Origin of the sequence: Streptomyces sp. GESEQ-4, assembly GCF_017948455.1 — a bacterium.
Classification (GTDB): domain Bacteria; phylum Actinomycetota; class Actinomycetes; order Streptomycetales; family Streptomycetaceae; genus Streptomyces.
Genome location: NZ_JAFFSU010000008.1, coordinates 228,759 through 286,429 on the forward strand (window position 1 = coordinate 228,759; position 57,671 = coordinate 286,429).

General features: G+C 70.5%; 52 protein-coding genes, 1 pseudogene and 1 riboswitch (1 of these 54 only partly in view). Of the genes and pseudogenes, 41 read left to right on the top strand and 12 right to left on the bottom strand.

Annotated elements, in window-relative coordinates:
• The first annotated feature begins 123 nt into the window (after positions 1–123).
• The 3 genes from KCH48_RS18240 to KCH48_RS18250 all read left to right on the top strand — a co-directional run bounded on the left by KCH48_RS18240 (position 124) and on the right by KCH48_RS18250 (position 5,157).
• Positions 124–2,106, top strand: a complete 1,983-nt coding sequence (locus KCH48_RS18240; protein ID WP_210575350.1) for a Xaa-Pro dipeptidyl-peptidase — start codon at positions 124–126, stop codon at positions 2,104–2,106.
• A complete protein-coding gene (locus KCH48_RS18245) occupies positions 2,103–3,356 on the top strand; it encodes a M14 family metallocarboxypeptidase (protein WP_210575351.1) in 1,254 nt (417 codons plus the stop codon). Before KCH48_RS18240 ends, KCH48_RS18245 begins: the two co-directional genes overlap by 4 nt.
• A gap of 91 nt (positions 3,357–3,447) precedes the next feature.
• A complete protein-coding gene (locus KCH48_RS18250; RefSeq protein ID WP_210575352.1) occupies positions 3,448–5,157 on the top strand; it encodes a BCCT family transporter in 1,710 nt (569 codons plus the stop codon).
• Here KCH48_RS18250 and KCH48_RS18255 read toward each other — a convergent pair.
• Positions 5,148–5,726, bottom strand: coding sequence for a TetR/AcrR family transcriptional regulator (locus KCH48_RS18255; protein ID WP_246885464.1), 579 nt, complete (start codon positions 5,724–5,726; stop codon positions 5,148–5,150). The genes KCH48_RS18250 and KCH48_RS18255 overlap by 10 nt on opposite strands.
• A gap of 85 nt (positions 5,727–5,811) precedes the next feature.
• Between KCH48_RS18255 and KCH48_RS18260 the strand changes: the two genes are divergently transcribed.
• Complete coding sequence (locus KCH48_RS18260) at positions 5,812–6,753, top strand: DMT family transporter (RefSeq protein WP_210575353.1); 942 nt, start codon at positions 5,812–5,814, stop codon at positions 6,751–6,753.
• Here KCH48_RS18260 and KCH48_RS18265 read toward each other — a convergent pair.
• On the bottom strand, positions 6,695–7,645 hold the full coding sequence (locus KCH48_RS18265; RefSeq protein WP_210575354.1) for an FAD-dependent oxidoreductase: 951 nt from the start codon (positions 7,643–7,645) through the stop codon (positions 6,695–6,697). The genes KCH48_RS18260 and KCH48_RS18265 overlap by 59 nt on opposite strands.
• Before the next feature lie 66 nt (positions 7,646–7,711).
• Between KCH48_RS18265 and KCH48_RS18270 the strand changes: the two genes are divergently transcribed.
• Both KCH48_RS18270 and KCH48_RS18275 read left to right on the top strand, forming a co-directional pair.
• Positions 7,712–8,734: an oxidoreductase gene (locus KCH48_RS18270; protein WP_210575356.1), complete on the top strand. Its 1,023-nt coding sequence runs from the start codon at positions 7,712–7,714 to the stop codon at positions 8,732–8,734.
• 46 nt (positions 8,735–8,780) lie between these two features.
• Positions 8,781–10,418 carry an ABC-F family ATP-binding cassette domain-containing protein gene (locus tag KCH48_RS18275; RefSeq protein WP_210575358.1) on the top strand — a complete coding sequence of 546 codons (1,638 nt, stop codon included), beginning with the start codon at positions 8,781–8,783 and terminating at the stop codon, positions 10,416–10,418.
• Between the two features lie 79 nt (positions 10,419–10,497).
• Here the strand turns inward: KCH48_RS18275 and KCH48_RS18280 are convergent, their stop codons facing one another.
• The 4 genes from KCH48_RS18280 to KCH48_RS18290 form a co-directional block, all read right to left on the bottom strand.
• The gene (locus tag KCH48_RS18280; protein ID WP_210575360.1) at positions 10,498–11,064 is read right to left on the bottom strand and encodes a putative glycolipid-binding domain-containing protein; all 567 of its coding nucleotides are present in this window, start codon (positions 11,062–11,064) and stop codon (positions 10,498–10,500) included.
• A gap of 109 nt (positions 11,065–11,173) precedes the next feature.
• Entirely contained in the window at positions 11,174–13,558 is a 2,385-nt protein-coding gene (locus KCH48_RS18285; RefSeq protein ID WP_210575362.1) for a Tex family protein, read from the bottom strand.
• A gap of 121 nt (positions 13,559–13,679) precedes the next feature.
• Positions 13,680–13,811, bottom strand: a complete 132-nt coding sequence (locus tag KCH48_RS42925; RefSeq protein WP_282615148.1) for an LPFR motif small protein — start codon at positions 13,809–13,811, stop codon at positions 13,680–13,682.
• A gap of 82 nt (positions 13,812–13,893) precedes the next feature.
• On the bottom strand, positions 13,894–14,763 hold the full coding sequence (locus KCH48_RS18290; protein WP_210575363.1) for a hypothetical protein: 870 nt from the start codon (positions 14,761–14,763) through the stop codon (positions 13,894–13,896).
• 113 nt (positions 14,764–14,876) lie between these two features.
• On the opposite strand from KCH48_RS18290, the gene KCH48_RS18295 reads away from it, so the two are divergent.
• Both KCH48_RS18295 and KCH48_RS18300 read left to right on the top strand, forming a co-directional pair.
• Positions 14,877–15,836, top strand: a complete 960-nt coding sequence (locus KCH48_RS18295) for a GlxA family transcriptional regulator (protein WP_210575365.1) — start codon at positions 14,877–14,879, stop codon at positions 15,834–15,836.
• Between the two features lie 21 nt (positions 15,837–15,857).
• Positions 15,858–16,493 (top strand): DJ-1/PfpI family protein, encoded by a 636-nt coding sequence (locus KCH48_RS18300; RefSeq protein ID WP_210575366.1) that lies wholly within the window; start codon positions 15,858–15,860, stop codon positions 16,491–16,493.
• On the opposite strand, the gene KCH48_RS18305 is transcribed toward KCH48_RS18300, so the two are convergent.
• The gene (locus KCH48_RS18305) at positions 16,483–17,229 is read right to left on the bottom strand and encodes an enoyl-CoA hydratase/isomerase family protein (RefSeq protein ID WP_210575367.1); all 747 of its coding nucleotides are present in this window, start codon (positions 17,227–17,229) and stop codon (positions 16,483–16,485) included. The genes KCH48_RS18300 and KCH48_RS18305 overlap by 11 nt on opposite strands.
• 174 nt (positions 17,230–17,403) lie before the next feature.
• Here KCH48_RS18305 and KCH48_RS18310 point away from each other — a divergent pair, with 174 nt between their 5' ends.
• On the top strand, positions 17,404–17,892 hold the full coding sequence (locus KCH48_RS18310; protein ID WP_210575368.1) for an ATP-binding protein: 489 nt from the start codon (positions 17,404–17,406) through the stop codon (positions 17,890–17,892).
• 6 nt (positions 17,893–17,898) lie between these two features.
• On the opposite strand, the gene idi is transcribed toward KCH48_RS18310, so the two are convergent.
• Both idi and KCH48_RS18320 read right to left on the bottom strand, forming a co-directional pair.
• A complete protein-coding gene (gene idi, locus KCH48_RS18315) occupies positions 17,899–18,492 on the bottom strand; it encodes an isopentenyl-diphosphate Delta-isomerase (RefSeq protein ID WP_210575369.1) in 594 nt (197 codons plus the stop codon).
• A 261-nt stretch (positions 18,493–18,753) separates the two neighbouring features.
• Complete coding sequence (locus KCH48_RS18320) at positions 18,754–19,692, bottom strand: cation diffusion facilitator family transporter (RefSeq protein WP_210575371.1); 939 nt, start codon at positions 19,690–19,692, stop codon at positions 18,754–18,756.
• 406 nt (positions 19,693–20,098) lie between these two features.
• On the opposite strand from KCH48_RS18320, the gene KCH48_RS18325 reads away from it, so the two are divergent.
• The 20 genes from KCH48_RS18325 (at position 20,099) to KCH48_RS18415 (ending at position 41,081) form a co-directional block, all read left to right on the top strand.
• Positions 20,099–21,886, top strand: coding sequence for a DUF5941 domain-containing protein (locus KCH48_RS18325; RefSeq protein WP_210575373.1), 1,788 nt, complete (start codon positions 20,099–20,101; stop codon positions 21,884–21,886).
• On the top strand, positions 21,883–22,635 hold the full coding sequence (locus tag KCH48_RS18330; protein WP_210575374.1) for a sugar phosphate nucleotidyltransferase: 753 nt from the start codon (positions 21,883–21,885) through the stop codon (positions 22,633–22,635). The genes KCH48_RS18325 and KCH48_RS18330 overlap by 4 nt, the downstream gene beginning before the upstream one ends.
• Entirely contained in the window at positions 22,623–23,684 is a 1,062-nt protein-coding gene (locus tag KCH48_RS18335) for an iron-containing alcohol dehydrogenase family protein (protein ID WP_210575375.1), read from the top strand. The genes KCH48_RS18330 and KCH48_RS18335 overlap by 13 nt, the downstream gene beginning before the upstream one ends.
• Entirely contained in the window at positions 23,662–24,441 is a 780-nt protein-coding gene (locus KCH48_RS18340) for a CDP-alcohol phosphatidyltransferase family protein (RefSeq protein WP_210575376.1), read from the top strand. The genes KCH48_RS18335 and KCH48_RS18340 overlap by 23 nt, the downstream gene beginning before the upstream one ends.
• Positions 24,438–25,322 (top strand): glycosyltransferase family 2 protein, encoded by an 885-nt coding sequence (locus KCH48_RS18345; RefSeq protein WP_210575377.1) that lies wholly within the window; start codon positions 24,438–24,440, stop codon positions 25,320–25,322. Before KCH48_RS18340 ends, KCH48_RS18345 begins: the two co-directional genes overlap by 4 nt.
• 97 nt (positions 25,323–25,419) lie before the next feature.
• Entirely contained in the window at positions 25,420–26,349 is a 930-nt protein-coding gene (locus KCH48_RS18350) for an ABC transporter permease (RefSeq protein WP_210575378.1), read from the top strand.
• Entirely contained in the window at positions 26,342–27,121 is a 780-nt protein-coding gene (locus KCH48_RS18355; protein WP_210575379.1) for an ABC transporter ATP-binding protein, read from the top strand. Before KCH48_RS18350 ends, KCH48_RS18355 begins: the two co-directional genes overlap by 8 nt.
• A 387-nt stretch (positions 27,122–27,508) precedes the next feature.
• Positions 27,509–28,411, top strand: coding sequence for a squalene synthase HpnC (gene hpnC / locus KCH48_RS18360; protein WP_210575380.1), 903 nt, complete (start codon positions 27,509–27,511; stop codon positions 28,409–28,411).
• On the top strand, positions 28,408–29,358 hold the full coding sequence (hpnD, locus tag KCH48_RS18365; protein WP_210575382.1) for a presqualene diphosphate synthase HpnD: 951 nt from the start codon (positions 28,408–28,410) through the stop codon (positions 29,356–29,358). Before hpnC ends, hpnD begins: the two co-directional genes overlap by 4 nt.
• On the top strand, positions 29,358–29,498 hold the full coding sequence (locus KCH48_RS42285) for a DUF6380 family protein (RefSeq protein ID WP_246885466.1): 141 nt from the start codon (positions 29,358–29,360) through the stop codon (positions 29,496–29,498). Before hpnD ends, KCH48_RS42285 begins: the two co-directional genes overlap by 1 nt.
• Positions 29,495–30,910 carry a hydroxysqualene dehydroxylase HpnE gene (gene hpnE / locus KCH48_RS18370; protein ID WP_210575384.1) on the top strand — a complete coding sequence of 472 codons (1,416 nt, stop codon included), beginning with the start codon at positions 29,495–29,497 and terminating at the stop codon, positions 30,908–30,910. Before KCH48_RS42285 ends, hpnE begins: the two co-directional genes overlap by 4 nt.
• On the top strand, positions 30,910–32,043 hold the full coding sequence (locus KCH48_RS18375) for a polyprenyl synthetase family protein (protein WP_210575385.1): 1,134 nt from the start codon (positions 30,910–30,912) through the stop codon (positions 32,041–32,043). The genes hpnE and KCH48_RS18375 overlap by 1 nt, the downstream gene beginning before the upstream one ends.
• A 116-nt stretch (positions 32,044–32,159) precedes the next feature.
• A complete protein-coding gene (shc, locus tag KCH48_RS18380; protein ID WP_210575386.1) occupies positions 32,160–34,151 on the top strand; it encodes a squalene--hopene cyclase in 1,992 nt (663 codons plus the stop codon).
• The gene (locus tag KCH48_RS18385) at positions 34,151–34,792 is read left to right on the top strand and encodes a 1-hydroxy-2-methyl-2-butenyl 4-diphosphate reductase (RefSeq protein WP_210575387.1); all 642 of its coding nucleotides are present in this window, start codon (positions 34,151–34,153) and stop codon (positions 34,790–34,792) included. Before shc ends, KCH48_RS18385 begins: the two co-directional genes overlap by 1 nt.
• Before the next feature lie 5 nt (positions 34,793–34,797).
• Complete coding sequence (gene hpnH / locus KCH48_RS18390) at positions 34,798–35,820, top strand: adenosyl-hopene transferase HpnH (RefSeq protein WP_210575389.1); 1,023 nt, start codon at positions 34,798–34,800, stop codon at positions 35,818–35,820.
• 4 nt (positions 35,821–35,824) lie between these two features.
• Positions 35,825–36,982: a flavodoxin-dependent (E)-4-hydroxy-3-methylbut-2-enyl-diphosphate synthase gene (gene ispG / locus KCH48_RS18395; RefSeq protein WP_210575391.1), complete on the top strand. Its 1,158-nt coding sequence runs from the start codon at positions 35,825–35,827 to the stop codon at positions 36,980–36,982.
• Positions 36,983–37,011: 29 nt separating this feature from the next.
• On the top strand, positions 37,012–38,904 hold the full coding sequence (dxs, locus tag KCH48_RS18400; protein ID WP_210575393.1) for a 1-deoxy-D-xylulose-5-phosphate synthase: 1,893 nt from the start codon (positions 37,012–37,014) through the stop codon (positions 38,902–38,904).
• Positions 38,901–40,286, top strand: a complete 1,386-nt coding sequence (locus tag KCH48_RS18405) for an aspartate aminotransferase family protein (RefSeq protein WP_210575396.1) — start codon at positions 38,901–38,903, stop codon at positions 40,284–40,286. The genes dxs and KCH48_RS18405 overlap by 4 nt, the downstream gene beginning before the upstream one ends.
• Positions 40,287–40,368: 82 nt before the next feature.
• On the top strand, positions 40,369–40,962 hold the full coding sequence (locus tag KCH48_RS18410; protein WP_210575398.1) for a helix-turn-helix domain-containing protein: 594 nt from the start codon (positions 40,369–40,371) through the stop codon (positions 40,960–40,962).
• Complete coding sequence (locus tag KCH48_RS18415; RefSeq protein WP_210575400.1) at positions 40,959–41,081, top strand: DUF6126 family protein; 123 nt, start codon at positions 40,959–40,961, stop codon at positions 41,079–41,081. Before KCH48_RS18410 ends, KCH48_RS18415 begins: the two co-directional genes overlap by 4 nt.
• A 9-nt stretch (positions 41,082–41,090) precedes the next feature.
• Here the strand turns inward: KCH48_RS18415 and KCH48_RS18420 are convergent, their stop codons facing one another.
• Positions 41,091–41,888 carry a tyrosine-protein phosphatase gene (locus KCH48_RS18420; protein WP_210575402.1) on the bottom strand — a complete coding sequence of 266 codons (798 nt, stop codon included), beginning with the start codon at positions 41,886–41,888 and terminating at the stop codon, positions 41,091–41,093.
• A 171-nt stretch (positions 41,889–42,059) separates the two neighbouring features.
• Here KCH48_RS18420 and KCH48_RS18425 point away from each other — a divergent pair, with 171 nt between their 5' ends.
• From KCH48_RS18425 to KCH48_RS18435, 3 genes are all read left to right on the top strand, one after another.
• Complete coding sequence (locus KCH48_RS18425; protein ID WP_210575404.1) at positions 42,060–44,129, top strand: alpha-galactosidase; 2,070 nt, start codon at positions 42,060–42,062, stop codon at positions 44,127–44,129.
• Positions 44,130–44,425: 296 nt separating this feature from the next.
• Positions 44,426–44,590, top strand: a riboswitch (cyclic di-AMP (ydaO/yuaA leader).
• A 4-nt stretch (positions 44,591–44,594) separates the two neighbouring features.
• The gene (locus KCH48_RS18430) at positions 44,595–45,566 is read left to right on the top strand and encodes a LysM peptidoglycan-binding domain-containing M23 family metallopeptidase (RefSeq protein WP_210575406.1); all 972 of its coding nucleotides are present in this window, start codon (positions 44,595–44,597) and stop codon (positions 45,564–45,566) included.
• Positions 45,567–45,801: 235 nt separating this feature from the next.
• Complete coding sequence (locus tag KCH48_RS18435; RefSeq protein ID WP_210575523.1) at positions 45,802–46,587, top strand: SGNH/GDSL hydrolase family protein; 786 nt, start codon at positions 45,802–45,804, stop codon at positions 46,585–46,587.
• A 35-nt stretch (positions 46,588–46,622) separates the two neighbouring features.
• Here the strand turns inward: KCH48_RS18435 and KCH48_RS18440 are convergent, their stop codons facing one another.
• Positions 46,623–47,243, bottom strand: coding sequence for a TetR/AcrR family transcriptional regulator (locus tag KCH48_RS18440; protein WP_210575408.1), 621 nt, complete (start codon positions 47,241–47,243; stop codon positions 46,623–46,625).
• A gap of 36 nt (positions 47,244–47,279) precedes the next feature.
• Positions 47,280–48,458, bottom strand: a complete 1,179-nt coding sequence (locus KCH48_RS18445; protein WP_210575410.1) for a Glu/Leu/Phe/Val dehydrogenase dimerization domain-containing protein — start codon at positions 48,456–48,458, stop codon at positions 47,280–47,282.
• Between the two features lie 142 nt (positions 48,459–48,600).
• On the opposite strand from KCH48_RS18445, the gene KCH48_RS18450 reads away from it, so the two are divergent.
• From KCH48_RS18450 to KCH48_RS18490, 9 genes and pseudogenes are all read left to right on the top strand, one after another.
• Positions 48,601–49,428, top strand: coding sequence for an MOSC domain-containing protein (locus KCH48_RS18450; RefSeq protein WP_210575412.1), 828 nt, complete (start codon positions 48,601–48,603; stop codon positions 49,426–49,428).
• Between the two features lie 109 nt (positions 49,429–49,537).
• Positions 49,538–50,791, top strand: coding sequence for an MBL fold metallo-hydrolase (locus tag KCH48_RS18455; protein WP_210575414.1), 1,254 nt, complete (start codon positions 49,538–49,540; stop codon positions 50,789–50,791).
• Between the two features lie 456 nt (positions 50,792–51,247).
• Positions 51,248–52,978, top strand: a pseudogene (locus tag KCH48_RS18460) (ATP-binding protein); the annotation flags it as partial.
• 677 nt (positions 52,979–53,655) lie between these two features.
• Positions 53,656–54,090, top strand: a complete 435-nt coding sequence (locus KCH48_RS18465) for a roadblock/LC7 domain-containing protein (RefSeq protein WP_210575418.1) — start codon at positions 53,656–53,658, stop codon at positions 54,088–54,090.
• 2 nt (positions 54,091–54,092) lie between these two features.
• Positions 54,093–54,464, top strand: coding sequence for a DUF742 domain-containing protein (locus tag KCH48_RS18470; RefSeq protein WP_210575524.1), 372 nt, complete (start codon positions 54,093–54,095; stop codon positions 54,462–54,464).
• Positions 54,442–55,059: an ATP/GTP-binding protein gene (locus tag KCH48_RS18475; protein WP_210575420.1), complete on the top strand. Its 618-nt coding sequence runs from the start codon at positions 54,442–54,444 to the stop codon at positions 55,057–55,059. Before KCH48_RS18470 ends, KCH48_RS18475 begins: the two co-directional genes overlap by 23 nt.
• A gap of 59 nt (positions 55,060–55,118) precedes the next feature.
• On the top strand, positions 55,119–55,697 hold the full coding sequence (locus tag KCH48_RS18480) for a GAF domain-containing protein (protein ID WP_210575421.1): 579 nt from the start codon (positions 55,119–55,121) through the stop codon (positions 55,695–55,697).
• 195 nt (positions 55,698–55,892) lie between these two features.
• Positions 55,893–56,921 (top strand): L-threonine 3-dehydrogenase, encoded by a 1,029-nt coding sequence (gene tdh, locus KCH48_RS18485; protein WP_210575422.1) that lies wholly within the window; start codon positions 55,893–55,895, stop codon positions 56,919–56,921.
• 28 nt (positions 56,922–56,949) lie between these two features.
• Positions 56,950–57,671, top strand: partial view of a glycine C-acetyltransferase gene (locus KCH48_RS18490; RefSeq protein ID WP_210575423.1) — the 5' portion only. The gene runs 481 nt beyond the window's last position; the window shows 722 of its 1,203 coding nt (coding positions 1–722); the start codon lies at positions 56,950–56,952; the stop codon falls past the right edge of the window.

The following is a 57,671-nucleotide window of genomic DNA, read 5'->3' on the forward strand; positions in this document are numbered from 1 at the left end:
TGTCCATGGTGCCCCCTGTCACACGATCGCCATTCGGCCGTCATGAGCCGAATGGCGCAACCGTCTCGTCCGCACCGGATGGCCCTCTTCTGCACGGGAGTTGACCGATGTACCGTCCGGCGCATGCCGATACGCATGCGCTTCACGACCTGGAGACCGCTCGTGCGCTTCACGACCTGGAGATCGCTCGCCGCCGTCGCCGTAGCCGCCCTGACGGCCGCGCTCCTCACCCCGGCCGCGGCCCACGGCGCCCCGCGCGAGAGCAAGCCGGTGTACTCGTACGAGAACGCCGTCCGCGAGGCCGTTTGGGTGGACACCGGACTCGACGGCGACAGCGACGGAACGACGGACCGCGTCGCCGTCGACATCGTCCGCCCGCACGAACCCGCCCAGCAGGGCCGGAAGATCCCGGTCATCATGGACGCCAGCCCCTACTACTCCTGCTGCGGACGCGGCAACGAGAGCCAGCTGAAGACGTACGACGCGGACGGCGACGTCGTCCAGATGCCGCTCTTCTACGACAACTACTTCGTGCCGCGCGGCTACGCCTTCGTCGGCGTCGACCTCACCGGCACCAACCGCTCCGACGGCTGTGTGGACATCGGCGGCCGCTCCGACATCCAGTCCGCCAAAGCGGTCGTCGACTGGCTGAACGGCCGTGCCAAGGCCTACACCACCCGCACCGGCACGACCCCCGCCAAGGCCACCTGGACCAACGGCAGGACGGGAATGATCGGCAAGAGCTGGGACGGCACGATCGCCAACGGCGTCGCGGCCACCGGCGTGAAGGGCCTGGAGACGATCGTCCCGATCGCCGCCATCTCCACCTGGTACGACTACTACTTCGCCAAGGGCGCCCCGCTCTACGACTCCGGACCCGACGCGCTGTCCAACGCCGTCGAGAGCGCCGACGCCCGCGCCGAGTGCGGCGCCGTACAGCAGAAGCTCGTCGACGGCGCCCCGCGCACCGGCGACCGGACACCGCTGTGGACCGAGCGCGACTACATCAAGGACGCCGCGAACGTGAAGGCGAGCGTCTTCCTCATCCACGGCATGCAGGACCTCAACGTCCGTATGCAGCACGTCGGTCCGTGGTGGGACGCCCTCGCGAAGCACGGCGTCGAGCGCAAGATCTGGCTCTCCCAGACCGGCCATGTCGACCCCTTCGACTTCCGCCGCGCCGACTGGGTCGACACCCTGCACCGCTGGTTCGACCACGAACTCCTCGGCTACGACAACGGCATCGACGACGAGCCCATGGCCGACATCGAACGCCACCCCGACCAGTGGGTCACCTCTAAGACCTGGCCGCCCAGTGGCACCCGGACCACCACCCTGCGCCCCGGCTCGGGCGCCCAGCCCGGCGTCGGCACCCTGGGCATCGGCAAGGGCCGCGGCACCGAGACCTTCACGGACGACCCCGAGCTCAGCGAGACCGACTGGGCCGCGCAGATCGGCGCCTCGACGCCCGGCAAGGCGGGCTTCGTCACCCGGCAACTCACCCGTGACCTGCGCCTGTCCGGCTCCTCCGAGGTGACCGTCACCGCGACCCCGACCACCTCGACGGCCCACCTCTCCGCCGTCCTCGTGGACCTCGGCCCCGACACCATCCGCGACTACGCGGCGCGCGGCGAGGGCATCACCACCCTCACCGACCGCACCTGCTGGGGCGCGAGCACCAGCGGCGACAGCTCCTGCTTCAAGGAGACGGAGGCGAAGACGGCGGACGTCGACTACACGATCGTCAGCCGCGGCTGGGCCGACCTCGGCAACCACGCCTCCGACGTGACGGGCGGCCCGCTCACCCCGGGCAAGGCGTACCGCATCACCCTCGACCTGGGCGCGACCGACCAGGTGATCCCGGCCGGACACCGGCTGGCGCTGATCGTCGCGGGCACCGACAACAACCTCATCGAGCCGCCGTCGACCAAGCCGACGCTGACGCTCGACCTGTCCCGCACCTCGGCCCACGTCCCGCTGGTCGGCGGCGCCAAGGCCTTCGCCCGCGCCACCGCCGGCTTCGGGCCGCTCGCCCCCGAGGCCACCACCCTCGACGGCGTCCAGGCACCGCGCGCCGTTCAGCGCATCCCGGGAGGCAGCCGGTGATCCGCGCACTGACCCTCACCACGGCGGCCCTCGCCGCATCCCTGGTCGCCGTCCCGGCGCAGGCGGCGGACTCCCCGCCGCGTACCGGCTTCGAGCAGTCGAACGGCGCCCGCTGGACCACCGAGCCGGAGGAACAGGACTTCCTGGCCGCCGTCGACAAGGCGAGCGACCGCGTCTCGATCGCCCGCATCGGTACGACGAAGCAGGGCCGCCCCCTCCAACTCGCCCGCCTCGGCGCACCCCACGCGCCCACCAAGGTCCTGCTCATCTGCACCCAGCACGGCGACGAACCGTCCGGCCGCGAGGCCTGTCTGACCACCATCCGCGACCTGACCTACGCGACCGACCACCAGACCCGCCGCTTCCTGGACCGCACCACCCTGCTCGTCGTGCCCACCGCCAACCCCGACGGCCGCGCCGCCGACACCCGTGGCAACAGCGACGGCGTCGACATCAACCGCGACCACCTCGCCCTGCAGACGGCCGAGGCCCGCACCCTGGCCACGGTCATCCGGGACCAACGCCCCGACCTCGTCTACGACTTGCACGAGTACGGCGCCACACCGCCGTACTACGACAAGGACCTCTTCGACCTCTGGCCCCGCAACCTCAACGCCGCCACCGCGGTGCACGACGAGGGCGAGACCCTCTCCCAGGCGTACGTCCGCCCCGCCGCCCAGAAGGCCGGGTACACGGCCGGTACCTACGGCATCTGGACCGACCCCGTCACCGGTGATCCGATCAGGCAGGTCGCCGGCGACGGTCAGGAACGCATCCTGCGGAACATGTCCGGCGTCAAGCACTCGATCGGCCTGCTTATCGAGAGCCGCGTCGATCCCCTCACCGACGCCGAGAAGGCGGACGAGTCGGTGAACAACCGGCGCCGGGTCGACTCCCAACTCGCGGCGCTGAAGGGCTTGTTCGCGTACACCGACGAGCGTCGCCGGCAGGTCGAGGTCGCGACGGGCTTCGCGCGCCTCGCCGGATACGCCGACTCGGGCCCCGTCTACGTCGGCGGCGCCGACAACGACCCGCCCGAACCGGCCGAGGTGATCCAGGACCCGCCCTGCGGATACCGGCTCACCCGGGACCAGTACACGGAGTTCAAGGACGAACTCGCCCTGCACGGAGTGCAGACGCGCGGCACCTACGTCCCGCTCCGCCAGTCCCTGCGCGCCCTCGTCCCGCTGCTGCTCGACGAGCGCGCGCCGTACCACCTCACGGCCGGTGAGCCCGACACCGAGTGCTGAGGTGGTCCAGATCGGCGGCACCTGTGGTAGTTCCTAGGGGCGCAACCAGGAACAAGTGTTTCCATTCGGCCTCCAGGGGAAGGTGCCGCCGATGACAGAAGACCTGAAGAAGAGGGGAGGCTCGGGAAGTCCTTCGGACGTCCCGGGCGGCTCCGGCCACGAAACCGACCGCGTGGTGTTCGGCATCACCGCCGTGCTCACCGTGGCCTTCGTGATCTGGGGCGCGGTCGCCACCGACTCGCTGGAGAGCGCCTCGACCAAGATGCTCGACGGCCTGATGCACAACGGCGGTTGGGCCTTCGTGCTCGCCGCCTCCGGTTTCGTCGTTTTCGCGCTCTGGCTGGCGGCCAGCCGCTACGGCAGGATCCACCTGGGCACCGAGGGTGAGGAGCCCGAGTTCCGAACCGTGTCCTGGGTCGCGATGATGTTCAGCGCCGGTATGGGCATCGGCCTGATGTTCTACGGTGTGAGCGAGCCGTTGTCGCACTACAGCACACCCCCGCCGGGCACCAGCCCCGCCGACTCCGCGGAGCGTATGGAGACGGCGATGGCCACCACCCTCTTCCACTGGACCCTGCACCCCTGGGCGATCTACGCGGTGGTCGGCCTCGCCATCGCGTACAGCACTTTCCGTAAACGCCGACGCCAGACGATCAGCGCGGTGTTCACCCCGCTCATCGGTGAGAAGCACGCGAACGGCCACCCGGGCCGGGCGATCGACATCCTCGCGATCATCGCCACCGTCTTCGGCTCCGCGACCTCGCTGGGCCTCGGCGCGCTCCAGATCGGCTCCGGACTCACAGAGCTGGACTGGTTGGACAAGGCGAGCACCGCACTGCTCGTCACCATCATCGCCGTACTGACGCTGGCCTTCGTCGCCTCGGCCGTCTCGGGCGTCGAGCGCGGCATCCAGTGGCTGTCCAACACCAACATGGTGCTGGCGCTGCTGCTCGCCATCTTCGTGTTCATCGCAGGCCCGACTGTCATCGTCCTCGATCTGCTGCCCACCTCGGTCTTCTCCTTCGTGGGTGACCTGCCGCAGCTCGCAGGGCGCACCGAGGCCAGCGGCGGCGAGGGCGTCGCGGAGTGGCTGAGCGGCTGGACGGTCTTCTACTGGGCGTGGTGGATCTCCTGGACGCCGTTCGTCGGTATGTTCATCGCCCGCATCAGCCGCGGCCGGACCATCCGGCAGTTCATCGGCGGCGTCATCCTCGTACCGAGCACCGTCTCTCTCGTCTGGTTCGCGGTCTTCGGCGGTTCGGCGATGAAGCTGCAGGAGGCCGGCCGGCTCGGCGAAGAGGCGACGCCCGAGGGCCAGCTCTTCGGCGTCCTGCAGGAATACCCCATCGCGACGGTCACCAGCCTGCTCGTGATGATCCTGGTCGGCATCTTCTTCGTCTCCGGAGCCGACGCCGCGTCCATCGTGATGGGCACGCTCTCTCAGAAGGGAGCCCTCGAACCCGGCCGTCTCGTCGTGATCTTCTGGGGCGTGGTGACCGGAGCCGTCGCCGCGATCATGCTGCTCATCGGCAGCGGCAAGGGCGATGCGCTCGCCGGCCTGCAGAACCTCACGATCCTCGCCGCCGCGCCGTTCGTCCTCGTGATGATCGGGATGTGCGTCGCCCTCATGCGCGATCTGCGTCACGACCCCGTGATCGTGCGCAACGCGATGGGCTCCGAGGCCGTCGAACTCGCCGTGATCGAGGGCCATCAGAAGTACGACGGCGATTTCGGGATCAGGGTCGGACCGGGCCCCGGCACGGAGACGGAGGGCGACCCGCTGGGGCACGACTACCGCTGAGTGCGGAGGAGTTCGCCCGCCTCGTCGCGGGCACGGCCGATCGGGTCGGGGAAGATGCGCAGGCCGTGGGCGACCAGCGCGCCCTCGTGCAGCAGCATCAGCGCGGGGGCCAGTTGGTCGGCCCGGCCGGGCGCGACTTCCCCGACCAGATCGGTGAAGAGCTCCAGCATCCACTGCTTCTGCCCGGTGATGATCGCGTAGGCCGGGTGGGCGGGATCGCTGATCTCGGCGTGGGCGTTGACCATGCCGCACCCCTTCGGGCTGCGCTCGGTCATCCAGGACCGGGACGCGTCGAACACCGTGAGCACGCGGTCGACGGATCCCGGCTCCACGCGATCCAGCCGCTCCGCGACGAAGCGCCGCCAGCGCTCGTCGCGGTCGGCGAGGTACTCGACGACGATCTGGTCCTTCGACCCGAAGCGGTCGTAGAGCGTCTTCTTCGTCACTCCGGCCTCGGCGGCGATCAGGTCCACCCCGACCGCGTGGATGCCGCGCTCGTAGAACAGCCGGGACGCCGCCGCGAGAACGCGGTGCGCGCCGGGGGTCATCGTGATCCGCCTGGCACTCATGGCACCTGACTATACCGATCTGTATAGTGGTCTGAGTAGGTAGACCGATCTGTATAGCCGCGCGATGAGTGGTGAGTGGTGGACCATGAACATCTTGCTGTCGGCCGCCTTCGTGCTCTGCTGGAGCTCGGGGTTCGTCGGCGCCAAGCTGGGCACGGAGCACGCGGGCGCGGTGACGCTCCTGATGTGGCGGTTTCTGCCGCTGGCCGCCATCCTCGTCGCGGTCGCGATCGGGCGCGGGTGGGCGTCGTGGCAGGGACTGACCACGCGTGACATCGCACGGCAGATCGCGATCGGGCTGCTCTCCCAGAGCGGCTATCTGCTCACCGTCTACTACGCTATCCAGCTCGGCGTCTCCAGCGGCACGACCGCCCTGATCGACGGCACCCAGCCCCTCGTCGCGGGCGCGCTCGCCGGGCCGCTGCTGCGCCAGTACGTCTCGGCGCGGCAGTGGCTCGGCCTGTGCCTGGGCCTCGCCGGTGTCGCCGTCGTCACCACGGCCGACGCCTCGGCGGCCGGCGCCGTCGCCTGGTGGGTCTATCTCGTCCCGTTCGCCGGGATGCTCTCGCTGGTGGCGGCCACCTTTCTCGAAGAGCGTTCCCGGACACAGGTGACGCCCCTGGTGTCGATGACCGTCCACTGCACCACCAGCGCACTCGTCTTCACGGTCGCCGCCTTCGCGGCCGGGGCCGCCGCCCCCTCCTCCGCCCCGTCGTTCTGGCTGGCCACCGTGTGGCTCGTGACGCTGTCGACGTTCGGCGGCTACGGGCTGTACTGGCTGGTGCTGCAGCGCTCGGGAGTGACCCAGGTCAACACGCTGATGTTCCTCATGGCCCCCGTCACGGCCGTCTGGGGTGCCGCCATGTTCGGTGAGCCGTTCACCGTGCAGACCGCCGCCGGCCTGGCGGTCGCCCTCTCGGCGGTCGCCGTCGTGCACGGCGCGAGCCCACGGGCGGGGCACGAGCGGGTCACGACCGCTCGTCGACGGCCCCGGCCGCATCCTCCGCGCAGCCCCACGCCACGGTGATACCCGCGCCGCCATGGCCGTAGTTGTGCACCAACAGCCGCCCGTCCGGCAGCGGTTCGCGCTCCAGCCGGACGGAGTCCCGCGCGGGCCGCAGCCCGACCCGATGGCCCAGCACCCGCGCCCCGGCGATCTCCGGCCGCAGCGCCGCACACCGCCGTACGATCGCCTCCGCCACCGCCGGATCCGGCTCGGTCGAGAAGTCGTCCTCGACCGCCGTGCCGCCCAGCAGCAACCGGCCGGGCTGCGGAAAGAAGTACGCCATCGCCCCGGCGGCGTCCTTGGAGACCAGCCACGTCCGGATGCCGGGGTTCTCCACGACTACCAACTGCCCGCGCACAGGCCGTACGGAGGCGTCCGGCACCAGCTCCCGCGCCCCCAGCCCGGCGCAGTTGACCACGACGGGCGCGTCGGCCTCCGCGAAGGCGGACACCGTACGCACCTCGATCGCCCCGCCCGCCCCGAGGAACCGCTCGCGCAGCCACGGCAGATGGACCGCCATGTCGATCAGCGGCAGCCGCGCCCACAACCCCCTGCCCTGGTACTCCTCGGCGGTCGCCGGACGCAGCCCCGGCAGCCGCTCGGCGGCCCAGGCATCCTCGGGACCGGTCTCGCCCAATACCCCTTCGACCAGGCGTACGCCGGTCACCTCGGGCCGTCCCGCCAACTCCTCGTACACATCGAGCGACCGCAGCGCCCACCTGCGCGCCTGCGCGACCGGCTCGATCCGGTACGGCCACCACAGCGCGCCCGCGACCGCCGAGGTGGTCCGCTCCACGGGATCCCGCGTCCACACCCGCACCCGGCGGCCCCGCTCGGCGAGGACGACGGCCGTGGTCAGCCCGATGACCCCGCCGCCGACCACGATGATCTCGTCGTTCGTTTCACTGCTCACCCGGGGACGGTAGCGGAATGTGTCATGCCGTGCTCGGAGAGCGTTCCTACTGGGGATACTCACAGCATGTCTGCCGAGTACGCGACCTTCGGCCTGGCACCGGCGATACGTGCCGGTGGGGTCCTCGCCAACGGTGACTACCAAGTACACCGTGATTTCGTGGACTTCATCGTGAACGACCGTCCGCTGCTCTTCCAGCTCTCCGACCTCGACGCCGTCTCCCCACTCGCCTCGGACGTCCCACCCGCGATCTTCACCGCCCAGGTCCGCAGCCTGCTGCTGGAGACCGACGCACCCCTGCCCGGCGGCCGGTACGTCATCTACGGCTGTCCCGAATGCGAGGAGCTGGGGTGCGGGGCTGTCACCGCCGTCATCGAGCAGGTAGGCGACGACTACCTCTGGCGCGACTTCGCCTGGCAGACGGACGACTACGCCGACCTGTCACTCAACGGCTACCACGGCATAGGGCCGTTCCGCTTCCGCGGTGCCGAGTACCGGACGGCGCTCACCTCCCTGCTGGACGGCTCCGGCAGCGCCCGCCGCCGCGTCCTGCTCATCGGTGCCCGCGTCGCCCTGCTGGCCAAGCTCGCCGCCGCACTGCGCGCCATCGGCATCGGCGCCGACATCACCCGCGACGCGACCGACGCCCCTGCCGACGAACTGCGCGGCTACGGCGCCGTCGCCTTCGGCCGCGCCGTCACCCAGGAGGAACGTGCCGCCGTACGCGCCGCCTTCGATCGCGCCGGTGTCGATGTCGCCTACGTCGACGGACTCGCCCCGATCGTCCCGCTGCTCGTCGCCCAGATCGAACACGCCCTGGACCGCAGCCCTCCCGACCGGCGCCGGCTGACCCGGCTGGTCGCCGCCGACGGCGAGGCGGGCATCGAGGTCACCTCGCCGTGCCGGGTCCAGCTCACCGCGTACCGCCTCGACCGTCTCTACCGCACCCACGCCCACGAGGTCTTCGACGGGATCCTGGAACCCGGCCGGCATCGCATCGCCCTGGACGCCAAGGCGGTGAAGGGGGAGTCCTTCGTGGTGGCGCGGACGTCGGGAAGCGTGCTGGTGGAGGCGATGGCGCACGGATGATTCCGGGCGCGACCGACTCCGTGGGGCCACTAGGATCGACGGTCTGATGACTGCCACCCTCGTCGCCAAGAACCTCGCCGCCGGCCACGGCGACCGCGCGCTGTTCACCGGGCTCGACCTCGTCGTCGCGCCCGGCGATGTGATCGGCCTGGTCGGGGCCAACGGCGCCGGCAAGTCCACGCTGCTGCGGATCCTCGCCGGACTCACCGCGCCGGAGGAGGGCGAGCTGCGCCTCTCGCCGCCCACGGCGACCATCGGCCACCTCCCGCAGGAACCGGAGCGCCGCCCGGGCGAGACCGTACGGGAGTTCCTGGCCCGCCGCACCGGCGTGGCCGAGGCCCAGCACACGATGGACGAGGCCACCCAGGCGCTCGTCGACGGAACACCGGGCGCCGACGACGCGTACGCGACGAGCCTGGAGCGCTGGCTCGACCTCGGCGGCGCCGACCTGGACGAACGGGCCGCGGAGGTCACCGACTCACTGGGCCTCGCAGTCGACCTCGACCAGGCGATGACGTCCCTCTCCGGCGGCCAGGCGGCCCGCGCGGGCCTTGCCTCCCTCCTGCTCTCCCGCTACGACGTCTTCCTGCTCGACGAGCCGACCAACGACCTCGACCTGGACGGCCTGGAACGCCTCGAACGCTTTGTGAGCGGCCTGCGCGCCGGCACGGTAGTCGTCAGCCACGACCGCGAGTTCCTCGCCCGCACCGTCACCAAGATCCTCGAACTCGACCTCGTACAGGGACAGATCAACCTCTACGGCGGCGGCTACGAGGCCTACCTGGAGGAACGCGAGACGGCCCGGCGGCACGCCCGCGAGGGCTACGAGGAGTACGCCGACAAGAAGGCGGCCCTCCAGGACCGGGCGCAGATGCAGCGCACCTGGATGGACAAGGGCGTGAAGAACGCGCGCCGCAAGGCCAGCGACAACGACAAGATCGGCCGCAAGTTCCGCAGCGAGGCCAGCGAGAAGCAGGCCGCGAAGGCCCGCCAGACGCAGCGCATGATCGAACGCCTCGATGTCGTCGAGGAGCCGCGCAAGGAGTGGGAACTGCGGATGGAGATCGCGGCGGCCCCGCGTTCCGGCGCCGTCGTCGCCACCCTGCGCGACGCCGAGGTGCGACGCGGTGACTTCGTCCTCGGCCCGGTGTCCCTGCAGATCGACTGGGCGGACCGGGTGGCCGTGACGGGCGCGAACGGCGCGGGCAAGTCGACCCTGCTCGGCGCCCTGCTCGGCCGGATCCCCGTGGACGCGGGCCAGGCCTCCCTCGGCTCCGGCGTCCTCGTCGGCGAGGTCGACCAGGCCCGCAAGGTGTTCCACGGCCCGGAGTCCCTGCTGGACGCCTTCGGCGCGGCCATCCCCGACACGGAACCGGCCGAGGTGCGGACGCTGCTCGCCAAGTTCGGCCTGAAGTCGGACCACGTATTGCGCGCGGCGGCCACGCTGTCACCGGGTGAGCGGACCAGAGCGGCGCTCGCCCTGCTCCAGGGACGGGGCGTCAATCTCCTGGTCTTGGACGAGCCGACCAACCACCTCGACCTGCCGGCCATCGAGCAACTGGAGTCGGCTCTGGATTCGTACGAGGGCACGCTGCTTTTGGTCACTCACGATCGGCGCATGCTGGAGGCCGTTCATGTGACGCGCCGGGTGGAGGTAGCGGACGGCAAGGTGACCGAGCGCTAGCGCTCCGCTGGGTAGTGCCGCGATGTGTTGTCTTTCGTCTGCGGCGCCGTCGTGGCTGGTCGCGCAGTTCCCCGCGCCCCTAGGGGGTTGCAGAACCGGTCAGACGTGTGGCCAGCCCCGGATAGTCGACGACCAAGCCGTCCGCGTCGAAGACGAGGTTGCTGCGGAAGTCGCCCGAGGTGAAGCGGACGCGTCCGCGGTCGAGGTGGGTGTAGCGCTGCGGTGACGGCTGGACGGTCAGGTCCGGCACCGAGACCCAGGCCATGAGGAAGTCCTCCTCACCCGGCGTGCGATGGAGCCCGTGCCGCAGCACCGGCATCGTGTTGGTGAGCGGGCAGAGGCCGAGGTCGCAGTCGAGGGCACCGTCGATGCCGGGCAACCGCTCGCCGTCCGCGGTCCACCGGCCCTCACCGTCATGCCGCAGATCGAGATCCTGTGTGCCGGAGTGGGTCTCGGCCGTGACCCGCAGCCGCCGGGTCACGAAGCCGTCGGCGGTGTCGAGTTCGTACGAGATCCAGTACGGCTGCGGAACCGTCCCCACCGCCCGGCCACGGGCCCGCAGGGCACCGTCGGTCAGCTCGATCCAGGCGGTCTCGATGCCTTTGCTCTCCGAGACTCCCCAGGTGATGACGCGCGACGTCGGCATACGGTCACTCTAGATCCGCAGCGCTCTGACCGCGCCCCGTAGGGGCGCGGGGAACTGCGCGACCAGCCACAACGGACCCGCAGCTCCCCACAACCCTCAGACGGTCAACTCAACGCCGCCCATCCTTGCGATCGACCAGGCCGGCCCGGCGAAGTGCATCGGCCATCGCGCTGTTGCCCGGCGGCGGCGCCGCCTGACGCGAGCCGCCTCCACCACCGCCGCCCCGGCCCTGCCGCTGCTGCGGAGGACGCCCACCCCGCTGTCGCCGCTCGCCGCCCTCGCCCTGTCCGCCGCCCTGCGGAGCGCTCTCGTCGTCCAGCCGCAGCGTCAGGGAGATCCGCTTGCGCGGGATGTCAATGTCCAGGACCTTCACCTTGACGATGTCGCCGGGCTTGACCACATCCCGCGGATCCTTGACGAACGTCTTCGACATCGCGGACACATGCACCAGCCCGTCCTGGTGCACACCGATGTCGACGAACGCCCCGAAGGCCGCCACGTTCGTCACGACCCCTTCGAGGACCATCCCGGAGGACAGGTCGGAGATCTTCTCGACGCCCTCCTTGAAGGTGGCGGTCTTGAACGCGGGCCGCGGGTCGCGGCCCGGCTTCTCCAGTTCCTTGAGGATGTCGGTGACGGTCGGCAGACCGAAGGTCTCGTCGACGAACTCCTGCGGCTTCAGCGACCGCAGCACAGCCGTGTTGCCGACGAGCGAGGCGACCTCCTGTCCGGACGTCTGCACCATCCGCCGTACGACGGGATAGGCCTCGGGGTGAACGCTCGACGCGTCCAGCGGGTCGTGGCCGCCCCGGATCCGCAGGAAGCCCGCGCACTGCTCGTACGCCTTCGGACCGAGCCGTGCCACGCCCTTCAGCTCGGACCGCGACTTGAACGGGCCGTTGGTGTCACGGTGCGACACGATGTTCTCGGCGAGCCCGGAGGAGATGCCGGACACGCGCGCGAGGAGGGGCGCGGAGGCCGTGTTGACGTCGACCCCGACGCCGTTCACGCAGTCCTCGACCACCGCGTCCAGCGAGCGCGACAGCTTCACTTCGGACAGGTCGTGCTGGTACTGGCCGACACCGATCGACTTCGGGTCGATCTTCACCAGCTCGGCCAGCGGGTCCTGGAGCCGGCGCGCGATCGACACCGCACCGCGCAGGGACACGTCCATGTCCGGCAGCTCCTGCGAGGCGAAGGCGGAGGCCGAGTACACGGAGGCGCCCGCCTCGGACACCATCACCTTGGTGAGCTTCAACTCCGGGTGCTTGGTGATCAGTTCACCGGCGAGCTTGTCGGTCTCCCGGGAGGCCGTGCCGTTGCCGATCGCGATCAGCTCGACCGCGTGCTCCTTCGCCAGCCGCGCCAGCTTGGCGATCGCCTCGTCCCACCGGTTCGCCGGGACGTGCGGGTGGATCACGTCGGTCGCCACGACCTTGCCGGTGGCGTCGACGACGGCGACCTTCACACCCGTACGGAAGCCCGGGTCCAGCCCCAGCGTCGAGCGCGTGCCGGCCGGGGCGGCGAGCAGCAGGTCGCGCAGGTTGGCGGCGAAGACGTTGACCGCCTCGTCCTCGGCGGCCGTACGCAGCCGAAGGCGCAGGTCGAGGCCGAGGTGGACGAGGATGCGGGTGCGCCAGGCCCAGCGGACCGTGTCCGTGAGCCACTTGTCGCCGGGGCGGCCGCGATCGGTGACGCCGAACTTCGCGGCGATCATCCCCTCGTAAGACGACGGCCCGTCTGTGGGCTCCTCCGGCTCCAGGACGAGGTCGAGGACCTCCTCCTTCTCGCCGCGCAGCATGGCGAGGATCCGGTGCGAGGGCAATGCGGTGAACGGCTCGGCGAAGTCGAAGTAGTCGGAGAACTTGGCGCCCGCCTCCTCCTTGCCCTCCCGCACCTTGGCGGCCAGCCGCCCGCGCACCCACATGCGCTCGCGCAGCTCGCCGATCAGGTCGGCGTCCTCCGAGAACCGCTCGGTGAGGATCGCCCGCGCGCCGTCCAGGGCGGCCTGCAGATCGGCGACTCCCTTGTCCGCGTCGACGAACGCCGCCGCGGCGGCCAGGGGCTCGATCGTCGGATCGCCGAGCAGGCCCTCCGCGAGGGGCTCCAGCCCGGCCTCACGCGCGATCTGCGCCTTGGTCCGCCGCTTCGGCTTGAACGGCAGGTAGATGTCCTCGAGCCGCGCCTTGGTCTCGGCGCCGCGGATCCGCGCCTCCAACTCGTCGGTGAGCTTGCCCTGCTCGCGCACCGAGTCGAGGATCGCCGCCCGCCGCTCCTCCAGCTCCCGCAGATAGCGCAGCCGCTCCTCGAGCGTGCGCAGCTGCGCATCGTCGAGCATCTCGGTCGCTTCCTTGCGGTAGCGGGCGATGAAGGGCACCGTCGAACCGCCGTCGAGCAACTCCACGGCAGCCTTGACCTGCCGCTCCCGTACGCCGAGCTCCTCGGCGATCCTGCCTTCGATGGACCCTGCTTCGATGGACCCGGGTGTCGTCACGATCCCGTACCGCCTTCTCACTGAGGTTGCGCGGCAATTGTGGCAGGTGACACCGACAATCGGGGATCGGGGCGGCACCCCGGCCCTGTCGAAGCGGGCGTGAGGTCAGAAGCGGGCGAGATCAGACCCTGCGTCGCCGCGCGCCGCCCGAGGCGCCGCCCAGCAGCCGGGCCACCGCCCGGAAAGGCAGCGTCACCACGGTGGCGATGGCCCCACCGATCTGTCGCAACACGTCAGCAATCGCACGGAGCATGGGCATCCCCTTTCTCATCCGGCCCCGGTGGCCGGGAAAGACCGAGTACCTCGCCCAGGTCACGCCATGCCCGGCGGCCGGCTCAGCCCTTGCCGAACAGATCCTCGGGGAACGCCCCGGCGGCGACCACGGCGCGGGCGAACCCGGTTGCCAGCTCCGTCAGCCGCTGCACATCCTCGGCTCCCAGGTGCTCGTAGGGCGCACGGTCCAGCCGGTCGGTCTCCTGCTCGATCTCCGCCCGGAGCGCGACCCCCTGCTCGGTCAGCTCGCCCGCCGCGTCCACCAGCCCGCGCTCCCGCAGCCGTCCCTTCGCCGCGTCCCACTCCTCCTGGCGCCAGCCACGCGTGCCGAACACCCACTTCGGCGAGAAGCCCTTGCCGGTCGCCGTGTGGGTCGCCAGCGCCTCCAGACCGTCGAGCCCGGCCGACACCAGCACCGTGAGATGCCCGTCGCCCCGGTGCTCGCGCAGCAGCGTCGCCGCGTGCCAGTACGCCAGATGCGGTTCCTCGGGCACCGGCAGGTCGGCGTGGGCGGCGTACAGCGGCCGGGCGCCGCGTGTACAGGCCTCGGCCGCCCGCAGTGCGAGACGCGCGGCCTCCGCCATCTCCGGCGAGGTCACCACCTGCTCACCCAGGAGGCGGCGCAGCGCGGAATCGACCCCACGCGCGCGTGCCGCCAGAACGGCGTCGGGTGAGGCGATCGCCCACACCGCCGGCACATGCCGGGCCACCAGCTCGTACTTGTAGTTGTAGAACGTCGCCGCCACCGTCCCGGGCCCCACCGGACCCAACGCGGCCGCCCGCACGGCGAAATTGACGGCCCTGGGGTCCGTGACCCCGAGCGCGCCCAGCTCCTTGCCGACCTCGGGTGCGAAGTAGTGCGCGGAGTGCAGGGCGTTGAGCGCGTTGTGGCAGCGCCGGCCGGCGCGCGGATCGATGGTGGCAACAGTCATGCCGCGAACATTACTGACCGGTCGGTTCGTGCTCCACAGTCCCCTGGCCGAGGGCGGAAAAGGTGGGGAACTCGTCATTGCGGCCATCTTCAGGCTCACCCAGAATCGGTGGCATGGCGCAGCGAACCGTTCTCGTCCTCCTCTTCGACGGCGTGCAGAGCCTCGATGTCACCGGCCCGGTGGAGGTCTTCGCGGGGGCGGAGAAACACACGCCGGGGACGTATCGCATCCGTACGGCCTCCCTGGACGGCGCCCCCGTGCGTACGTCCAGCGGCCTGACCCTCGTACCGGACGGGGCCCTGGACGCGGTACCCGACCCGCACACCCTCCTCGTCCCCGGCGGTCAGGGCACCCGCCGCCCGGACGTGCGTCTCGCCGACTGGCTACGCGAGCACGGCCCGCGTGCCGAACGCCTGGTCTCCGTCTGCACCGGGGCGATCCTGCTCGCCGAGGCGGGCCTCCTGGACGGCCGCCGCGCCACGACCCACTGGGCGTACGCCGACAAGCTGGCCTGCGACCACCCGGCCGTGCGGGTCGACGCCGACCCCATCTACATCCGCGACGGCCAGGTGTCCACGTCGGCGGGTGTCACCTCCGGCATCGACCTCGCGCTCGCCCTGGTCGAGGAGGACCTGGGACGTGAGGTGGCCCTGACGATCGCCCGCCACCTGGTGGTCTTCCTACGCCGCCCGGGGAACCAGGCCCAGTTCAGCGCCCAGCTCGCCGCCCAGACCGCACAGCGCGAACCGCTCCGCGAGGTCCAGCAGTGGATCACCGAGCATCCGGACGCCGATCTGACCGTCGAGTCACTGGCCGCCCGCGCCCGCCTCTCGCCCCGCCACTTCGCCCGCGCCTTCCAGACCGAGACCGGCATGACCCCAGGCCGGTACGTCGACCGCGTCCGCCTCGAACACGCCCGCCGCCTGCTGGAGGACACGAGCTACGGCATCGAGGAGATATCGCGCACCAGCGGCTACGGCACCCCCGAGGCCATGCGGCGTGCCTTCGTGAAGTCCCTGGGGACGGCCCCGGCCGAGTACCGCCGCCGCTTCCGCCCCGCACCCGCCCGTTGAACGCCCGCCGAAAGGAATCCGATGCAGATCGCCCTGGTCGTGTTCGACCGGTTCACCGCCCTCGACGCCGTCGGCCCCTACGAGATCCTGTCCCGCACACCGGACGCGGAGACCGTCTTCGTCGCCAAGGAGGCCGGACCCGTCCGCTCGGACAACGGAGCCCTCGCCCTCATCGCCGACAAGGCCCTGGACGAGGTGCCCAGGCCCGACATCGTGGTGGTGGCCGGCGGTCCCGGCCAGGGCGCGCTGATGGAGGACGGTCACCTGCTGGACTGGCTGCGCGCGGTCGACGCCACCAGCACCTGGACCACCTCCGTGTGCACGGGCTCCCTGCTGCTCGCCGCCGCCGGACTCCTCCGGGGCCGCCGGGCGACCTCGCACTGGCTGGCGCTGGAGCAGCTGAAGCGGTTCGGCGCCGAACCGACGGGGGAGCGGGTCGTCCTCGACAGCAAGTACGTCACCGCGGCCGGCGTCTCGTCCGGCATCGACATGGCGCTCACCCTGCTCGGGCGCATCGCCGGCGACGACCACGCCCAAGCCGTACAACTGGCCACGGAGTACGACCCTCAGCCGCCGTACGACGCCGGGTCACCGCAGAAGGCGCCCGCGCACATCGTCGACGCCCTCCGCTCGCGCAGCCGGTTCATCATGACGTAGTCCAGGTGAAGCGCGGCGGCCTGCGCTCCAGGAACGCGGCGACGCCCTCCGCGGTGTCGCCGCTGCCGCGCGCCTGCTCGGCCCAGTGGGTGTCCCGGTCGGTGCGCCCGTTCGCGAACTCCTTCGCCGCGGCCTGTGTCAGCTGGGACCGGGAGACCAGGATCCGGGCGAACTCCGCGACCCGCTTGTCGAGTTCGCCCTCGGGCAGCACCTCGTCGACCAGACCGGTGCGCAGCGCCCGCTCCGCGTCGATCAACTCGCCCGAGAACAGCAGGTACTTGGCCGTCGCCGGACCCACCAGCGACACCAACCGCCGCGTGGAGGACGCCGGATACACGATCCCCAGCTTCGCCGGCGTCACCCCGAACAGCGCGCCCTCCTCGGCGAACCGCAGATCACAGGCCGCCGCCAGCTGCGAGCCACCGCCCACACAGTGCCCGCGGACCGCCGCCAGCGTCGGCTTCGGAAACGCGGCAAGGGCGTCCTCCGCATCCACCGCGAGGCCCTGCGCCTCGTCCGGCGACCCCCGGAGCGTGGAGATGTCGGCCCCGGCACAGAACGTCCCGCCCTCGCCGGTCAGCACCAGGGCCCGTACGTCCGGGTCGGCGGCCAGCCGGTCGAGCAGCGGCGGCAGCGACCGCCACATGTCGGCGGTCATGGCGTTGCGCTTGGCCGGATGACGGATGACGACGGTGGCCACCGAGTCGGTGACACCGTGCAGCAGCTGCGGCTCCATGCGCCGGATGCTATCCGCCCGTACAACCCGAATAGTTTGTGAAGTCGGCACAAGGGGGGTCAGGAGCAGTCCCACAACTGACCGTGTCATACGCCAACGATCAGAACCGCTCGATATCAGCTGACTTCTGTTCAGTCCTCGGGGCCGCGGTGACCGGGTGCCAACACTCAAGGTGTGGTGACAATCGAGCGCAAGGGTGGCGACCGGACCATGGATGACCACGGGCCCGATCCGCTGCCGTACGAGGGGGTCTGGCGGTTCACCGCTCCGGCTGTCGACGTGTCGGTCCCGCAGGCCCGGCACGCCGTGCGGGACCTGCTCTTCCGTCAGAGGGTGCCGGTCTCGGACGACCTGGTCCAGGGCCTACTGCTGATCGTCTCGGAGCTGGTCACGAATGCCGTGCGGCATGCGGCGCTGCTGTCACCGATGCTAGCCGTGGAGGTCGCCGTGGGCGCCGAGTGGGTGCGGGTGTCGGTGGAGGACAACCACCCCTACCGCCCCACCGCCCTGGAGGCCGACCACGGCCAGACGGGCGGCCGGGGGCTGCTGCTGGTGCGCGAGATCGCCCGGGAGGCGGGCGGGGTGTGCGACGTCGAGCACACCGCGAGCGGCGGCAAGGTGATCTGGGCCGCCCTGCCGCTCACCCCCGCGCGCGTGCTGTAACCCCGCTCACCAGCCGGCCGACGGGCCCGTCAGCTCTCTGACCGCGGGACGGGCCGCGTCCAGCACGGTCATGAACCAGGAGGAGAACACGTCCTTCGCGTGCCGCTCCGCCAGCTCGGCCGGGGTCACGAAGGCCGTCGCGCCGACCTCCTCCGGGTCGGGCCGCAGCGGCGCCTGCATCATGCCGACGAAGAGGTGGTTGTACTCCTGCTCCACCAGCCCCGAGGCCGGGTCCGGGTGGTTGTAGCGGACCGTGCCCGCCTCGGCGAGCAGCGAGGGCGAGGCGCCCAGCTCCTCGTACGTCCGCCGGGCCGCCGCCGCGAAGGGGGCCTCGCCCGGGTAGGGGTGGCCGCAGCAGGTGTTGGACCACACGCCGGGGGAGTGGTACTTGCCCAGCGCCCGCTGCTGGAGCAGCAGCCGGCCGTGGTCGTCGAAGAGGAAGACGGAGAAGGCGCGGTGCAGCTGCCCTGGCGGCTGATGGGCGGCGAGCTTCTCCGCGGTGCCGATCGTCACGCCCTTCTCGTCGACCAGTTCCAGCAAGATCGCGTCCGCGGTGCCGTTCGACGAGCTGTGCGTCGCGGTGGCAGGTGTGATCGGCATACCCATCCTTCGCATCGGTCTTCGCGCCCCAAGTGTGCCGTACGAATCCGGCACTCCCGGCACTTCGCAGCACGCCCGCATGTCCGCGCCGGGCGGGGGCCCGGTTGTTGATCGTGCCCGGCGTCCCGGGCGGAGAACCGCCCCGGGTGGGGCTGTGAGAGGGAGGACGCAAGCGCGCGCCGGACCGATGCGCTCCACGTGCGCCGGTTACGAACGCGCCGCACGCGCGCGGGTTGCCGATGTGCTTCCCGCGCGCCGGTCTCAGTGGCAGAGCCGTGCCTCATGCTCCGCGTGACCGTGGGGCTCCAGCTGGAACGTGCAGTGCTCGACGTCGAAGTGGTCGCCGAGGCAGCCCTGGAGCTCGTGCAGCATCTTCTCGTGGCCGATCGCGTTCAGCACGTCGGAGCGCACGACGACGTGTACGGACAGGACCGGCATGCCGGAGGTGATCGTCCAGGCGTGCAGGTCGTGGACGTCCTCGACGCCGTCGAGGGCCAGTATGTGCGCCCGTACCTCCGCCATGTCGACGTCCTTCGGGGCCGACTCCAGCAGGACGTCGAGGGTCTCGCGCAGCAGCTTCATGGTCCGGGGCACGATCATCAGGCCGATGACCAGCGAGGCGATCGGGTCGGCGGCCTGCCAGCCCGTGGTGAGGATCACGGCCGCGGAGATCAGCACCGCGACCGAGCCCAGCGCGTCCGCCGCCACCTCCAGGAACGCCCCGCGCACGTTCAGGCTCTCCTTCTGACCGCGCATGAGCAGCGACAGCGACACCAGGTTCGCGACCAGACCGATCAGGCCGAACACGATCATCGGGCCGCCCTCGGTGCCGGCCGGCGTGAAGAACCGCTGGATCGCCTCGAACAGCACATAGCCGCCGACCCCGAGCAGCAGCAGACAGTTGGCGAGGGCGGCGAGGATCTCGGCGCGGGCGTACCCGAAGGTGCGCTTGCCGGTGGCCGGGCGGCCCGAGAAGTGGATCGCGAGAAGGGCCATGCCGAGGCCCAGCGCGTCCGTCGCCATGTGCGCCGCGTCGGCGACGAGGGCGAGCGAGTCGGCGACGATGCCGCCGACGATCTCGACCACCATGACGCCGAGCGTGATCGACAGCGCGACGCGCAGTCGGCCGCGGTACGCGGCGGTCGCCGTACCGCCGGCGGATGCGCCGTGCGCATGCCCGTGATCGTGCCCAGCCCCCATGGCGGCAGCCCTCCTGTGTTCCGTCCGGGATCACAGTGAACTACGGGCGGGGGGTATCGGGCAACGCGGCACTGAACACCGTTGTCATATGCTCTGACCTGCGCAAACGAAGTGCAGGTCAGTCGGTCGGCGATCGGTTTGAGCCATGCGTGGCCGTCCGCCGTTCCCTGTCGCGAATATCCGTTCTGCGACCGCGATTTTGTGTCCCGGGCATGCGATCCGCGATGATGATCACGGCAAAGGCGAAGGCAGATCGTGTCGACCGGACCATGAACGGTCGGTGAACACGACCTTCCCATCATCCGATAGCCTCTGCCGACATGCCGCCCGCCTGGTGCAGCCAAGGGCGCCCCCACCATGTACGTGACCGGCGCGGAGCGTCGGCAGCCCCAGGGAGTGAGTTCGGTTGTCGACCGCCATCCTCACCGGTCAGCCGGTCCCCGGATCGTCGATCGAGGGTGATCTGCGGTCGCTCGGCTTCGAGGTGCGGACCGCGTCCGACGCCGCCGACGCGTCGACGCTGCTCGCCGAGGTCCCCGGTGACCAGCGGGTCGCCGTCGTCGACACCCGCTTCGTCGGCCATCTGCACGCCCTGCGCCTCGGCCTCACCGACCCGCGCTTCCCGCTCGCCGCGATCCCGGGTGCCGTGACCGCCCAGCCCGGCGCCCGTCAGGCGCTGACCCGGGCGATGGCCCACGAGAACGCCGCCCGCGGCGCGCTGCTGGTGGACAGCCTCGCCGACCGCGTCGCCGCCGCCCTCGACGCCGACGTGCACCGCCCGGACCTCGGCAGCCTCGTCGCCGCCGTTCCGGCCGACCCGCAGGCCCGCAACGAGGCGCGGCAGGCCGTCGCCGCCGTCGACGACGAGGCCGTACGCCTGAAGTCGGCCGTGAAGGCCCGCGACGGCTTCTTCACGACCTTCTGCATCAGCCCGTACTCGCGCTATCTGGCCCGCTGGTGCGCCCGCCGCGGCCTCACCCCGAACCAGGTCACCACCGCCTCCCTGCTCACCGCGCTCATCGCGGCCGGCTGCGCGGCCACCGGCACCCGGGGCGGATTCATAGCCGCCGGCCTGCTGCTCCTCTTCTCCTTCGTCCTGGACTGCGCCGACGGACAGCTCGCCCGCTACTCCCTGCAGTACTCGACGCTCGGCGCCTGGCTGGACGCCACCTTCGACCGGGCCAAGGAGTACGCCTACTACGCGGGCCTCGCCCTCGGCGCGGCCCGCGGCGGCGACGACGTATGGGCCCTGGCGCTGGGCGCGATGGTCCTCCAGACCTGCCGGCACGTCGTCGACTTCTCCTTCAACGAGGCGAACCACGACGCCACCGCCAACACCAGCCCCACCGCGGCCCTTTCGGGCAAGCTCGACAGCGTCGGCTGGACGGTCTGGGTACGCCGGATGATCGTCCTGCCGATCGGCGAACGCTGGGCGATGATCGCGGTCCTGACGGCGGTCACCACGCCGCGCATCACCTTCTACGCGCTGCTCATCGGGTGCGCCTTCGCGGCGACGTACACCACGGCGGGCCGCGTGCTGCGCTCGCTGACGCGCAAGGCTCGGCGCACGGACCGGGCGGCGCAGGCGCTCGCGGACCTCGCGGACTCCGGTCCGCTCACCGAACTGATCCTTCGCGCGGGGCGTGGCACTTATCCCCGTGGTGGTTATTACGCCGCTTTTGCCGGCGGTCTCCTGGTGGTGATCTCCGCCGCACTTTGGGGCGCCGGATGGCAGACCGTTCTGTGCGCCGTCGCCTACGTCGTCCTGTCCGCCGTCGCCGTCCAGAACCCGCTCAAAGGCACTCTGGACTGGCTGGTTCCGCCTGTCTTCCGCGCCGCTGAATACGGGACCGTCCTCATCCTGGCGGCTGAATCAAAGGTGAACGGAGCGCTTCCCGCGGCTTTCGGCCTGGTGGCCGCTGTCGCCTACCATCACTACGACACGGTCTATCGCATCCGCGGCGACGCGGGCGCCCCGCCGAAGTGGCTGGTGCGGGCGGTCGGGGGGCACGAGGGCCGGACGCTGGTGGTCGTCGTGCTGGCCGCGCTGCTCACCGGCGCGCAGTTCGAGGTCGCGCTCACGGTCCTCGCCGGGGCCGTCGCCCTGGTGGTGCTCGTCGAGAGCATCCGCTTCTGGGTGGCCTCCCATTTGGGCGGCGCACCCGCCGTACACGACGAAGGAGAACCCGCATGATCGGCCTCGTGCTGGCGGCAGGCGCCGGACGGCGTCTGCGCCCCTACACCGACACCTTGCCGAAGGCACTGGTGCCGGTGGGGCCCGCGGGCATCGAGGGCGAACCGACCGTGCTGGACCTCACCCTCGCCAACTTCGCCGAGATCGGCCTCACCGAGGCCGCGGTCATCGTCGGCTACCGCAAGGAGGCCGTGTACGAGCGCAGGGCCGCCCTCGAAGCGAAGTACGGCCTCACGCTCACGCTCATCGACAACGACAAGGCCGAGGAGTGGAACAACGCCTACTCCCTGTGGTGCGGCCGTGACGCCCTCAAGGACGGCGTGATCCTCGCCAACGGCGACACCGTCCACCCGGTCTCCGTCGAGAAGACGCTGCTCGCCGCCCGCGACGACTTCAAGCAGATCATTCTGGCCGTCGATACGGTCAAACCCCTCGGGGACGAGGAGATGAAGGTCGTCGTCGATCCCGACCTGGGCGTCCAGCGGATCACCAAGCTGATGGACCCGGCCGAGGCGACCGGCGAGTACATCGGCGTCACCCTCATCGAGGGCGAGGCCGTCCCCGAGCTGGTCGACGCGCTGAAGACCGTGTGGCAGGCCGACCCGCAGCAGTTCTACGAGCACGCCTACCAGGAGCTGATCAACGTCGGCTTCACCATCGATGCCGCACCGATCGGCGACGTCAATTGGGTCGAGATCGACAACCACGCCGATCTCGCCCGGGGACGGGAGATCGCGTGCCGCTACTGACCAGGCTCATCCCCTCCCCGGTCGTCGTCGACATCCGTCCGGGTGCCCTCGACGACCTGGGCGACGTGCTCGCCGACGAGCGCATCTCGCACTCCGGCAAGCTCGCCGTCGCGGTCAGCGGCGGCTCCGGCGCCAAGCTGCGCGAGCGCATCGCCCCCTCGCTGCCGGGCGCCACCTGGTACGAGGTGGACGGCGGCACCCTCGACGACGCGATCCGGCTGGCCGCCGAGATGAAGGCCGGCCGCTATGACGCGGTCGTCGGGCTCGGCGGCGGCAAGATCATCGACTGTGCCAAGTTCGCCGCGGCGCGGGTCGGCCTGCCGCTGGTCGCCGTACCGACCAACCTCGCGCACGACGGCCTCTGCTCGCCGGTCGCGACCCTCGACAACGACGCGGGCCGCGGTTCGTACGGTGTGCCCAACCCGATCGCCGTCGTCATCGACCTGGATGTGATCCGCGAGGCACCGGCCCGGTTCGTGCGCGCCGGCATCGGCGACGCGATCTCCAACATCTCGGCGATCGCCGACTGGGAACTCGCGGTCCGCGTCAAGGGCGAGAAGATCGACGGCCTCGCCGCGGCCATGGCCCGCCAGGCCGGCGAGGCCGTGCTCAGACACCCCGGCGGCATCGGGGACAACGACTTCCTCCAGGTGCTCGCCGAGGCGCTGGTGCTCAGCGGCATCGCCATGTCCGTGTCGGGCGACTCCCGCCCGTCCTCCGGGGCCTGCCACGAGATCAACCACGCCTTCGACCTGCTCCACCCGCGCCGCGCCGCCGCCCACGGCGAGCAGTGCGGGCTCGGCGCCGCCTTCGCGATGTGGCTGCGCGGAGCCCACGAGGAGTCGGTCCACATGGCCGGGGTGCTGCGCCGGCACGGACTGCCGGTGCTGCCGGAGGAGATCGGCTTCACGACCGAGGAGTTCATCGAGGTCGTGGAGTTCGCCCCCCAGACCCGGCCCGGCCGCTACACGATCCTCGAACACCTCGACCTCACCACCGACCAGATCAAGGACACCTACGCCGACTATGTCAAGGCCATCGGTAGCTGAACTCCGCCCGGTCGTGCACCCCGCCGGGGTCAAGGACCGGCGCAGCGGTGAGCACTGGGCGGGACGCCTCTACATGCGCGAGGTGTCCCTGCGGATCACGCGTTCCCTGGTGACCACCAAGGTCACGCCCAACCAGCTCACGTACCTGATGACCCTCTGCGGCGTGCTCGCGGCCCCCGCCCTGCTGGTGCCGGGGATCGCGGGCGCCGTGCTCGGCGTGCTGATGGTCCAGCTCTATCTGCTGCTCGACTGCGTCGACGGCGAAGTCGCGCGCTGGAAGCAGCAGTTCTCGCTCGGCGGGGTCTACCTGGACCGGGTCGGCGCCTATCTGTGCGATGCCGCGGTGCTCGTCGGCTTCGGCCTGCGCGCCGCCGACCTGTGGGGCTCCGGGCGCGTCGACTGGCTGTGGGCGTTCCTCGGCACCCTGGCCGCCCTCGGCGCGATCCTGATCAAGGCCGAGACCGACCTCGTCGGCGTCGCCCGCCACCAGGGCGGACTGCCGCCGGTCAAGGAGGCGGCGTCCGAGCCCCGTTCCTCCGGCATGGCGCTGGCCCGCAGAGCGGCCGCGGCGCTGAACTTCCACCGGCTGGTGCTCGGCATCGAGGCGTCCCTGCTGATCCTGGTCCTGGCCGTCCTGGACACGATGCGCGGCGACCTGTTCTTCTCCCGGCTCGGCGTCGCGGTGCTGGCCGGTATCGCGCTGGTGCAGACCCTGCTGCACCTGGTCTCCATCCTCGCGTCGAGCAGGCTCCGGTGAGCCCCGGGATGAAGGTCGGGGCGGTCATCATCACCATGGGCAACCGCCCCGAGGAGCTCAGGGCCCTGCTCGACTCGGTCGCCAAGCAGGACGGCGACCCGGTCGAGGCGGTCGTCGTCGGCAACGGCTCACCCGTCCCCGACGTCCCCGACGGCGTCCGCACGATCGAGCTGCCCGAGAACCTCGGCATCCCCGGCGGCCGCAACGTCGGCATCGAGGCTTTCGGGCCCAGTGGCCGGGATGTCGACATATTGCTCTTCCTCGACGACGACGGCCTGCTCGCCCACCACGACACCGCCGAGCTGTGCCGCCGGGCCTTCGCGGCCGACCCCAAGCTCGGCATCATCAGCTTCCGCATCGCCGACCCGGACACCGGCGAGACCCAGCGCCGTCATGTGCCCAGGCTGCGTGCCTCCGACCCGCTGCGCTCCTCCCGGGTCACCACGTTCCTCGGCGGCGCCAACGCCGTACGCACCCAGGTTCTCGCCGAAGTCGGCGGGCTCCCGGACGAATTCTTCTACGCACACGAGGAAACCGACCTCGCATGGCGGGCCCTCGACGCGGGCTGGATGATCGACTACCGGTCCGACATGGTGCTGTACCACCCGACGACCGCGCCCTCGCGGCACGCGGTCTATCACCGCATGGTCGCCCGCAACCGCGTCTGGCTCGCCCGCCGCAACCTTCCCGCCCCCCTGGTCCCCGTCTACCTGGGCGTCTGGATGCTGCTCACCCTGCTGCGCCGCCCCACGCGGCCCGCGCTCCGGGCGTGGTTCGGCGGATTCCGGGAAGGCTGGACGACCGGGTGCGGGCCCCGCAGGCCCATGAAGTGGCGTACGGTGTGGCGGCTGACTCGACTGGGCCGACCCCCCGTCATCTGACAAGCTCGGTCCTGAGAGCACCCGGCCGTCACCCACGGCCGCCGGCTCATGCCCTGCCCGCACAGGCTGCGCATCTCGAAGACGAAAGTTTCTTTTGGTGAGTGAGACAACGCACGACGGTGGAGTCGCGGTGAGCGCGGCTCCGTCGCCCGACGAGCGACTGACCGCGGCCCAGCTCGCCGCGAAGTACGGACTGTCCGTGAGCGGCGCCCGCCCCTCACTCGTGGAATACGTCCGCCAGCTCTGGGACCGGCGTCACTTCATTCTCGCCTTCTCCCGGGCGAAGCTGACCGCTCAGTACAGCCAGGCGAAGCTCGGCCAGCTCTGGCAGGTGGTCACGCCGCTGCTGAACGCGGCCGTGTACTTCTTCATCTTCGGCGTCATCCTCGAGGCCGACCGGGGCATGTCCCGCGAGGTGTACATCCCGTTCCTGGTCACCGGCGTCTTCGTGTTCAGCTTCACCCAGAGCTCGGTGCTGGCGGGCGTCCGCGCGATCTCCGGCAACCTCGGCCTGGTCCGCGCCCTGCACTTCCCGCGCGCCTCGCTGCCGGTGTCCTTCGCGCTCCAGCAGCTCCAGCAGCTGCTCTACTCGATGATCGTGCTGTTCGCCATCACCATGATCTTCGGCAGCTTCCCGGACCTGTCCTGGGCCCTGATCGTCCCGGCGCTCGCCCTGCAGTTCCTCTTCAACACCGGCCTCGCGCTGATCATGGCCCGGGCCGGCTCCAAGACCCCGGACCTCGCGCAGCTGATGCCGTTCGTGATGCGTACATGGATGTACGCGTCCGGCGTGATGTACTCCATCCCGATCATGCTGGCCGACAAGCCCCAGTGGATCGCCAACGTCCTGCAGTGGAACCCGGCCGCCATCTACATGGACCTGATGCGCTTCGCGCTCATCGACGGCTACGGCTCCGAGAACCTCCCGGAGCATGTGTGGGCGGCCGCGCTCGGCTGGTCCGTGCTGCTCGCCGTCGGCGGCTTCGTCTACTTCTGGAAGGCGGAGGAGAGGTACGGCCGTGGCTGAGCAACCGAGGGACGAACGGATCCCCACCGTCATCGCCGACGACCTGCACATCGTCTACCGCGTCAACGGTGCCAAGGCCGGCAAGGGCAGCGCCACGGCGGCGCTCAGTCGCATGCTCAAGCGCGGCGAGGAACGCGGAGTGCGCAAGGTGCACGCCGTGCGAGGCGTGTCCTTCGTCGCCTACCGCGGCGAGGCCGTCGGCCTGATCGGCTCCAACGGCTCCGGCAAGTCGACGCTGCTGCGCGCCATCGCCGGTCTGCTCCCCGCCGAGAGCGGCAAGGTCTACACCGACGGCCAGCCCTCGCTGCTCGGGGTGAACGCGGCTCTGATGAACGACCTCACCGGCGAACGGAACGTCATATTGGGCGGGCTCGCCATGGGCATGTCCCGCGAGGAGATCAAGGAGCGCTACGAGGAGATCGTCGAGTTCTCCGGCATCAACGAGAAGGGTGACTTCATCACCCTGCCCATGCGCACCTACTCCTCCGGCATGGCGGCCCGGCTGCGTTTCTCCATCGCCGCCGCCAAGGACCACGACGTCCTGATGATCGACGAGGCGCTGGCCACCGGTGACCGCAAGTTCCAGAAGCGCTCCGAGGAACGCATCCGCGAACTGCGCAAGAGCGCGGGCACGGTGTTCCTGGTCAGTCACAACAACAAGTCGATCCGGGACACCTGCAACCGCGTCCTGTGGCTGGAACGCGGCGAGCTGCGCATGGACGGACCTACTGAAGAGGTCATCAAGGAGTACGAGAAGTTCACGGGCAAGTAGTCCACCCGGATCCGGGCGAAAGGCCCACCACGCTTCGCAGGGCCCCGCAGGAACCCTTCCGGCGGGGCTCCGCGTCTGCAAAGGAAACGTCAACTTCGGTCGACTCTAGGAATCTTGGTGCCAATCGGTGTGTTCTTGTGATGCGCAGGACACCCCGACGGACCATGTTGCGTTGTACAACGTAAGCTGTACCGGTCCCGATAAGCGGCAAGTGGGGCGATAATACGCGACACCCCCACGCCGGGGCGGCCGCGCTGAGGACCGGGTGGCGTGTCCGAAATAGTGCGTATTGGGTCGACGGTGTAGAACGGGAGATGTGACGGCAATGGCTACGGAAACTCCCCAGGTCGACGCAGCATGTGCCGTCCCCGCCCCGGGCAGTGAACGGTGACGGGAACCGGCACCGCGCCGACCGGTGATCCGGAGCGCGGCACCCTCGACAAGGCCACGGACGAGAACTTCCCCGTGGCCCCGTTCTTCCTGCCCAGGGCCTGGCGCGACGACCTCATGGCCGTGTACGGCTTCGCCCGCCTCGTCGACGACATCGGCGACGGCGATCTCGCCCCCGGCGGCGCCGACGCCCGGCTGCTCGGCGTGTCCCCCGCCCAGGCCGAGGACCGGCTGCTGATGCTGGACGCCTTCGAGGCCGACCTTCACCGCGTGTTCGATTCGACGCCGCGTCACCCGCTGCTGCGCCGCCTCCAGTCGACCGTCCGGCGCCGCGCGCTGAGGCCGGAGCCCTTTCTCGGCCTGATCGCCGCCAACCGCCAGGACCAGCTCGTCTCCCGCTACGAGACCTACGACGACCTCGTTGCGTACTGCGAACTGTCCGCCAACCCCGTCGGCCGTCTCGTCCTCGCCGTCACCGGCACCGAGACCCCCGAGCGGGTCAGGCGCTCCGACGCGATCTGCACGGCCCTGCAGATCGTCGAGCATCTCCAGGACGTCGCCGAGGACCTCGGCCGCGACCGCATCTATCTGCCCGCCGCCGACATGAAGCGCTTTCATGTCCAGGAGGCGGATCTCGCCGCGAAAACCGCGGGCGCATCGGTGCGCGCCCTGGTTGCATATGAAGCGCAACGCGCCCGCGACCTCCTGAATGAAGGCGCCCCCCTGGTGGGTAGCGTCCACGGCAGGCTGAAGCTGTTGCTCGCAGGGTTCGTGGCGGGGGGAAGGGCGGCAATCCATGCGATCGCCGCCGCCGAATACGACGTACTTCCCGGCCCGCCCAAGCCCGGCAGGATCCAGTTGCTGCGTGAGGCGGGCCTGACTCTGCGAGGAGAGGGGTGATCCGGACCGTGGACTCTCCCACACACGTGTCCGCACCGGTACTCGCCGCCTACAGCTACTGCGAGGCCGTCACCGGACAGCAGGCCCGTAACTTCGCCTACGGCATCAGGCTGCTGCCCACGCACAAGCGGCGCGCGATGTCGGCGCTGTACGCGTTCTCGCGCCGTGTCGACGACATCGGCGACGGCGCGCTGGCACCCGACGTCAAGGTCGCCAGACTCGAGGACACCCGGGCGCTGCTGACCCGGATCCGCCAGGACGCGGTCGACGAGGACGACACCGACCCGGTGGCGGTCGCCCTGACCCATGCCGCCGAGCAGTTCCCCATCCCGCTGGGCGGCCTGGACGAACTCATCGACGGCGTGCTGATGGACGTACGCGGCGAGACCTATGAGACCTGGGACGACCTGAAGGTGTACTGCCGCTGTGTGGCGGGTGCCATCGGGCGGCTCTCGCTCGGGGTGTTCGGTACGGAGCGGGGGGCGCGTGGCGCCGAGCGCGCGCCGGAGTATGCCGACACGCTAGGGCTCGCGCTTCAGCTCACCAACATCCTGCGGGACGTCCGCGAGGACGCCGAGGGCGGGCGCACCTATCTACCCGCCGACGACCTGGCCAAGTTCGGCTGCTCGGCCGGGTTCAGCGGGGCGAAACCGCCGGAGGGCGCCGACTTCGCGGGTCTCGTGCACTTCGAAGTGCGTCGGGCCCGCGCCCTTTTCGCCGAGGGCTACCGGCTGCTCCCCATGCTCGACCGGCGCAGCGGCGCCTGCGTCGCCGCCATGGCCGGCATCTACCGCCGCCTCCTCGACCGCATCGAGCGCGATCCGGAGGCGGTGCTGCGTGGCCGGGTCTCGCTGCCCGGGCGCGAGAAGGCGTACGTCGCCGTGCGCGGCCTGTCCGGCCTGGACGCGCGGCATGTGACCCGGCGGACCGTCAGGAGGCGCGCCTGATGGACAAAAGGGTCCAAGGTGATGCCGTCGGCGAAAAGCGGCGGGCAACCCTCCGGTGCCGCCCGGCGTCCCTGACTGCGACGGCCTGCCGTGCACCGTTCAAGCATCGCGGCGGCCGCGCAGGGGGGAGTGCACGATGACCGAGGAGCCGCTCGCGGACATGCCGGGGCCACGCTCCGGGCGGGACGCCGTCGTGGTCGGTGGTGGGCTCGCCGGGATCACCGCCGCGCTCGCGCTGGCCGACGCCGGAGTGCGCGTCACCCTGCTCGAAGGCCGGCCGCGTCTGGGCGGGCTCGCCTTCTCCTTCCAGCGCGGCGAGTTGACGGTCGACAACGGACAGCATGTGTATCTGCGCTGCTGCACCGCCTACCGCTGGTTCCTCGACCGCATCGAGGGAGCGGCGCTTGCGCCGTTGCAGGATCGTCTCGACGTGCCCGTACTCGATGTCGCCAGGCCCGAGGGGCGGCGGCTCGGCAGGCTGCGGCGCGACGCGCTGCCCGTGCCCCTGCATCTGGGGCGCAGCCTGGCCACGTATCCGCATCTCTCGCTCGCCGAACGCGCCAAGGTCGGGCGGGCCGCGCTCGCGCTCAAGGGGCTGGACCTCGCCGATCCGACCCTGGACACGCAGGACTTCGGCAGCTGGCTGACCGCGCACGGTCAGTCGGCGCGTGCCGTCGAGGCCCTGTGGGACCTGGTCGGGGTCGCCACCCTCAACGCGGTCGCGGGCGACGCCTCGCTGGGGCTCGCCGCGATGGTGTTCAAGACCGGTCTGCTGTCCGACCCGGGCGCGGCCGACATCGGCTGGGCGCGCGTCCCGCTGGGGGAACTGCATGACCGACTGGCCCGCAAGGCGCTCGACTCCGCGGGCGTGCGTACCGAGGTCCGTACACGAGTCACCTCCATCTCTACTGACGACAACGGGCGCCTGAGCGTTCAGGTTCCCGGCGAAACGCTTCAGGCCGACGCCGTCGTCCTCGCCGTACCCCACCGCGAAGCGCACGATCTGCTGCCCGCCGGAGCCCTCGACGCACCGGAACGGCTGCTGGAGATCGGCACCGCGCCGATCCTCAACGTCCATGTCGTGTACGACCGGAAGGTGCTCCACAAGCCCTTCTTCGCGGCCCTCGGCACCCCGGTGCAGTGGGTCTTCGACCGGACCGACGCCTCCGGGCTGAAGCACGGTCAGTACCTGGCGCTGTCGCAGTCGGCGGCGCAGGACGAGATCGACGCACCGGTCGCCGAACTGCGCGGGCGCTATGTGCCCGAACTGGAACGACTGTTGCCGGGCACCCGCGGCGCCGAGGTGACGGACTTCTTCGTGACCAGGGAGCGCACGGCCACGTTCGCTCCCACCCCCGGCGTCGGACGGCTGCGGCCCGGCGCCCGTACCAAGGCCCCCGGCCTCTACTTGGCCGGAGCGTGGACCGCCACGGGGTGGCCCGCGACCATGGAGAGTGCGGTCCGCAGTGGTGTGAGTGCGGCGGACGCCGTGCTGAGCGCCCTGGGGCGGCCCCGCCCCCGCCACCTCTTCGAAGTCGAGGAGGCGGCCTGATGCTCCATGAGCGCGCGGCAGGTCCCCGCACCCCCGGTACCGCAACAAGAGGAGAGACTGTGCCCACTGTGCCCCCGGCCTCGATGGCCGCTCGAAGGACCGCGGTGGACGTGACCGCGCTCCTGGAGCGTGGCCGGTCCCTGGCCACACCGGTACTGCGGGCGGCGATCGACCGCCTGGCCCCTCCCATGGACACTGTTTCCGCCTACCACTTCGGCTGGATCGACGCCCAGGGCAATCCCGCCGACGGCGATGGCGGCAAGGCCGTACGTCCCGCCCTTGCCGTGCTCTCCGCCGAGGTCACCGGCGCCGGGCCCGAGGCAGGCATTCCCGGAGCGGTCGCCGTCGAACTGGTCCACAACTTCTCCCTGCTGCACGACGACCTGATGGACGGCGACGAACAGCGCCGGCACCGCGACACCGTCTGGAAGGTGCACGGCCCCGCCCAGGCGATCCTGGTCGGCGACGCCCTGTTCGCCCTGGCCAACGAGGTCCTGCTGGAGCTCGGTACCGTCGAGGCGGGCCGCGCCACCCGCCGCCTTACCAGCGCGACCCGCGCCCTCATCGACGGCCAGGCGCAGGACATCTCCTACGAGCACCGCGACCGCGTCAGCGTCGAGGAGTGCCTGGAGATGGAGGGCAACAAGACCGGCGCCCTGCTCGCCTGCGCCAGCTCCATCGGCGCGGTGCTCGGCGGCGCGGACGACCGCACCGCCGACACCCTGGAGAAGTACGGCTACCACCTGGGCCTCGCCTTCCAGGCCGTCGACGACCTGCTCGGCATCTGGGGCGACCCGGTCTCCACCGGCAAGCAGACCTGGAGCGATCTGCGCCAGCGCAAGAAGTCCCTGCCGGTCGTCGCCGCGCTCGCGGCGAGCGGACCGGCCTCCGAGCGGCTCGGCGAGCTCCTCGCCGCCGACGCCAAGAGCAGCGATTTCGAGAACTTCTCGGAGGAGGAGTTCGCGGCCCGTGCCGCTCTCATCGAGGAGGCGGGCGGGCGGGAGTGGACCGCCGAGGAGGCCCGCCGCCAGCACACCATCGCCATCGAAGCCCTCGACGCCATCGAGATGCCCGACCGGGTGCGGGCACAGTTCGCGGCGCTCGCCGACTTCGTCGTCGTACGGAAGAGATGATCATTATCGGTCGAACAGCCCTCGCGTAGTCGCCGGCCGGTGCTACGGACGCACGAGCACCGGTCGACGGCGGACCCACAGCAGCACGACTCGTACGACTGCACGAAGGGGAAGCCATGACAGCGACGACCGACGGAAGCACCGGGGCACTGCGGCCCCGCGCAGCCTCGGCCAGCGAAACACAGACTCACACCCCCGTGGCGGCCGGGACGCACGAGGCCGCCGTACACGCCATGGGGCGTGCCACCGAGTTCCTGCTCTCCCGGCAGGACACCCAGGGCTGGTGGAAGGGCGACCTCGAGACGAACGTCACGATGGACGCCGAGGACCTGCTGCTGCGCCAGTTCCTGGGGATCCGCGACGAGGCCACCACCCGTGCCGCCGCCCTGTTCATCCGCGGCGAGCAGCGCGAGGACGGCACCTGGGCCACCTTCTACGGCGGACCCGGCGAACTCTCCACCACCATCGAGGCGTACGTCGCCCTGCGGCTGGCCGGCGACGCGCCTGACGCGCCGCACATGGCGAAGGCCTCGGCCTGGATCCGCGAGCGGGGCGGTATCGCGGCCGCCCGGGTCTTCACCCGCATCTGGCTGGCGCTGTTCGGCTGGTGGAAATGGGAGGACCTGCCCGAACTCCCGCCGGAACTCATCTACTTCCCGAAGTGGTTCCCGCTCAACATCTACGACTTCGGCTGCTGGGCCCGGCAGACCATCGTCCCGCTGACGATCGTCTCCGCGAAGCGCCCGGTGCGGCCAGCGCCCTTCCCGCTCGACGAACTGCACACCGACCCGCGCAACCCGAATCCCGTCAAGCCGCCGGCCCCCGCGGCGAGTTGGGACGGCGCCTTCGAACGGCTCGACAAGGCGCTGCACCAGTACCGCAAGGTCGCCCCGCGCGCTCTGCGCCGGGCGGCGATGAACTCCGCCGCCCGCTGGATCATCGAGCGGCAGGAGAACGACGGCTGCTGGGGCGGCATCCAGCCGCCCGCCGTGTACTCGGTCATCGCCCTGTACCTGCTCGGCTACGACCTCGAACACCCCGTGATGCGCGAGGGGCTGGCGTCGCTGGACCGTTTCACCGTCTGGCGCGAGGACGGGGCGCGGATGATCGAGGCCTGCCAGTCCCCGGTGTGGGACACCTGCCTCGCGGCCATCGCGCTCGCCGACGCGGGGGTCCCCGCCGACCACCCGCAGTTGGTGAAGGCCGCCGACTGGATGCTCGGCGAGCAGATCGTGCGGCCCGGCGACTGGTCGGTCCGCAGACCCCAACTGCCGCCCGGTGGCTGGGCGTTCGAGTTCCACAACGACAACTACCCCGACATCGACGACACCGCCGAGGTCGTCCTCGCGCTGCGCCGGATCCGGCACCACGACCCGGAGCGGGTGGAGAAGGCGATCGGGCGCGGGGTGCGCTGGAACCTCGGGATGCAGTCGAAGAACGGCGCCTGGGGGGCCTTCGACGTCGACAACACCAGCATGTTCCCCAACAAGCTGCCGTTCTGCGACTTCGGCGAGGTCATCGACCCGCCGTCCGCGGACGTCACCGCCCACGTGGTGGAGATGCTGGCGGTCGAGGGCTACGCCCATGACCCGCGCACCCGGCGCGGCATCGAGTGGCTGCTCGCCGAACAGGAGCCGGACGGCTCGTGGTTCGGGCGCTGGGGCGTCAACTACATCTACGGTACGGGGTCCGTGCTACCCGCGCTGACCGCCGCCGGACTGCCCGGCTCGCACCCGGCGATCCGCCGGGCCGTCGGCTGGCTGGAGTCCGTACAGAACGACGACGGCGGCTGGGGCGAGGACCTGCGCTCCTACTACGACGTGAAGAAGTGGAGCGGCAAGGGCGCCTCCACCGCCTCGCAGACGGCATGGGCGCTGCTGGCCCTGCTCGCGGCCGGCGAGAAGGACTCCAAGGCCGTCGAGCGCGCCATCGAGTGGCTCGCGAGCACACAGCGCGAGGACGGCTCCTGGGACGAGCCGTACTTCACGGGGACCGGCTTCCCGTGGGACTTCTCGATCAACTACCACCTCTACCGGCAGGTCTTCCCGCTCACCGCGCTCGGCCGGTACGTCCACGGAGAACCGTTCTCCAAGGCCGAGGCGGGCTGATGAGCACCCAGCCCGTCTCCGTCCCGCTGCTGATCGCCTGCGCGCTCGGCATCGAGCACTTCGCCCTGCGCCTGGGCGATCGTGGCGGCGCGGGCGGGCCGGTCACCGTCCTGCGTACCGGTATGGGGCCCAAGGCGGCGGAGCGATCCGTCTCCCGGGTGCTGGCCGACCCGGCGTTCGGCGAGGCGGCCGTGGTCGCGACCGGTTTCTGTGCGGGGCTCGCCCCGGGCATGCACCCCGGCGACCTGGTCGTCGCCGAGGAGACCCGGGACCCGGACGGAACCGTTCCGTGCGTCGGGACCGACCTACTCGTCAAGGAGCTGGTGCGTGCCGCACCCGGCCGCACCGTCCACACCGGGCCGCTCACCGGCTCCGACCATGTCGTACGCGGTCAGGAGCGGTCCGATCTCCTCGCGACCGGCGCGATCGCGGTCGACATGGAGTCCGCGGCCACGCTCCTGAGCGCCGTACGCACGGGCCCACGCCCGGTTGCGGCCGTCCGGGTGGTCGTGGACGCTCCAGAACATGAACTCGTCCGGATCGGCACATTGCGCGGAGGAATATCAGCGTTCCGCGTATTGCGTTCCGTTCTTCCTGCTTTCTACGAATGGCACCGTTCCTTGCTGCTCCCCCGGAGGTGAGCCAGATGGCCATGCCGCTGCGCCAGTCCATCAAGGTCGCTACGTACTTGGCTGAACAGAAGCTCCGCAGGCGGGACAAGTTTCCGCTCATCGTCGAGTTGGAACCGCTCTACGCCTGCAATCTCAAGTGCGAGGGCTGCGGCAAGATCCAGCACCCGGCGGGCGTGCTCAAGCAGCGCATGCCGGTTGCCCAGGCTGTGGGAGCGGTGCTCGAGTCCGGTGCCCCCATGGTGTCGATCGCCGGCGGGGAACCCCTGATGCACCCCAAGATCGATGAGATCGTGCGCCAGTTGGTGGCGAGGAAGAAGTACGTCTTCCTGTGCACCAACGCCATGCTGCTGCGCAAGAAGATGGACAAGTTCAAGCCCTCCCCGTACTTCGCCTTCGCGGTGCACATCGACGGGCTGCGTGAGCGGCACGACGAGTCCGTGGCGAAGGAGGGGGTGTTCGACGAGGCCGTGGAGGCGATCAAGGAGGCCAAGAAGCGCGGCTTCCGGGTCACCACCAACTCGACCTTCTTCAACACCGACACCCCGCAGACCGTCATCGAGGTGCTCAACTACCTCAACGACGACCTCAAGGTCGACGAGATGATGATCTCGCCCGCCTACGCCTACGAGAAGGCCCCCGACCAGGAGCACTTCCTGGGCGTGGAGCAGACCCGTGAGCTGTTCAAGAAGGCCTTCGCCGGCGGCAACCGGCGCAAGTGGCGGCTCAACCACTCCCCGCTCTTCCTGGACTTCCTGGAAGGCAAGGTCGACTTCCCGTGCACCGCCTGGGCGATCCCGAACTACTCCCTCTTCGGCTGGCAGCGCCCCTGCTACCTGATGAGCGACGGGTACGTGACCACGTACCGGGAGCTGATCGAGGACACCGACTGGGACAAGTACGGCCGCGGCAAGGACCCGCGCTGCGCCAACTGCATGGCGCACTGCGGCTACGAGCCGACCGCCGTCATGGCCACCATGGGCTCCCTCAAGGAGTCCCTGCGGGCGATGCGCGAGACCGTCGCCGGAAACCGCGAGTGACACCATGACCGCCATTTCCTTGGGCGTCCCCGAGGTACCGGTCCGGCCGATCGCGGAGCGCCGTGTCTCACGGCGGATCCAGGTCGGGCCGGTGGCGGTCGGGGGCGGGGCCCCGGTGTCGGTGCAGTCGATGACGACGACGCGTACGTCGGACATCGGCGCCACGCTCCAGCAGATCGCCGAGCTCACGGCGTCCGGCTGCCAGATCGTGCGCGTCGCCTGTCCCACGCAGGACGACGCGGACGCCCTCGCCACCATCGCCCGCAAGTCGCAGATCCCGGTGATCGCGGACATCCACTTCCAGCCGAAGTACGTCTTCGCCGCGATCGAGGCCGGCTGCGCGGCCGTACGCGTCAATCCCGGCAACATCAAGCAGTTCGACGACAAGGTGAAGGAGATCGCGCGGGCCGCCAAGGATCACGGCACGCCGATCCGTATCGGCGTGAACGCGGGCTCTCTCGACCGGCGGCTGCTGGAGAAGTACGGCAAGGCGACGCCGGAGGCGCTGGTGGAGAGCGCCTTGTGGGAGGCGTCGCTGTTCGAGGAGCACGGCTTCAGGGACATCAAGATCTCGGTGAAGCACAACGACCCGGTGGTGATGGTCAACGCCTACCGACTGCTGGCCGAACAGTGCGACTATCCACTGCACTTGGGTGTCACCGAGGCCGGTCCCGCCTTCCAGGGGACGATCAAGTCTGCCGTGGCCTTCGGGGCGCTGCTGTCGCGGGGGATCGGTGACACCATCCGCGTGTCCCTGAGCGCTCCGCCCGCCGAGGAGGTCAAGGTCGGCATCCAGATCCTGGAGTCGCTGGGACTCAGGCAGCGGCGGCTGGAGATCGTGTCGTGTCCGTCCTGCGGGCGCGCCCAGGTCGACGTGTACAAGCTGGCCGACGAGGTCACGGCAGGTCTGGAGGGCATGGAAGTGCCCCTGCGAGTGGCCGTGATGGGGTGTGTGGTCAACGGTCCCGGTGAGGCGCGGGAGGCGGACCTGGGGGTCGCCTCCGGCAACGGCAAGGGGCAGATCTTCGTCAAGGGCGAGGTCATCAAGACCGTGCCCGAGTCGAAGATCGTGGAGACCCTCATCGACGAGGCGATGAAGATCGCCGAACAGATGGAGCAGGACGGCGTCGCGTCGGGGGAGCCGGCCGTCACCGTGAGCTGAACAGCACGGACCGAAGGGGGCCCGCGAACGTGACGATTCTGGAGAGCATCCGGGAACCACGCGACCTGAAGGCACTGTCCGAGGCGCAACTTGGCGAACTGTCCGACGAGATCAGGGAGTTCCTGGTGCACGCCGTGGCCAGGACCGGCGGTCATCTTGGGCCCAATCTGGGGGTGGTGGAACTCTCCGTCGCCCTCCACCGGGTCTTCGAGTCGCCGGTCGACCGCATCGTGTGGGACACCGGCCACCAGAGCTACGTACACAAGTTGCTGACAGGGCGTCAGGATTTTTCCAAGCTGCGCGGCAAGGGGGGCCTCTCCGGCTACCCGTCGCGTGAGGAGTCCGAGCACGACATCGTCGAGAACAGCCACGCCTCCACCGCGCTCGGCTGGGCCGACGGGCTCGCCAAGGCCCGCCAGGTGCTGGGGGAGAAGGGGCATGTCGTCGCGGTGATCGGCGACGGCGCGCTGACCGGCGGCATGGCCTGGGAGGCGCTGAACAACATCGCGGCCGCCAAGAACAGGCCGCTGATCATCGTCGTCAACGACAACGAGCGGTCGTACGCCCCCACCATCGGCGGCCTTGCCAACCACCTCGCCACCTTGCGCACCACCGACAGCTACGAACAGGTCCTGGCCTGGGGCAAGGACGTACTGCAGCGCACGCCGATCGTCGGCAACACCGTCTACGAGGCACTGCACGGCGCGAAGAAGGGCTTCAAGGACGCGTTCGCGCCGCAGGGCCTGTTCGAGGACCTGGGCCTGAAGTACGTCGGCCCGATCGACGGGCACGACATCGGCGCCGTCGAGTCCGCGCTGCGGCGCGCGAAACGCTTCCACGGGCCGGTGCTGGTGCACTGCCTCACCGAGAAGGGGCGCGGTTACGAACCCGCTCTCGCGCACGAGGAGGACCACTTCCACACCGTAGGTGTGATGGACCCGCTCACTTGCGAGCCGCTCGCGCCGTCCAACGGGCCGTCCTGGACCTCCGTGTTCGGCGAGGAGATCGTCAGGATCGGGGAGGAGCGGGAGGACGTCGTGGCGATCACGGCGGCCATGCTGCACCCGGTCGGGCTCGGCAAGTTCGCCGCGCGGTTCCCGGACCGGGTCTGGGACGTCGGCATCGCCGAGCAGCACGCGGCGGTGAGCGCGGCCGGGCTCGCGACCGGTGGACTGCACCCCGTCGTCGCCGTCTACGCCACCTTCCTCAACCGCGCCTTCGACCAGCTCCTGATGGACGTCGCCCTGCACCGCTGCGGCGTCACCTTCGTCCTGGACCGGGCCGGTGTGACGGGTGCCGACGGCGCCTCCCACAACGGCATGTGGGACATGTCGATCCTCCAGGTCGTGCCGGGCCTCAGGATCGCCGCGCCGCGCGACGCCGACCAGCTGCGGGCCCAGCTGCGCGAGGCGGTCGCGGTGGACGACGCGCCGACCCTCGTACGGTTCCCGAAGGAGTCGGTGGGGCCGTGCGTTCCCGCGCTCGACCGGGTCGGCGGCATCGACGTACTGCACCGAGGCGAATCGCCGGAGGTCCTGCTGGTCGCCGTCGGCGTCATGGCGCCCGTCTGCGTCCAGGCCGCCGAGCTGCTTCAGGCGCGCGGCATCGGCTGCACCGTCGTCGACCCGCGCTGGGTCAAGCCCGTCGACCCGGCGCTCCCCGGCCTCGCCGCCGAGCACCGCCTGGTCGCCGTCGTCGAGGACAACAGCCGCGCGTCCGGGGTCGGAGCGGCGGTCGCGCTGGCGCTCGGTGACGCCGATGTCGACCTGCCCGTACGGCGGTTCGGCATCCCGGAGCAGTTCCTCGCGCACGCCAAGCGCGGCGAGGTGCTCGCCGACATCGGCCTCACGCCCGTCGAGGTCGCCGGACGGATCAGCGCGAGCCTGGCCGTCAAAGAGTCAGCCAAGGAGAAACCCGAATGACCACGGAGTTCGACCTCGGCGCACTGCTGGCCGAGCGCGGAGCCGAGCGCTACGAGCTGCACACCAAGTACCTCAACCACCAGCTCCCGCGCATGCTGCACACCATCGGCTTCGACAAGGTCTACGAGCGGGCCGAGGGCGCGTACTTCTGGGACGCGGACGGCGACGACTACCTCGACATGCTCGCCGGGTTCGGGGTGATGGGCCTGGGCCGCCATCACCCCGTCGTCCGCAAGGCGCTGCACGATGTGCTCGACGCACAGCTCGCCGACCTCACCCGCTTCGACTGCCAGCCGCTGCCGGGGCTGCTGGCCGAGCGGCTGCTCGCGCACAGCCCGCATCTGGACCGGGTGTTCTTCGGCAACAGCGGCACCGAGGCGGTCGAGACCGCGCTGAAGTTCGCCCGCCGCGCCACCGGAAAACCCCGCGTCCTGTACTGCGAGCACTCCTTCCACGGCCTGACCACCGGCTCCCTGTCCGTCAACGGCGAGGACGGCTTCCGTGACGGCTTCGCCCCGCTGCTGCCCGACACGGCCGTACCGCTCGGTGATCTCGTCGCGCTGGCACGGGAGTTGAAGAAAGGCGACGTCGCCGCGCTGATCGTCGAGCCGATCCAGGGCAAGGGCGTCCTCGAGCCCCCGCCGGGCTATCTGCGCGCCGCCCAGGATCTGCTGCACAAGCACAAGGCGCTGCTGATCGCGGACGAGGTGCAGACCGGGCTCGGCCGGACCGGGGACTTCTACGCCTACCAGCACGAGGACGGCGTCGAACCGGACCTGGTCTGCGTCGCGAAGGCGCTCTCCGGCGGGTATGTGCCGGTGGGCGCCACGCTCGGCAAGGACTGGATCTTCAAGAAGGTCTACTCGTCGATCGACCGTGTGCTGGTGCACTCGGCGAGCTTCGGGTCCAACGCCCAGGCCATGGCGGCGGGCCTGGCCGTCCTGTCCGTCATGGAGAACGAGCAGATCGTCGCGAACGCCCGGGCCACCGGCGACCTGCTCAGGTCCCGGCTCGCGGCCCTGGTCGACAAGTACGAGCTGCTCGCCGACGTACGCGGCCGGGGCCTGATGATCGGCATCGAGTTCGGCAGGCCCAGCTCGCTGAAGCTGCGCAGCCGCTGGACCATGCTGCAGGCCGCCCGCAAGGGCCTGTTCGCGCAGATGGTGGTCGTGCCGCTGCTCCAGCGGCACCGGATCCTCACCCAGGTCTCCGGCGACCACCTTGAGGTGATCAAGCTGATCCCGCCGCTGATCGTCGGCGAGCGGGAGGTGGACCGCTTCGTCGAGGCCTTCACGGCCGTGATGGACGACGCCCACAGCGGGGGCGGTCTGATGTGGGACTTCGGCAAGACGCTGGTCAAGCAGGCGGTGGCCAACCGGTAGGAGTTCGGCGCCTTGCCCTGTGGATTTTGTCTGTGAGGCAAGAAATTTGCCTGACAGACAAGCCTCCGGCTGAATGGAGGGCATGAGCTCTCCCGACCTGCCCGCCGTGGCGCCGCAGCTGAGAGCCCTGCGGCGCCGTGCCGCCCTCACCCTGGAGGCCGCGGCGGGCGCCGCCGGGCTGTCGCCCGCCCATCTCTCCCGGCTGGAGACCGGACAGCGCCAGCCCTCACTGCCGATGCTGCTCGCTCTGGCCCGCATCTACGGTACGACCGTCTCGGAACTGCTCGGCGAAACGGTCGCCGACCGGGACGCCGTCGTACGCGCCGCGGACATGGAACCGACCGCGGCTGGCGGCTGGACGTACCGCCAGGCCGGGGCGCCCGGCCGCGGTATGCAGGCCCTGCGCCTGCACGTGCCGTACGGCTCGCAGGGCGACATCGTGCGGGTGCACCCCGGTGAGGAGTGGCTCTATGTGCTTCAGGGGCGGCTGCGGTTGCGCCTCGGGGACACCACGCATCTGCTCGGGCCCGGCGACAGCGCGCACTTCGACTCGCTGACCCCGCATCGGATCGCCGCGGAGGACCGCGACGGGCTGGAGCTGCTGTTCGTCCACACCCTGCTGCAGAGCCCGACGGCCGCACTGTGCCTGGGCCCCGACCCCGGAGTCATGCCATGAGCGACATGGAGGAGAAGTTCCCGCGCGCCCTGTGTGTGCGACTGATCATCTACCTCGTGGTGGGACACGTGTTCGCGGGCTTCGTCTACCTGCTCTTCGAGCTGGGGGCGAAGCAGTAGCCGGAGGCTCTAGCCGAGGAGGCGCTCGCGCAGCCGCTCGCGGGTCTCGGGGGTGACCGCGAGGCCCTGTTCCAGGTAGGCGTCGACGCCGCCCCAGGTGGACTCGATGGTCTCGAAGGCCGCGGTGAGGTATTCGGCGCGGGCGTCGAAGAGGGGATTGAGCAGTTCCATGACCTCGGGGGAGTAGGTGGAGGCCGAGCTGCCGCTGCGGTGGACCTTGTAGCGGCGGTGCTTGGCGTTCGACTCCAGGTAGTCCGCCACGATCGCCTCGCGCTCGACGCCCACGGCGAGCAGCGTCACGGCTATGGAGAGGCCGGCGCGGTCCTTGCCGGCCGCGCAGTGCATCAGGGCGGGGACGCTGTCCTCGGCGAGCGCGTGCAGCACGCGGGAGTGCTCGGCGGTGCGCTCCTTGATGATCGTGCGGTACGAGGTGATCATCCGGTGCGCGGCCTTGCCGTCGGCGAGGATCGAGCGCAGCTGGTCGATGTCGCCGTCGCGGACCATCTTCCAGAACTCGGCGCCGTCCGCCGGGTCGCTCAGCGGAAGGTTCACATTCCGCACGCCGGGCAGCTCGACGTCCGGGCCCTCCAGCTTCTGGTCGGCCGCGTTGCGGAAGTCGAAGATCGTGTGCACGCCGAGCGAGCCGAGAAACGCCGCGTCCTCCTCGGTCGCGTGCGCGAGATGCCCGCTGCGGTACAGCACGCCCTGTCGCACCCGTCGTCCGTCCACAGTCGGCAGTCCGCCCACGTCACGGAAGTTGCGCACGCGGGCCAGCTCCGGCTCGGTCGACGGGATCTGCTGCGTCACGGGGGCTCCCCTCCCAGTCGGCTTCGTCGGCGCGGCTCGTCGACGGGCACGCCCTCGACGATACGACATGGATTCCTGGGGCAATGAGTTGTCCACAGGCGTTGTCCCGGGGTTCACGGACATAGATGATGTTGGTACTTGAGTGCACCTGTTCGGAACTGTGGAGACGTGATGCTGGAAATTTCCGAGAATGGCCGTACGTGGCTCCTGACCGGGCCGACCAGCGGTTACGCCATCCATCTCACCGACGACCACGAGCTGCTGCACCTGCACTGGGGCCCGCGGATCACGCTCGCCGACGCCGAGGCCCTCGCCGTCCGTCCGCTGCCGGACTACCGGCCCTTCGAGGCCCCGCTCGACGGACACGAGGAGTACCCCGTCGAGGGCGGCCCCCGCTTCGCCCGGCCCGCCCTCTCCGTACGCACCGAAGAGCGGCGCGGCACCGAGTGGCACTTCGAGGCGTACGAAGCCGAGGGCGACGCGCTGTGGCTGCGGTTCCGCGACGGCGGCCTGGCCGTCACGCTGCACTACCGGATGCGCGACGACGTCGTGGAGCGCTGGGTGACCCTCGGCAACGAAGGGCCGGAGGTCGAGCTGCTGCGGGCCGACTCCGCGACCTGGACCCTGCCCGAGCGCGACGGCTGGCGGCTCTCCCAGCTGCACGGCCGCTGGGCCGCGGAGTCCCGGCTCGTGCGCTCCGACCTCACCTACGGTGAGAAGGTCATCGGCAGCCGCCGCGGACATACCGGACATCAGCATCTGCCCTGGGTGGCGCTGGACACCGACGCGACCGAGGAGCGCGGCGAGGTCTACGGCTGTGCGCTCGGCTGGTCCGGGTCCTGGCGGATCGCCGTGGCCCAACTCGCCGACGCGCGCGTGCAGATCACCGGCGGCGCCGGACACGACGACTCGGGCCTGCTGCGACTGGCGGCGGGCGAGTCGTTCACGACCCCCGTCTTCGCCGGCCTGTGGAGCGACGGCGGCTACGGCGGGGCGAGCCGCGCCTGGCACGCGTACCAGCGGACGTATGTCATTCCGGACGCGAGCGAGGACCGGCCGGTGCTCTTCAACTCCTGGGAGGCCACCGAGTTCGAGATCTCCGAGGAGCAGCAGCGGGCTCTGGCGCGGCGGGCCGCGGACATGGGCGTGGAGCTGTTCGTGGTCGACGACGGCTGGTTCGGGGCGCGGACCAGCGACCGGGCCGGGCTCGGCGACTGGACACCCAACCCCGACCGCTTCCCCGGCGGGCTCAAGCCGCTCGCGGACCACGTGCACGGTCTCGGTATGCAATTCGGTATCTGGGTCGAGCCCGAAATGGTCAATCCGGACAGCGATCTGTATCGCGCCCACCCTGAATGGGTGCAGCATCAAATCGGGCGCAAGCGGACGGAATTCCGCAATCAGCTCGTACTGAACCTCGCCCGCGAGGACGTTCAGGAGTACCTCTGGGAGCGGCTCGACACGCTCCTCTCCAGTGCCCCGATCGACTATGTGAAGTGGGACTTCAACCGCTGCTTCACCGACGCGGGCTGGCCGGGAGAGGCGTATCCGCAGCGGTTGTGGGTCGACCATGTGCGTGCGCTGTACGGCCTGTTGGACCGGCTGCGGGACGCGCACCCCGGCGTCGCCTTCGAGTCCTGCTCGGGCGGCGGCGGCCGGATCGACCTCGGGATCATGAGCCGTACGGATCAGGTGTGGACCTCGGACAACACCGACCCGCTCGACCGGCTCGCCATCCAGCACGGCTTCAGCCAGGTCCACCCCGCGCGCGTGATGGCGGCCTGGGTCACCGACAGCCCGAACGCCATGCTCAACGGTCGGGTCAGTTCGCTGCGCTTCCGGTTCGTGAGCGCCATGGCCGGGGTGCTCGGGGTCGGCGGTGACCTCACCGAGTGGACGGACGACGAGCTGGCCGAGGCCCGGAAGTGGGTGGGTCTGTACAAGGAGATCCGGCCCCTCGTGCAGCGCGGCGACCTCTACCGGCTGCGGCCCCCGCAGGGCGGGCTGAGTGCGGTGCAGTACGTGCTCGGCGACGAGGCCGTCGTCCTCGCCTGGCTCGAGGCGCAGCGTTACGGCGAGCCCGTTCCGGCGCTGCGGCTGCGCGGCTTGGACCCGACAGCGTCGTATGAATGCCGCGAAACGGGCGAAGTTCACCGGGGTGCGGTTTTGCTGCATCACGGGCTGCGTGCGGGGCTGCGTGGTGACCTCGATGCGACAGTTCTCCGCCTGCGTCGCATCTGAGTGATCTGTCCGAATTAGGATCTTCATTCCAACTCGGTCTGGAATAAAGCCTCCTGGGGTGAAGCTGCGTGAGCAGCGTCATATTCGTGACCGAGCGTTGTCCGTCATGTTCACGTAATTCACGTGTTTTTCCAGGGGATTGAATCCGTCGACAGGGACGGAATTCACGGAGGGTGACTGGGTTTTCTCACAAGGGATCAAGAGAAACGCACGACCGTGGAACCTCTTGCTTGTCCCTTTGCGTCTTGGTCGCTTACGTTCGCCACCAATCCGGACGGACGCCCAATCCTGCCGCCGCCCGGAGACCGCTCAACTCACCCGTGAACGGCAGGAGCGGGGGACCCACAGGTACAACCGCCTGTTCCGGTCTCCGGAACGGCTAGGGGTTAAGTCGCCACCGCGCGGCCGGACATCTCCAGTCCGCACCCGACAGCTCACCTCGTAGGCGCCGGAGAGGAATTCGTCATGCCCGCGAAGGGTAAGCACCGCCGTCCCAAGAGCCAGCGCTTCACTCGCTCGATCGCCGTCGCCGGAACCGGTGGCGCCGCGCTCGCCCTCCCGCTCCTGGGGGCCACCGGAGCGCATGCCGCTCCCGCAAAGTCGGTTTCGGAAAAGGCCGTTCAGTCCGTTCCGAAGACCGAAAAGAAGGCCGCAGAGAAGACCGCCGCCGCGAAGACTTCGGGTGTGCGGACCTATTCGGTGCGGGCCGGTGACTACCTCTCCAAGATCGCCGACGAGCAGAATGTCAGCGGTGGCTGGCAGAAGCTCTATGCGGACAACCGTGAGGCCGTCGGCTCCGACCCGGCGCTGATCCACCCCGGTCTGAAGCTCTCGATCGGCAAGAAGGCCACGACTGGTTCCGCCAAGTCGTCGTCCTCTTCGTCGGATTCGCCTTCTCCGTCCTCTTCTTCGCCGAAGTCGTCCGGTTCTTCTGATTCGTCCGCTTCTGGTGCGTCTGCTTCCGGTTCGTCGAAGTCGTCCTCGAACACGGCGACCACCCAGTCCTCCGACACCACGAGCACGGCCGGCGGCTTCGCCCTCCCCGTGGCCGGTGCCAGTATCGGTACCCCGTACCGCATGTCGGGCAGCATGTGGTCCAGCGGCTACCACACCGGCGTCGACTTCGCCGCCCCGACCGGCACTCCGCTCAAGGCCGTCGGCGCGGGCACGGTCGTCTCCGCGGGCTGGGCCGGCGCGTACGGCAACGAGGTCGTCATCAAGCTGGCCGACGGCCACTACGCGCAGTACGCCCACCTGTCCTCGCTCTCCGTCTCCAGCGGCCAGAGCGTGACCGCGGGCCAGCAGATAGGCCTCTCCGGCTCGACCGGCAACTCGACCGGGCCGCACCTGCACTTCGAGATCCGCACGACCCCGAATTACGGCTCGGACGTCGACCCCGTCGCCTACCTCCGCTCGAAGGGCGTCTCCATCGGCTGACACCCGGCGCATGAAGCGGCCCCCACGCCACCGAAGGCCGGATCCCGATCCCCGGGTCCGGCCTTCGGTGTCGGCCGTGCGGGAATCCCGGTCGGGACGTATTCCTGAGTTGGCGAACACTTTAGGAGTGGCTTATCTCACCGTCCGTCAACCCTTTCCTACGGTCGCGTAGCTCACATCGGAAGGTGAATCATAGGCCGATGTGGCAGACGATTCGAAGAATGACATCAGATCAGTGATCGGGTCGTACGTGGCGGTGGGGGACAGCTTCACCGAGGGCGTCGGCGACCCCGGCCCCGACGGGGCGTTCGTCGGCTGGGCCGACCGATTCGCGGTACTGCTCGCGGACCGGCGGCCGGAGGGCGACTTCGAGTACACCAACCTTGCCGTGCGCGGCAAACTCCTCGACCAGATCGTGGCCGACCAACTCACGCGGGCCGTCGAACTCGCCCCGGACCTGGTCTCGTTCTGCGCGGGCGGCAACGACATCCTCCGGCCCGGAACCGACCCCGACGAGGTCGCCGAGCGCTTCGAGCGGGCGATCGTCCAACTCACCTCGGCCGTCGGCACCGTCATGGTGACGACCGGCTTCGACACCCGGGGCGTCCCGGTGCTGAAGCATCTGCGCGGCAAGATCGCCACGTACAACGGACATGTCCGGGCCATCGCCGACCGGTACGGCTGCCCGGTGCTCGACCTGTGGTCCCTGAAGGCCATTCAGGACCGGCGGGCCTGGGACGGCGACCGGCTCCACCTTTCGGCCGAGGGGCACACGCGCGTGGCGCTGCGCGCGGGCCAGGTCCTCGGCCTGGAGATCCCGGCCGACCCCGAGCAACCCTGGCCCCCGCTGCCGCCGCGCGGCACCCTCGAGGTGCGGCGGGACGACGTCCACTGGGCGCGCGAGTATCTGGTGCCGTGGATCGGGCGGCGGTTGCGCGGGGAGTCGTCGGGTGACCATGTGACGGCGAAGGGCACGCTGTCGCCGGACGACATCAAGGAGCGGATCGCGTCCGTGGCTTGAGCCTGTGCTTCAGCGGGGGTGGTGGGCGGCCCGGCTCACCGCCCCGACGCCGTGAACGCCTCCCGCTCCAGCCCCAGTTCGCGGGCGAGGGCGTCGTCCACCCATTCCTGCGCACGCGCGCGTGACACCGCGCCGGTGTAGGCGGTCATCTGTACGGCGAGTCCGTCGAGGAGGGCGGTGAGGCGCAGGGCCGCGCCGGTGGGATCCGGGCAGCGGAACTCGCCCGCGGCCACTCCTTCGGCGATGACCTCGGCGATCGCGGCCTTCCACTCCCTGTCGAGGTCCCGGGTGACGTCTCGCAGGGCGGGCTCGCGCAGCGCCGCCGCCCAGCCCTCGATCCACAGCCGCCAGCCCTTGGCCTGGCCCGTGGGCGCGTACCAGCGCACGGCGGTCCGAAGCCGGCGCAGCGCAGTCGTACGGCGGCCGAGCAGCCGGCGCAGCTGCGCGAGGTCCGCCTCGGCGGCGTGGGTGAAGGCCGCGGCGACGAGCTTCTCCTTGGTGGAGAAGTGATAGAGCACCAGCGCGTTGCTCACACCCAGCGCCGTGGCCACGTCGGCGATCCGGACGGCCGCCACTCCCCGTGCCTCGATCTGCTCGATGGCGGCCTTCAGCAGCTCCTCGCGCCGCTCCGCCACGCTCAATCGCACCCTCGCCACGCGCTCACCCTACCCAGAACATGTCAACGGCCCTCGTCACCGGTACCACCCGAACCGTGCGGCGATCACCGGCAGCCGGTCAGCGACGATGGCGTGCGCGGCGGCCCGCGGCGTCGTCCCGTCCGTCTCAGCCCGGGCCAGCATCAGGTCCACCAGGGCGCGCATCGAACGGCGTGTGTACGCGAACGCCTCGTCCGCGTCCGCGCCGATGTCGCCGAACAGCGTCCACCACCACCAGGCGTTCGTCCCCGAGTTGACGACCACGTCCGGCAGCACGACGACGCCGCGCGCGGCCAGCAGCTCCTCCGCCTCGGGGAGTACGGGCATATTGGCCGCCTCGACGATCCAGCGGGCGGTGATCCGCTCCTGGTTCGCGGCGTCGATCGCGTACGAGACCGCCGCGGGCACCAGCACCTCCGCGCCGACGGACAGCCAGGCGTCGCCCGGCAGTTCCCGGTCACCGGGGCGCAGCACGCCGCGGTCGACGGTCCCGTACGCGTCCCGTGCGGCGAGCAGCGCCTCGACGTCGAGCCCCTGCGGATTGGCGATCGTGCCCTTGATGTCGGCGACAGCCACCACGGTGAGCCCCGCGCGCGTGAGGAAGCGCGCCGTCGCCCCACCCATGGTGCCCAGGCCCTGCACGGCGACCTGCGTTCCGGCGTACGGCACGCTCGCCCGGTCCAGCGCGGCGAGCGCCGACTCGGCGACCCCGCAGCCGCCGACGAGTTCGTCGAGCCCGATGCCGTCCACGTCGACGGCGAACGCGTCGGCGAGTCGGCGCCGGGCCGCGGCCTCGTCGTCCAGCAGCGGATACACGGCCTGGATCGACGACACGAGCCCCGCCTCCGCGGCCGCCCGGTCCACCAGGTCCTGGGTGAGCCCGAGATCCTCGCCCGTGGTCCAGACAGTCTCGATGTGCGGCCGCATGGCGCGCAGGTAGCGCACCAGCAGCTCGTACGCGTCCGGGTCCTGCGGATCGCAGTCGATGCCGCCCTTGGCGCCGCCGAGGGTGACGTACCGGCCCTCGGGGTCGTAGTGCAGCGCCTCCTTCATGGTCATGCCGCGCGCGAGTCCGGCGACCTCGTCGAGGGTGCAGCCCGCCCGCATCCGCAGACCCCCACTGGACACGCCGCGCACCAGCCGGTCGACGACCAGGAAGCCCTGCCGCCCGGTGACGTGGTCGGTCCACACGAGCGACATCAGGGGGGTGGTCATGCGGGCTCCTCGAGGCGAGCGTTACTGAATGATCAGTCAGTATCGGGAGGGACGTCCGGTCGTGTCAACGAGAAACCGGTTGACGGGCCGCAGGGCAGCGCGTCATATCGTCGACGGACGTCGGAGAGAGCGGGACGAAGGTATGGCTCATGTCGTCGAACTGACCTACTACCCCATCAAGGGGTGCGCCGGGACCTCGCCGGGCGAGGCGCTCGTGACGCCCGCCGGTCTCGCCCACGACCGCGGCTTCATGGTCGTCAGCGAGGCGGGAGTGTTCCGGACGCAGCGGCGGGATCCGCGGCTCGCGCTCATCCGGCCGGAGGTCGGCGCGGGCGGGGAGCTGCTGGTGCTGCGGGCGCCGGGGTACGAGGCCGTGCAGGTCGACGTGGACGCGTCCGGGGCTCGGCGGCCGGTCGACCTGTTCGGGAATCCGTACCAGGGCATCGACCAGGGGGACACGGCCGCCGCCTGGCTGTCGGACGTGCTCCAGGCCCCCAGCAGACTCGTGCGCGTGCCGCCCGAGCACGACCGGGTGACCGACGGCCGGACACCGGGCACCTCCGGCTACGCCGACAGCTGCGCACTGCACATGCTCTCCCGCTCCACCCTGGACCTCCTCAACGCCAAGGTGGCGGAGCGCGGCGGCAGCCCGCTGCCGATGGACCGCTTCCGCCCGAACGTCGTCGTCGGCGGCTGGGACGAACCGCACACCGAGGACCGCGCCCACCGCATCACCCTCGGCGACGCCGAACTGGGCTACGCGAAGCTCGCCATCCGCTGCGCCGTCACCCTGGTCGACCAGGAGACCGGGACCAGGGACGGCCCGGAACCGCTGCGCACACTCGCCGGCTACCGTCGGGCGGCCGAGGGCGGAGTCGCGTTCGGCGCGAAGTTCGCGGTCCTGCGACCCGGCAAGGTGACGGTCGGGGACGAGGTGGACGTGCAGGTCTGGGGCGACTCGGAGCTCTAGTTCCGCGCGGGCGGAGACGGATGGGACATCCCCCTGTGACCGGGGCGACCCGGGAGTGTCAGAGGGGCGACCCATAATGGAAGCCTCAGCGATTCCCCCTGGAGGTACCGTGACCGGATTCCGTTCCCTGAGCTCCGGGCTCCGCGCACTGCAGCCCGCGGCCTTCGGCGCGGACCCCAGTGGTGAGCGTCTGGCCCGTATCCGCAGATCGCCTCACTTCAAGGACGGGGTCTTCCTGAATCCCGGCGGCGAGGCTCGGACCCGGCCCTCCGGCTCGTCCGTGGAGCTCGCGAAGGGTTTCTTCGACAAGGACACCCGCCCCCGCCGCGCCCCACAGGGCACCGTTCCGGTGCACGCCACCACCCTCGCCGACATCTCCCGGCCGCCCGCCACCGGACTGCGGCTGACCTGGATGGGGCACTCCAGCGTGCTCGCGGAGATAGACGGTCGGCGCGTGCTGTTCGACCCCGTCTGGGGCGACCGCTGCTCCCCGTTCGCCTTCGCCGGCCCCAAGCGACTGCACCCGGTACCCATGCCGCTGGCCGCGCTCGGCCCGGTCGACGTCGTCGTCATCTCGCACGACCACTACGACCACCTGGACATGCCCTCGATCAAGACGCTGGCGGGCACGGACACCCTGTTCGCCGTGCCGCTCGGTGTCGGCGCCCACCTCGAACACTGGGGTGTCTCCGCGGACCGGCTGCGCGAGCTGGACTGGCACGAGGAGACCAAGGTCGGCGGCCTCACCCTGACCGCCACCCCGGCCCGCCACTTCTGCGGCCGCGGACTGCGCAACACCCAGCACACCCTCTGGGCCTCCTGGTCGGTCGCGGGCGAGAACCACCGCATCTACCACAGCGGAGACACCGGCTACTTCGAGGGCTTCAAGGACATCGGCGCCGACTACGGCCCCTTCGACGCCACGATGATCCAGATCGGGGCCTACTCCGAGTACTGGCCCGACATCCACATGACCCCCGAAGAGGGCATGCGGGCCCATCTGGACCTCCAGGGCGGGTCACCCGCCGGGGTGATGATGCCGATCCACTGGGCCACCTTCAATCTGGCGATGCACCCGTGGGCGGAACCCGGCGAGGGCACCGTCGCCGCCGCCCGTGCGGAGGGCGCCCGCGTGGCCCTGCCGCGTCCCGGCGAGCCCTTCGAGCCCACGGCCGAGACCGTGCCGTCCGAGCCCTGGTGGCGTGCGGTGGCCGCGGCCCCGGCCGGCGGATGGCCGGACGCAGACGTTCCCACCGGCGCATCGACGAAGACCGCGACCGAAGGCCCGGCGGATACGGCCGGTGACGTTCCGGGCAGTGCTGCCGAGGGCAGCGGCGAGGCCGCGGCCGTACCGGCGGGCTGATCGCAGGGAGGGAAACGGTGGACGGCCAGGGCCGGGGGAGCGATGCGCCCCCGGCCCTGGCCGTCTGTTCATGACCGCTTCTGACCAGCTGTGATCGCTGTCTTCTCGTTTCCGATCCGGGACCTGAGGCGTTAATCGGTCTGTCGTACGAAGCCTCATACCAGAGCGGGACGCTGCCCGTGGGAGTTTGTCAACTGCCCACCGCACCTGATGCACAGGCGACTACTGTGAGTGTCCGCTGGGCGACGCAGGGCCGAAGTCATCGGTTCTCTCGACCGGCATCGCGATGCCGTGGACGGATCAGGGAGCGGGGTCTGGCAGGTGGAGCTGCGAGGCGGCGGAGGGAGTCGACGCCATGGGGTCACCCCTGACGTGACCGGCAGGGCCCGCGAAACCGGTGGCGGCCACGCGAAACCCCCTGGCAACCAGGCCCGACGGACCAGCACAAGGACACCGATGTCTCAGCTCCGCGCACCGGCAGCACGCGCAGACCGCCGCGAGGGCGGCAGGCACGGGCGGCCGCCCGCCCGCCCCGTACCGGCGCTGCCCGAGACGCAGATACGGCCTCAACTCCTGCGTCTCGCCGTGCTCCCGCCGGTCGCGGTCGCCCTCAGCGCCAGCGCCGCTGTGCTGTTCACCGTGCGCTCCACCGGGGCGCAGCCCAGCCTCACCCTGTGGGGCGTGCTCGCCGGCGCGGTCTCGGTGACCTGCGTCGGGATCGCCATCGCCGCCGTGGCCGCCGACCGTGCCGCCAAGTCCGTGAGCGACCGGGTCGGCGCGCTGCGGCGGAGCAGCGCGCGCGGCGAGGCCGATCTGAAGGCCCTCGTCGAAGCGCTGCGGCGCGGCGAAGGACCGCCCCAGCGCAAGCCGCGCAGCGGACCCCCCGATGACGCCGACGACTTCGAACTGCTCGCCGCCGACCTGGCCCACGCACACGACGCCGCCGTCACCGCCGTCGTCCAGGCCGCACAGCTGTCCAGTCAGGCGGGCAGCGAGCAGAAGCTGGAGGTCTTCCTGAACCTCGCCCGGCGCCTCCAGTCGCTGGTGCACCGCGAGATCTCCATCCTCGACGAGCTGGAGAACGAGATCGAGGATCCCGACCTGCTCAAGGGCCTCTTTCACGTAGACCACCTCGCCACCCGCATCCGGCGCCACGCGGAGAACCTCGCCGTACTCGGCGGCGCCGTGTCGCGCAGGCAGTGGAGCAACCCGGTCTCCATGACCGAGGTGCTGCGCTCGGCCATCGCCGAGGTCGAGCAGTACTCGCGCGTCAAGCTCGTGCCGCCGATCGACGGCACCCTGCGCGGGCACGCCGTCGCCGACGTGATCCATCTGCTCGCCGAACTCGTGGAGAACGCCACGGTGTTCTCCGCCCCGCACACCCAAGTCCTGCTGCGCGCCAACCTGGTCACCTCCGGGCTCGCGGTCGAGGTCGAGGACCGCGGACTCGGCATGCCCGTCGGTGAGCAGAGCAAGATGAACGCCCTGCTCGCCGACCCCGACCAGGTCAATGTGGCCAGCCTGCTCGCCGACGGCCGCATCGGGCTGTTCGTCGTCTCCCAGCTCGCCCGGCGGCACGGCATCAACGTCCGCCTGCAGAACAACATTTACGGCGGTGTCCAGGCCGTACTCGTCGTGCCGCAGGGGTTGTTGGGTACGCATCCGGGCGCGCCGGGAGTCGTACGGCCGTCGCAGGAAACCGGTGGTGGTGGGGGAGCGGCCGTTCCGGCACAGCAGCATCCGCGGCCGGTGTCGGCACCGGCACCGGCACGCGACGCGGGGCAGCAGCGGATCGTGCCCTCGGCGCCGACCGTCGTGCCGCCCCGGCAGGCTCCTCGGGCCGCCGCCCCGATGCCGGACGGCGGCCCGCCGATGCCGTTGCCCGTGCGTGTCCACGAGGAGCGGCCCACTCCGGCCGAGGCACTGCCGGGCATCCGGCCCGAGGACCGTCCGCTCGTCGCCGAAAACACGGCCGCACCGCCCCTGCCGCGCACCGGCACCGTCCGCGGCACCATGGGCAAGCCCCAACTGCCCCGGCGCCGGGCCCAGGAACACATCGCCCCCCAACTCCGCGACGGACCGGCCCCACGCCAGCAGGACACGGACCACCTCGTCGGCCACGACCCCGGCCTCATGGCGGCCTTCCAACGCGGCATCGGGCTCGCGGAGGCACAGCAGCACAGGGAGCCGGGCTACATGGAGTCGGGCCACATGGAGTCGCGCGACATGGATTCGGGCCGCATGGAGCCGGGCCACATGGAGTTGCGCGACGTGGGTTCGGGCCACGTCGAGTCGGGCCACTTGGAGTCGGCCCGCATGGAGTCGGGCCACGTGCAGTCGCGCTACACGGACTCGGGCCGCATGGAGCCGGCGCACACGGACTCGGACCACAGAGACGTCCCGAACAGCAGCGCCTCCCTCTACATGGACTCGCCGCACATGGACTCACCACACAGGGAGTCCCGGCGCACGGACGCCACGTCCCTGGAGACTCCGGGCACGGTGTTCGGACACAGGGATACCGGGCCACACACGGTGTCCGGCCACATGGAGTCGGCACACATGGAACCGGTACGCACCGAGCCGACGCGCCTCGCGTCGGCCCGACCCGATGCGTCCCACGCAGATGCCGAACCCATGACCAGGGCCCACTCCATGGACGTACCGCCCATGGATCCGCCCCACACAACGGAAGCGCGCCGCGTGCCGCCCCGCTCGGACCAGCACACCACCACCCGGCACGACGGGAGCGCACCAGCCGGATGACCACCACCGCAGACACCCCCCTGCCCAACGCCACCCCCACCCCCACCCCAACCCCCAGCGCTCCCGCAGACCTTCGTACCTCAAGGAGTCGATCCACCATGGCGAGCGAAGCGCCGACCGGCCAGGTATCCGATCTCGACTGGCTGATGAGCGGCCTCGTGCAGCGCGTACCGCACACCAGCAGCGCGGTACTCCTGTCCTGTGACGGGCTTGTGAAGTCGGTCCACGGCCTCGACCCGGACAGCGCCGACCACATGGCCGCCCTGGCCTCCGGCCTCTACTCCCTCGGCCGCAGCGCAGGCGTCCGCTTCGGCGACGGCGGAGACGTGCGCCAGGTCGTCGTCGAACTCGACTCGACCCTGCTGTTCGTGACCACCGCCGGATCCGGCACGTGCCTCGCCGTGCTGGCCGGCCGTGAGGCCGACGCGGCGGTGCTCGGTTACGAGATGGCGATGCTGGTCAAGAGCGTCCGCCCTTACCTGATGACCGCGCCCCGTCAGCACGCCGTCGAATCCACGGCGTTGAGGCCTTGACCGTGGCGGCGGCCGGCGACGGGCCCTGGCTCGACGACGCGGCCGGTCGGCTGGTGCGCCCCTTCACGGTCAGCAACGGCCGCACCCGGCCCACTGTCGCGCTCGACCTCCTGTCGCAGGTGAGGGCCACCGGGGCCACCCCCCTCGGCTACCTCGGCCCCGAGCACGCGCAGGCCCTCGACCTGTGCCGCGCGCCCGTTTCGGTCGCCGAGGTCGCCGCCCATCTGAAGCTGCCGGCGGTGGTCACCAAGGTGCTGCTGTCCGACCTCGTCGACTGCGGGGCCCTGACCACCAAGCCACCCGAGTTCCACCACAACCCCACTGACCGGGCCCTTCTGGAGGCAGTGCTCGATGGACTACGACGACAGCTCTGACTACGACGAGGGCGCCGACGCCTTCCCCACCGCGCTCAAGATCCTGGTGGCGGGAGGGTTCGGGGTCGGCAAGACGACCTTCGTCGGCGCCGTCAGCGAGATCGCGCCGCTCAGCACGGAGGAGTTGCTCACCACGGTCAGCGCCGCGACCGACAACCTCGAAGGGATCGAGAACAAGGTCGAGACGACGGTGGCCATGGACTTCGGCCGCATCACCCTCGACCCGGAACATGTGTTGTACCTGTTCGGCACACCGGGACAGGAGCGGTTCTGGTTCATGTGGGACGAGCTCTCCGAGGGCGCCCTCGGAGCGATCATCCTCGCCGACACCCGCCGACTGGAGGACTGCTTCGCCGCCGTCGACTTCTTCGAGCAGCGCGGCATGGGCTTCATCGTCGCGATCAACGAGTTCGACGGCTCCCACCGCTACGACCCCCAGGAGGTACGCGCGGCCATCGACCTCGACCCGGAGATCCCCGTCGTGCGCTGCGACGCCCGGATCTCCAGCTCCGGCGTCCAGACCCTGCTGACCCTCGTACGCCACCTCATCGCCCACGCCCCGGCCCCCGCGCCGAGCCATGGCGCCCACATGTGATCCCCGCACACCCCACGGAGCCCGCCTATGAGCCATCCCCACAGCGACGGAGTGCGCCGATGAGCTACGACCCGCCGCGCCCGGCCGGTCGTCTGCTGCTCACGCCCGAGGACAAGGAGGCCCCCGCCCGGGCTGACCGGCTGCGTCGGCTGGGCCTGGGGGAGCGGACGGAGCCTGCCCTCGACGCGTTCGCGGACGGTCTCGCCGAGCTGACCGCGGCGCCGTACGCCATGGTCAACTTCATCGACGAGAACCGGCAGTTCTTCGCGGGCCTGCATCTTCCCGCCATCGATCCGTTCGTGAAGGGCGACGGCACCACTGTGGAGTTCGGCCGCTCCCTCCCGCGCGACCATGGGTTCTGCCCCCATGTGGTGGTCCGCCGCAAGGCGCTCGTCCTGGAGGACGTCTGCGACTATCCGCGGTTCGCCGGCAACCCCGTCGTCGACGAGTTCGGCATCCGCTCCTATCTCGGCGCACCGCTCATCGACCGCACGGGCATGGTGCTAGGCACCATCTGCGTCATCGACGTGGCACCGCGGCCCTGGGGGAGACCCGGCCTGGAGACCATCAAGTCGGCGGCGGCGGGTCTCGTCGCCCGGCTCGAGCGGCGGGAGGCCGACGGGCTTCCGGTGCTCTGACGGGTGCTCTGACGCCAGGTGTCCCGCCTGGTCGCCGCGCGGGTGTGAAGCGGAGCTGGGGCGCGGCTTAAGAAATCCTCGATGGACCGGGGACGGTGTCGTACGGCAGATTGCTGGGCGATTCCACCCCTCTCCCCGGATGCGGGCGCCTTCGGCATGCCCGGACCCGGGGTCGCACCGTCAGGAGCCGTAGCGTTGAAGGCGCTGGTCAAGGAAAAGGCGGAGCCCGGGCTGTGGCTCGCGGAAGTCCCCGAGCCCGCCGTGGGACCGGGCGACGTACTGATCAAGGTGCTGCGCACCGGCATCTGCGGCACCGACCTGCACATCCGGTCCTGGGACGGCTGGGCGCGGCAGGCGATCCGCACCCCGCTGGTCGTCGGGCACGAGTTCGTCGGCGAGGTCGTCGAGACCGGCCGGGACGTCACCGACATCGCGGCAGGCGACCGGGTCAGCGGCGAGGGCCACCTGGTGTGCGGGAAGTGCCGCAACTGCCTGGCCGGGCGGCGGCATCTGTGCCGGGCCACGATCGGTCTCGGCGTCGGACGGAACGGGGCGTTCGCCGAGTACGTGGCGCTGCCCGCCGCCAATGTATGGGTGCACCGTGTGCCCGTGGACCTCGATGTCGCCGCGATCTTCGACCCGTTCGGCAACGCCGTGCACACCGCCCTGTCCTTCCCGTTGGTCGGCGAGGACGTCCTGATCACGGGCGCCGGCCCGATCGGTCTGATGGCCGCGGCGGTGGCCCGGCACGCCGGCGCGCGGAACGTCATGATCACGGACGTCAGCGAGGAACGCCTCGAACTGGCCCGCAAGATCGGAGTCAGCCTCGCGCTCGATGTCTCCGACACGACGATCGCCGACGGCCAGCGCCGACTCGGGCTGCGCGAGGGCTTCGACATCGGCCTGGAGATGTCCGGTCGTCCCGAGGCGATGCGCGGCATGATCGCGAACATGACGCACGGCGGGCGGATCGCGATGCTCGGCCTGCCGTCCCAGGAGTTCCCGGTCGACTGGGCCCGGATCGTCACCTCGATGATCACCGTCAAGGGCATCTACGGCCGCGAGATGTTCGAGACCTGGTACGCGATGTCGGTGCTGCTGGAAGGCGGCCTCGACCTCGCGCCCGTCATCACCGGCCGCTACGGCTACCGCGACTTCGAGGCGGCGTTCGCCGATGCGGCGAGCGGCCGCGGCGGCAAGGTCATCCTCGACTGGACCTCGTAACTCCCTTACAGCTTCAGGAGCTTCAGCCATGTTCGACTCCGTGCGCGACGACCTCCGCGCCACCCTCGACGAGATCCGTGCCGCCGGGCTGCACAAGCCCGAGCGGGTGATCGGCACCCCGCAGTCGGCGACCGTGCACGTCAGCGCGGGCGGCCGCCCCGGGGAGGTGCTCAACTTCTGCGCCAACAACTACCTCGGCCTCGCCGACCACCCGGAGGTCGTGGCCGCCGCTCACGCGGCTCTGGACCGCTGGGGCTACGGCATGGCCTCCGTGCGCTTCATCTGCGGCACGCAGGAGGTGCACAAGGAGCTGGAGGCACGGCTGTCGGCGTTCCTCGGCCAGGAGGACACGATCCTGTACTCCTCCTGCTTCGACGCCAACGGCGGCGTGTTCGAGACGCTGCTCGGCGCGGAGGACGCGGTGATCTCCGACGCCCTCAACCATGCCTCGATCATCGACGGCATCCGCCTGTCCAAGGCCCGCCGCTTCCGCTACGCCAACCGCGATCTGGCCGACCTGGAACGCCAGTTGAAGGAGGCGCAGTCCGCCCGGCGCAGGCTGATCGTCACCGACGGCGTCTTCTCCATGGACGGCTATGTGGCCCCGCTGCGCGAGATCTGCGACCTGGCCGACCGCTACGACGCGATGGTCATGGTCGACGACTCGCACGCCGTCGGCTTCGTCGGCCCGACCGGCCGAGGCACTCCCGAGCTGCACGGCGTCATGGACCGCGTCGACATCATCACCGG

Excerpts from the sequence above, each read along its gene's own strand:
- KCH48_RS18445 (WP_210575410.1), bottom strand. The coding sequence starts at position 48,458 with ATGACCACCCCCCTGATGTCGCTCGTGTGGACCGACCACGTCACCGGG.
- KCH48_RS18480 (WP_210575421.1), top strand. The coding sequence starts at position 55,119 with ATGAGCTACGACCCGCCGCGCCCGGCCGGTCGTCTGCTGCTCACGCCC.
- KCH48_RS18425 (WP_210575404.1), top strand. The coding sequence starts at position 42,060 with ATGCTGGAAATTTCCGAGAATGGCCGTACGTGGCTCCTGACCGGGCCG.
- KCH48_RS18320 (WP_210575371.1), bottom strand. The coding sequence starts at position 19,692 with ATGGGGGCTGGGCACGATCACGGGCATGCGCACGGCGCATCCGCCGGC.
- KCH48_RS18260 (WP_210575353.1), top strand. The coding sequence starts at position 5,812 with ATGAACATCTTGCTGTCGGCCGCCTTCGTGCTCTGCTGGAGCTCGGGG.
- KCH48_RS18410 (WP_210575398.1), top strand. The coding sequence starts at position 40,369 with ATGAGCTCTCCCGACCTGCCCGCCGTGGCGCCGCAGCTGAGAGCCCTG.
- KCH48_RS18270 (WP_210575356.1), top strand. The coding sequence starts at position 7,712 with ATGTCTGCCGAGTACGCGACCTTCGGCCTGGCACCGGCGATACGTGCC.
- KCH48_RS18275 (WP_210575358.1), top strand. The coding sequence starts at position 8,781 with ATGACTGCCACCCTCGTCGCCAAGAACCTCGCCGCCGGCCACGGCGAC.
- KCH48_RS18475 (WP_210575420.1), top strand. The coding sequence starts at position 54,442 with ATGGACTACGACGACAGCTCTGACTACGACGAGGGCGCCGACGCCTTC.
- KCH48_RS18465 (WP_210575418.1), top strand. The coding sequence starts at position 53,656 with ATGGCGAGCGAAGCGCCGACCGGCCAGGTATCCGATCTCGACTGGCTG.
- idi (WP_210575369.1), bottom strand. The coding sequence starts at position 18,492 with ATGCCGATCACACCTGCCACCGCGACGCACAGCTCGTCGAACGGCACC.
- KCH48_RS18450 (WP_210575412.1), top strand. The coding sequence starts at position 48,601 with ATGGCTCATGTCGTCGAACTGACCTACTACCCCATCAAGGGGTGCGCC.
- KCH48_RS18280 (WP_210575360.1), bottom strand. The coding sequence starts at position 11,064 with ATGCCGACGTCGCGCGTCATCACCTGGGGAGTCTCGGAGAGCAAAGGC.
- hpnE (WP_210575384.1), top strand. The coding sequence starts at position 29,495 with ATGACCGAGGAGCCGCTCGCGGACATGCCGGGGCCACGCTCCGGGCGG.
- KCH48_RS18295 (WP_210575365.1), top strand. The coding sequence starts at position 14,877 with ATGGCGCAGCGAACCGTTCTCGTCCTCCTCTTCGACGGCGTGCAGAGC.
- KCH48_RS18240 (WP_210575350.1), top strand. The coding sequence starts at position 124 with ATGCCGATACGCATGCGCTTCACGACCTGGAGACCGCTCGTGCGCTTC.
- shc (WP_210575386.1), top strand. The coding sequence starts at position 32,160 with ATGACAGCGACGACCGACGGAAGCACCGGGGCACTGCGGCCCCGCGCA.
- KCH48_RS18250 (WP_210575352.1), top strand. The coding sequence starts at position 3,448 with ATGACAGAAGACCTGAAGAAGAGGGGAGGCTCGGGAAGTCCTTCGGAC.
- KCH48_RS18290 (WP_210575363.1), bottom strand. The coding sequence starts at position 14,763 with ATGACTGTTGCCACCATCGATCCGCGCGCCGGCCGGCGCTGCCACAAC.
- KCH48_RS18305 (WP_210575367.1), bottom strand. The coding sequence starts at position 17,229 with ATGGAGCCGCAGCTGCTGCACGGTGTCACCGACTCGGTGGCCACCGTC.
- KCH48_RS42925 (WP_282615148.1), bottom strand. The coding sequence starts at position 13,811 with ATGCTCCGTGCGATTGCTGACGTGTTGCGACAGATCGGTGGGGCCATC.
- KCH48_RS18340 (WP_210575376.1), top strand. The coding sequence starts at position 23,662 with ATGTCAAGGCCATCGGTAGCTGAACTCCGCCCGGTCGTGCACCCCGCC.
- KCH48_RS18300 (WP_210575366.1), top strand. The coding sequence starts at position 15,858 with ATGCAGATCGCCCTGGTCGTGTTCGACCGGTTCACCGCCCTCGACGCC.
- ispG (WP_210575391.1), top strand. The coding sequence starts at position 35,825 with ATGACCGCCATTTCCTTGGGCGTCCCCGAGGTACCGGTCCGGCCGATC.
- KCH48_RS18430 (WP_210575406.1), top strand. The coding sequence starts at position 44,595 with ATGCCCGCGAAGGGTAAGCACCGCCGTCCCAAGAGCCAGCGCTTCACT.
- KCH48_RS18330 (WP_210575374.1), top strand. The coding sequence starts at position 21,883 with ATGATCGGCCTCGTGCTGGCGGCAGGCGCCGGACGGCGTCTGCGCCCC.
- KCH48_RS18385 (WP_210575387.1), top strand. The coding sequence starts at position 34,151 with ATGAGCACCCAGCCCGTCTCCGTCCCGCTGCTGATCGCCTGCGCGCTC.
- KCH48_RS18415 (WP_210575400.1), top strand. The coding sequence starts at position 40,959 with ATGAGCGACATGGAGGAGAAGTTCCCGCGCGCCCTGTGTGTGCGACTG.
- KCH48_RS42285 (WP_246885466.1), top strand. The coding sequence starts at position 29,358 with ATGGACAAAAGGGTCCAAGGTGATGCCGTCGGCGAAAAGCGGCGGGCA.
- KCH48_RS18255 (WP_246885464.1), bottom strand. The coding sequence starts at position 5,726 with ATGAGTGCCAGGCGGATCACGATGACCCCCGGCGCGCACCGCGTTCTC.
- KCH48_RS18375 (WP_210575385.1), top strand. The coding sequence starts at position 30,910 with ATGCTCCATGAGCGCGCGGCAGGTCCCCGCACCCCCGGTACCGCAACA.
- KCH48_RS18405 (WP_210575396.1), top strand. The coding sequence starts at position 38,901 with ATGACCACGGAGTTCGACCTCGGCGCACTGCTGGCCGAGCGCGGAGCC.
- hpnH (WP_210575389.1), top strand. The coding sequence starts at position 34,798 with ATGGCCATGCCGCTGCGCCAGTCCATCAAGGTCGCTACGTACTTGGCT.